Consider the following 57,671-nt stretch of genomic DNA (forward strand, 5'->3'; position numbering starts at 1 on the left):
GGCCCCCGGATACAAGGCGTTGGGCCCGTGGAAAACCGAGACGACAGGCTAATACGGTATATACGCTTCCTCATCACCCACGACTTTCTCGAACCGCCCTGCCCGCCAGTCTTCTCTGGCTGTACCTATACGGGCCTTGCTAGAAGAGACGAAGTTCCACTCGATAAAACGCTTGCCCAGCGGCTCACCGCCAATCACGGCAATCCGGGTATCCTCTGTGGCGGTAATGGCAACACCGGGCTGTCGGGAAAAGATCGTCATGCTGTGGGTAGGCAGCTCAGAGCCATGGGCTCGCAGGGCGCCACTGGCAACGTAGACGGCGCGCTCAGGCGCCTGGGGTAATGCCAGGGTCTGACCGGTTTTAAGGGTGGCTTCAAGGTACAGGGTTTCGCTGAACTTGAGCACCGGCGAAGTGACTCCGTAAGCACTGCCGATCATGACTCGAACCGGCACGCCGTCTATCTCAACCGCGGGGATGTCATCCTCTGGATAGTGGTGAAACGCTGGCGCAGTTTCTTCGTGCTCTTGCGGCAGGGCCAGCCAGAGCTGGAGCCCATGCAAGCGGTGATCCGTTGCGGTGATCTCAGGACGCTCCCGCTCGGAATGGGCGATACCGCTGCCGGCCACCATAAGATTGATATCTCCGGGCCGGATTGGCTGGTAGCTGCCAACGGAATCCCGATGCAGTATCTCGCCCTCAAACAGGTAGGTAACAGTGGCAATACCAATATGGGGATGCGGCAGTACGTTGAGACCCTGGCCAGCCGGAAATTCCGCCGGGCCCATTTCGTCAAAGAATACCGAGGGGCCTACCATTTTCCGCTTCGCGGTTGGCAACTGCCGACGTACGGAGAAGCCGCCCAGATTGGCAACCCGGGGGCTCAAAATGGTTTCGATGGCGCTGCACGGCGCATCGGCCGAATCACAGTTCTGTTCAACAGTATTCATCAGATTGCTCATGCATCGCTCCCGTTTTGCCCCGACTCTGTCACCCGGTTTCCTGAATCTATTATAGAAGCCGGAATCTTTCTCCGGGCACCGATATTCATCCTGGCCATTCCGCAACCGCTATAGTTACCGTAAGCAATTCAAGCAATCGCAACAGTCTGGGGCCTTGAGTGTTTCCATCACTGACTACCGGCATCATAGCTTTTGCCATCGCATCCGTCGTTATTGTGACAGCCGGCAGCCGACTTGCGCGGGTCGCCGATGAACTGGCTGATCGCACAGGTCTGGGCGAGGCGTTGTTCGGCATCTTTCTGCTGGCCGGGGTAACCTCACTGCCCGACTTCGCCGCCACGCTGAGCGCGGCCATGGATTCAAGGCCGGATCTGGCCATGAGCAATGTCATGGGCAGCATGGCTGCGAACCTGGTGTTTCTGGGCATTGCAGACATCATGTACCGGAAGGCCAACCTGGAGCACGCAGCTGCATCTTCCACCAACCTGATGCTGGCCGCGTTGTTGATCGTTCTGCTGGCTTTGCCGCTACTGGCAATTGCGAGTCCACCAGTTTCCCTCTGGGGAATACACCCAATCACACCCGTGATTACCGCAGCGTATTTGTTCGGGCTTCACCTGGTTCGCACAACAGACAGTAAACCCATGTGGTTTCCCCGACTGACCCGCCAGACCGTTCCCGACAAGCCTGGTCATTATCTTCGCGGCGGTCTTGCCCAGGCCTGGGTCACTTTCATTATTCTGGCTGCAATTACAGGCATAGCTGGATGGGTACTGATGGAAGGGGCCAAAGTGATCAGTGACGAAACGGGCCTGTCCGATACCCTGATTGGCGGCCTGTTTACCGCGCTCGCTACCTCCTCACCCGAGCTGGTCACCACCATTGCTGCCATCCGCAGGAACGCGCTGACCCTGGCGGTAAGCAATATATTCGGCACCAACTGTTTTAATATGCTGGTGATCGCTTCAGCCGATGTGGGCTACCCTGGCGGTTCCATCTATCACGACATTACCCCGATACAGATGACCTGGGGGCTTGTCAGCATACTGATGACAGCCACGTTGTTAATGGGAATGGTCCGGCGCCAACGCTATGGAATTGGCAAGATCGGGTTTGAAAGCGCCCTGATGCTCTCGGTCTATGCAGTGGCGCTGATTATCGTGACAATTAGCGGATAATAAGGAGATTACCCATGAAAACGATTGGCCTTCTCGGCGGCATGAGCTGGGAATCCACCCAAACCTACTACCGACTCCTCAACGAGGGGGTCAAAGGCCGACTGGGCGGGCTGCATTCGGCGAAGCTGGTGCTCTTCAGCGTGGATTTCGCCGAGATCGAAGCGCTTCAACACAAAGGTGATTGGCCCGCTACTGCCGACATTCTTTCCGACGCCGCCTTGTCATTGCAGAGGGCCGGCGCGGATTTCCTGGTGATCGGCACCAACACTATGCACAAGGTTGCTCCTGAAATTGAACAGGCGATCGAGATCCCGTTGCTACACATAGCAGATGCCACAGCTCAGGTGCTGAAGAATGATGGAATCAACCGGGTAGGCCTGCTGGGCACGCGATTTACCATGGAACAGGCGTTCTACAGGGACCGACTGGAGGCCGCCGGTATCGACGTTCTCACGCCGGATGAAATCCAGCGGGACGAGGTGCATCGTGTTATCTACGAGGAGCTTTGCCTGGGAGAGATCAAGCCGGACTCGCGCGACATCTACCTCGATATTGTCAGCTCGCTTTCCGAGCGCGGCGCGCAGGCGGTGATCCTGGGCTGCACCGAGATCGGCTTGCTGATCAAGCAGGCGGATACCGGGGTTCCCCTCTACGACACCACGGAGATTCACGCAGCTCAGGCCGTCGAGCTGGCGTTACATCATCCGTAGAAGACCGACCAAGACGAACGCCTGCAAAAACTGGATAATGGCCGCCATTAAAAACCATGGCGCGCCAAATTCTCCGATCCAGGACTCTCTGCAATGGAAATCAACGTCAACTTTCTCGAGAACCTCAGACTTGAAGCCAAGTTTGACGATTTCACGGTCGTAACGGACCAGCCGATTCGCTACAAGGGCGACGGCTCGGCGCCCAGCCCGTTCGATTACTTCCTGGCGTCCTCTGCCCTGTGTGCGGCCTACTTTGTTCGGGTTTACTGTCTCGCGCGGGACATTCCCACCGAGAACATCCGCCTGTCCCAGAACAACGTCGTGGACCCGGAGAATCGCTACAACCAGATCTTCAAGATTTCCGTGGAGCTGCCCGAGGACATTTCGGAGAAAGACCGCCAGGGCATCCTGCGCTCGATCGACCGCTGCACCGTGAAAAAAGTGGTCCAGACCGGCCCGACCTTCGAGATTGAAACCGTCGAGAACCTGGACGCGGACGCCCAGGCACTGCTGATGACCCAGCCGGAAGGCGGCACCCAGACCTTTATCGAAGGCAAGGACCTGCCCCTTGAACAGACCATTGCCAACATGACTGGCATTCTCGAAGAGCTGGGCATGAAGATCGAGATTGCCTCCTGGCGCAACATTGTGCCTCACGTGTGGTCCCTGCACATTCGCGATGCCGCCTCACCCATGTGCTTCACCAATGGCAAGGGTGCCACCAAGGAAAGCGCCCTTTGCTCTGCCCTGGGCGAATTCATCGAGCGGCTCAGCTGCAACTTTTTCTACAACGATCAGTTCTTTGGTGAGGACATCGCCAACAGCGACTTCGTCCACTACCCGAACGAAAAGTGGTTCAAGCCGGGCCCCAACGACGAGCTGCCGGAAGGCATTCTGGATGACCACTGCCTCGCCATCTATAACCCGGACGGCGAGCTTGGCGGCTCCAATCTGATTGATACCAACTCCGGCAGAGCCGACCGGGGCATTGTCTCCCTGCCCTACGTGCGAAAATCGGATGGCGAGGTGGTGTATTTCCCCTCCAACCTGATTGAGAACCTGTTTCTCAGCAACGGCATGAGTGCGGGCAATACCCTGAACGAAGCACAGGTTCAGTGTCTGTCGGAGATTTTCGAACGGGCGGTAAAGAAGCAGATTATCGAAGAGGAGATTGCCCTTCCGGACGTGCCCCGGGAGGTACTGGAAAAATACCCGAACATCCTGGAAGGCATTGAAGCCCTGGAAGCCCAGGGTTTCCCGACTCTGGTAAAGGACGCCTCCCTCGGCGGCCAGTTCCCGGTAATGTGCGTTACCCTGATGAACCCGCGAACGGGCGGCGTGTTCGCCTCTTTCGGCGCTCACCCGAACTTTGAAGTGGCCCTTGAGCGAAGCCTGACGGAACTCCTGCAGGGCCGCAGCTTCGAGGGCCTCAACGATGTGCCGGCGCCCACCTTCAACAGCCTGGCAGTGACCGAGCCAAACAACTTTGTGGAGCACTTTATCGATTCCACAGGCGTGGTGTCCTGGCGGTTTTTCAGCGCCAGGTCCGATTATGATTTCGTTGAATGGGATTTTTCCGGCACCAACGCCGAGGAAGCCGAGTGTCTGTTCGGTATCCTCGAGGAACTGGGCAAGCAAGTGTATGTCGCCGTTTACGAGGAACTGGGCGCGCCGGTCTGCCGAATCCTGGTTCCAGGCTATTCCGAGGTGTATCCGGTGGAAGACCTGATCATGGACAACACCAACATGGCTTTGGACTATCGGGAAGACATCCTCAACCTGCACCGCCTGGACGATGAGCAACTGGCCGATCTGGTGGAACGCCTGGAAGCCAGCCAGCTGGACAACTACATGACGATCATCACCCTGATCGGCGTGGAGTTCGATGAAAACACCATCTGGGGCCAACTCACGATCCTTGAGTTGAAGATCCTGATCTGCCTTGCCCTGCAGTGGCATGAAGAAGCCCTGGAATTCGTCGACATGTTCCTTCAGTTCAACGACAACACCGTTGAGCGCGGTCTGTTCTACCGAGCCATGTATGCGGTTCTCGAAGTCACCCTTGACGACGAAATGGAGCTGGACGACTACATCACCAACTTCACCCGCATGTTCGGCGAGGAAACCATGGAAGCTGTTGTTGGCTCAGTGGATGGCAGCGTTCGTTTCCACGGCCTGGAAGCCACGAACATGCAACTGGATGGGCTGGAGAAGCATCAGCGGTTGATCGAGAGCTACCGGAAGCTGCACGCGGCGCGTGCAGCCAGGGCGGGCCTGCAGCCGTAATCGGACGCCGAGCGAGCCGCGCCGCATTGGCGGCGCGGTCAGTCCTGATCCACACTTGATCATTACAAGTAGCCTATTTGCGTTTAATGCCCGTACACCCTTGTACATTTGTGGCATACGCCAAACAAGGAGCCTTGCAATGAGCAATCCGGTGATCGCTGATAACAAGCCCAAGAAAGTCAGCCTGAAAAAAGGCGAGGAATACGCCTTCTGCGTTTGTGGCCGTTCCAACAACCAGCCGTTCTGCGACGGTTCCCACGGAGATACGGGGTTCAAGCCCAAGGTCTTCAAGGCCGAAAAAGACGAAGAGGCGGTTCTGTGCCAGTGTAAACAGACCGGAAGCGCGCCTTATTGTGACGGCACTCACCAGCAGTTCAGCGATGACCAGGTTGGCAAGGAGGCGCCGGAGTCAGACGATGATGGCGACGAGGAATCCGGTGATGCGCCGAAGGCCAAATCCACCAAAGAAGAACCCACCGTTGAATTTATTCATCAGTTGGCCCGTGAGGGGCTGAGCAGTATGGGCCACCATGGTCCGACAACTGCCATGGGCGTGCCCCGCCACACCCTGCCCCACTGGGACGACCTCCAACTGATGGTGGCGCAGATGGCCAGTAAGCCGCTGGCAGACGACGCCGACGTCTCGACCGAACTGGTAATCGGGCCTGAAGCCCGCAAGCCACTGACACTGAGCATGCCGCTATTCGTTTCCGACATGAGCTTCGGCGCGTTGTCGGAGGAGGCCAAGATTGCCCTCGCTCGTGGCGCCGAGCTAGCCGGCACCGGCATCTGCTCTGGCGAGGGCGGCATGCTGCCCGAGGAGCAACAGGAAAATTCCCGATACTTCTACGAGCTGGCCAGCGCCAAGTTCGGTTACAAGGAAGAATTGCTCAAGAAAGTGCAGGCGTTTCACTTCAAGGGTGGCCAGGGCGCCAAGACCGGCACCGGTGGCCATTTGCCGGGCAACAAGAACACCGGCAAGATCTCAGAGGTGCGCAATATTCCTGAGGGCGAACCGGCCAACTCCCCACCCACTTTCGACGATTTGCGCTCAGTTGAGGATTTCCAGCGCTTCGCCAGCCATGTTCGGGAAGTGACCGGAGGTATTCCCGTCGGCTTCAAGCTGAGCGCCAATCACATCGAGCGGGATGTGCAATTCGCCCTGGATGCCGGCGCCGACTACATCATTCTCGACGGCCGTGGCGGCGGCACCGGCGCTGCACCCGAGATCTTCCGTGATCACATCAGTGTGCCCACCATTCCTGCCCTGGCGCGTGCGCGGCGCTATCTGGATGACCGCGGCGCAAGCGGACGGGTCACATTGATCGTTACCGGTGGCCTGCGGGTCCCTATCGATTTTGTGAAGGCCATGGCGCTGGGCGCTGACGGTATTGCCGTTGCCAACAGTGCCATGCAGTCCATCGGCTGTGTTGCAGCCCGTATCTGTAACACCAACAATTGCCCGGCAGGCATTGCGACCCAGAACAAGGACCTGCGCCAACGGTTGAACGTCGACCAGTCTGCCAAACAGCTGCGGAACTTCCTTGAGGCCTCTGTCTCACTGATGCAGGTGATGGCACGAGCCTGTGGCCACGACAGCCTGAGCAAACTGAACATAGATGACCTGTCCACCTGGCATCGGGAGATGGCCCTGCTCAGCGGCGTTCGCTACGCCGGTGTGCTTGATCCTTCTGCCTGAGGTGCTTCTTCGCTGGCCGCCAGGACTCGAACCCGTTCGAAGTCCTCCTCGGTGAACACACCGTTCACCCCGGAAATGGCGGCCAGCTTCATGCCATGCTTCAGCCCCAGCTTGTAAATCTCCCGCACTTTTTCCCACTCGATATTCCGCCCGAGAGTGAAGTTCTCGAAACGCGCTTCCAGAGCAAGCACGATGGTTTCCGCCAGGCAGGCATAGGCAATGCCTTTCGGAAGCCCGATGTCTTTCATATGCACTTCACCCGGTAGCTGAATCTCGCCAGATTCGATCACCAGCACATCCGGCCGCTTGGCGACATCCTCCGCCGGGATATCCAGTGGGCGGGCGACGTCGGTTATGACGCAGCCCGGCTTCACTTTCATGATATCCAGGATACGTTTGCCGGCCCCGGAGGTGGCGGTCACGATCATGTCCATGTCGGCCAGATCGCGTTCGGCAGAGCCGGCAACATGTACGATGGCACCCGGCGTTTCCTGTTCGATGCTTTCCTTGAGAGCCAGCAGTTTGGCCGGCTCCGGTGCCGCCAGATAAATCTCGTCCACTGCCTTGGCCAGCAATCTGGCGCAGACCGACCCGATAGCACCCGTAGCGCCCACCACCATGGCCTTGCCGGCCGCTTTGCCACTGGGCCCAATACTCACCCGCCCTATTTTCTTCATGGCGTCATGGGCCGCCCACAGGGCACCGGATGCGCTGTAGCTGTTGCCGGTCGTGATCGGCAGCGGCGCCCGCTTGGCCACCGTTATACCGGCATCACCCACGACCTTGGTAAACGCACCCAGGCCCATGATCTGGGCGCCGAGTTTCTTGGCCAGTTTGGCCGCCTGCAGCAACCGGGCGTAGGTAAATTCCGGCCCGTGGGCCATGATCTCCCGAGGGGTGCCACCAACGGTAATGAGCCAGCCCTCCACCTCATCGCCATTGGGTGACCGGATTCCGGATACCTTGGAGTAGATGAACGGTGGCGAATACGCGATGGCCTTTTCCACCAGGTTCATCACCACAGGCGGCGATACGTTGGCAACCCAGTCCAGGGGCGGTGTTTTGGTGAGGTATTGCTGCGACAGGGGATGAATGACAAACGCAAACCGGTTAACCCGGCGATAACCGTTCGGGTAAAGGATTCGCGGCTCAATCTGCAGGCTCTGAATAACATCCAGATAGTCATCGGGGCCCAACTGGTCCGGCGTCCTGGAAAGCGCCGCACTGATCATCGCCTCCATCACATTCACGCCAACGGGGCGGCCCTCCAGCCAGGGACTGTAATCCACTACCATGGCAACCTTGCGCGAACGCATCCAGTCCATGGCCGCGTCCGTTACCCGCGAGGTAATCACGGTTTTTCCATCCAGCTCTTTCGCCGTGAAATTCTCCAGGTCGCCAATCGAGGCCACGATGACATGGGCCTCGGACACCGCGTGATGGAGCGAACCTTTAACCAGGTTCTCACCCAACCGATACAGCGGTGTTCGGAGAATGGTTTCAACCGCTTTCACCGCCGCAGGCCTGAACATGATGGGTGCAGTAAGCGAGGTATAGGTTTCCAGCTGTTTCAGGGAAGTCAGCAGCCTGGGCACTCCGAAATCCGTGTAAGGATCGGCAAAGAAGAGATTCTCGGTATGTTCGGAAAGGGCCCTGGCAATCCGGTAACCGGCCTGCCCATTCAAAAAGAGCACCCGGGCATTGTCGAAGAAATGCCCGAGCTCAGACTGGGTATGACGCACAGCCCATTCCTGCAGGATAGCCCGCAACCCGGCACCGGTGGTTACCGGCTTATCCGGCACACAGGCCTCAAGGCGGGCAGTATCCGGGTGTTCAAGCTGCTCCCGGCCCACCTCGTAATGATCGTGTACCATGCTCAGACCGATGGCATCTGCCTGCGGATGCACGGACTCCAGAACCGCCTCGGCCCGGGAAAGATCGCCGTCTGTACCGATCCGGATAATCCGGAAAGGCTGCCCAAGAAACGACGTCTCGATATCATAATCGTACTCACCAGATCCCTGGCTGACGCTGACAACGGTTTTCATATTCAGGTCTTCCCGTTTTCCTGTTGTTATCATCTACAGCCTAATTCAGGAGATCGGTTTCTGCCTTAGCGCAGATCAAATTCCAGACCGCTATTCAACGTCTACAATAGAGTGGCGGGCCGAACGACCAACAGACTTTCAAGGATCAACCAGGAGCTCACCATGACCATTCAGGAAGAACTCAACTCTACCGTCCGGGAACTGGTTCAGCCCGGCAAGGGAATTCTCGCGGCGGATGAAAGCCACCCGACCATTGCCAAGCGTTTCAAGGCCGTTGGTGTGGAGTCGAGCGAAGATATGCGCCGGGAATACCGAAGCCTTATTTTCTCGGCTTCCGGGCTCGGAGAATTCATCAGCGGGGTCATTCTGTTTGAAGAGACTCTCGGCCAGCAGAGCCTGGATAATGTTCCCATGCCAAAGCTGCTGGCCAGCAAAGGCATTGTGCCGGGCATCAAGGTAGACAAGGGCAAAGGCCCTCTTGTGAATGCCCCGGGTGATGAAATCACCTTTGGCCTGGATGGTCTGGAGGACCGCCTGGAAATCTACAAAAACCAGGGGGCCCGGTTCGCCAAGTGGCGGGATGTGTTCCATATATCGGACACTCTGCCCTCACGGCAGGCGATCGAGGCGAATGCCGAGGTTCTCGCCCGCTATGCGGCGATCTGCCAGTCCCTGGGTATCGTGCCGATCGTTGAGCCGGAAGTACTGATCGATGGCAACCATTCCATCGAGCGCTGCGCGGAAGTCAGCGAGGCGGTGATTCGGGAGGTGTTCCACGCCCTTTACCGACACAAGGTGGCACTGGAATACATGATCCTCAAACCCAGCATGGTGACGCCGGGCAAGGAAAGCCCGAAGGCATCCCCGGAAGCCGTGGCGACAGCGACTCTCGATGTTTTTCGCAGGGCGGTACCGGCTGCGGTACCCGGCATTTTCTTCCTCTCGGGCGGCCAGACACCGGAAGAAGCCACTCTCAATCTGAACGCCATGAACAGCATGGGCGCGCAGCCCTGGGAGTTGAGCTTCTCTTACGGACGGGCTTTGCAGGAACCGGCACAGAAGGCCTGGGCCGGCAATCTGGACAATGGTCCGGAGGCTCAGGCAGCAATGCTGAAGCGGGCCCGCCTGAACGGTGCCGCTCGCGCGGGCCATTACCGACCGGAGATGGAAGACTGACCGGCAACAGCCCTGCGTGCCCGTGTTCCCCTAGTTGCAGCCGGAGACGCAGCTCGCCATGCCATTGAACGCCATGGTGCGGCCACTGAGGGGCACATGAACCGGCACTGTCACTGAATCCCGGAACAGAGCCGTGCGCGTTCCTTCCTGCACCATGCCACCGGAGGTCGCAGGTTCGTTGGCGTGGGAGGCGATAACCGCCTTCGGTTGCACGAGGTCATTGATTACGTAGGCGGCCTGTTTCGGTCCGGTGGTGAACGTATCACCGATGTTCATCACCACAAGTCCCGCACCGTAGTGATCCTTCACGACCAGCTTTTGCTCGGCAGTAATGCCAGTGTCACCGGACAGGTAGACCACCAGGCCGTTGGAGAACCTGAGCACGTAGCCCGTGGGTGGTCCGACACTGGCGCCAACACCCGCGGCAGCCAGATACTCTGCCAGTGGCCCGGTGAGGAACGAGGGCGATACGCCATTGCTGTGCACAGCCGGCACGGTCGTAATTGCCACTCCGCCAACTTCACGCTCGCCACCGAACCGAACCAACAGCGAGTTTGCAGGATCACCGCCGGCATCTTTCAGCTTGGCAGCAAAGAAGGCGGGCATTTCGCTACCCGTAACAATTTTTGAACCGTGTTTTACCGCAATATCAACAGTGTTGGATTGTGGCAATGTTGAAACGCCGGTGTCTGGAGATCCGCACGTGCCCTGATTGGTCTTGCTGATGCGCTGATCACCCACATGGTCCCCATGCATGTGGGAAACCAGAACAACATCAATTTTGCCCAGTCGGGGATCATCCGGACCGGCGACCGTTCTGCCGGCGTCATAGAGAATTCGGGTGCCATTGGGATCTTCAAAGACCAGCGCCCGGTCCCGGCCACAGAACTCACCATCGTGGCTTCCCAGGGGTGTGACTTTCACCACGTGGTCGTCGGCGGCAGCCGGCATAGCGGCGCCCACTAGCATACCGACTGACACTCCGGCAAAGGCCATCGTGTTGCGCAAACCTGCTCTGAACATGTTGTTCGTCCTCCCACTCGTTTTTTATTGGTACCGGTATTGATACGAACGACAATCCCGTTGATACCAGTTTAGGCGGCGGGAAGGTCAACGCGTGGGGATTGAGTGAGTGCGCTTGAATGAGGATCAGGCAGCGCGGGAGTCCGTCAGGATAACCCGCTGTTCCAGGCATGCCATCATGGGCGCCACCTGACGGATTTTCCGGGCCTCGGGCCAGAGCGCCTCTGCCTCGGCGAAACCCTGGCGGAGAAAGTTAAGCCATTGTTTGATACGACCGGTCACATAGCGGTCCTCAAGCCAGCCCTGAAGAACCGTAGCGTACTCACGAACCAGGGCGACAGCTTCCGGCCAGGTCATATCCGGCACCGTTTTGCCCTGCTGGCTGGCCTTGATCTGCCGGGCGAGGTCTGGCCGGGCGATCAGGCCACGGCCAATCATCACGTCATCGCAGCCGGACACCTCACGGCAACGCCAGTAGTCCGCGACACTCCAGATTTCGCCATTGGCAATTATGTGGGTTTTGACAGCTTCCCGGGCCCGGGCGATTTCCTCCCAATAGGCCGGCGGCTTATACCCGTCTACTTTGCTGCGGGCATGAATGACAATCTCTGCCGCGCCTGCCGCTTCCAATGCCTGGGCACAAGCCACACCCATGGATCGGTCGTCATACCCCAGCCGCATTTTGGCTGTGACCGGCACATGCGCTGGCACAGCCTGACGCACAGCAGCCACGATCTCATGCATAAGCTCCGGCTCGCGCATCAACACACAGCCACCCTTGTGCTTGTTGACCGTTTTGGCCGGGCAACCAAAGTTGATATCCACCTGGGTGGCGCCGAGTTCAGCCGCACGCACGCCGTGGCGCGCCATCTGGTGAGGGTCTGAACCCAGCAGCTGAACGGCAACGGGGGTGCCCACTTGAGTGAGCGACCGGTTGTACAATTCGGGGGCGTATTTGTAGAACACTCTCGGTGGCAGCATGCCATGGGTGACACGAACGAATTCCGTTACGCAACGGTCGATGCCGCCTACCCCGGTAAGGGTTTCACGGATGGGTGCGTCAACCAGCCCTTCCATTGGGGCGAGAATGATGCGCATGAGTGCTCCAGCAATTACAGGGTCTGTTCGGGGTGAGACTGATCAAAAATCACACGGAGCGGATTGTAAGGAATTTGGCGGGAAGTTGATAGACGGACACCCCGAAACCGGGGTGTCCAATCGCTTGCTTACAGGTCTTATTCGACGTCGAACCGGTCGGCGTTCATGACCTTGCTCCAGGCTGCAACGAAGTCTTTCACGAACTTCTCTTCGTTGTCGTCCTGGGCATACACTTCTGCGTAGGCACGCAGGATCGAGTTGGAACCGAACACGAGATCAACACGGGTCGCAGTGAACTTGGTATTGCCACTGTTGCGATCCACGATGTTGTACGAGTTCTTGCCAGTCGGCTCCCAACGATTCGACATATCAGTCAGATTGACGAAGAAATCATTGGTCAACTGGCCAACGCGATCGGTGAATACGCCGTGCTTGGTGCCGCCGTAGTTGGTACCGAGCACCCGCATGCCACCCAGCAGGACGGTCATTTCAGGCGCTGTCAGTCCCATCAGTTGGGCACGATCCAGAAGCATTTCTTCCGGCTTGACCACGTAGTCCTTCTTCTGCCAGTTGCGGAAGCCATCCGCCAGCGGCTCCATCGGATCGAAGGATTCGGCATCCGTCATCTCGTCGGTAGCGTCACCACGTCCCTTCAAGAAGGGTACGTGAACCTCGTGGCCGGCTGCTTTGGCTGCCATCTCGATGCCAAGGTTACCGCCAAGCACGATAACGTCAGCAACGCTGGCGCCAGTGTCAGCCGAAATCTGCTCGTAAACCTTCAGCACCTTATCCAGACGATCGGGCTCGTTACCCTCCCAGTCCTTCTGGGGCGCCAGGCGAATCCGCGCACCGTTTGCACCACCACGCATGTCTGAGCCGCGGAAAGTACGGGCACTGTCCCACGCGGTGCAGATCAGCTCGTTAAGGCTCAATCCGGCCCCGGCAATCTTCTGCTTGACCACTTCCTCAATGTAATTGGTCTCGCCCTGGGGAACAGGATCCTGCCAGATCAGATCTTCATCAGGCACACCCGGTCCGATATAGCGGGACTTGGGCCCCATGTCGCGGTGGGTCAGCTTGAACCAGGCACGGGCGAAGCAGTCTTTGAAGTACTCGGGATCTGCCATGAACTTCTCGCAGATTGCGCGGTACTTCGGATCGACTTTCATTGCCATGTCGGCATCGGTCATCATCGGCTTGCGACGGACGGACGGATCAGTCGGATCAACCGGCATGTGCTCTTCTTTGATGTCGATCGGCTCCCACTGGTTTGCACCAGCCGGGCTCTTGGTCAGCTGCCACTCGTAGCCAAACAGCAGATCAAAGTAGCCCATGTCGAACTTGGTCGGATTCGAGGTCCAGGCACCTTCGATGCCAGAGGTAACCGCGTTGGTCGCCTTGCCGTCGAGGTTCGGGTTCATCCAGCCAAAGCCCTGGGTTTCAACGTCAGCCCCTTCCGGCTCCGGGCCGAGGGCATCGGCGTCGCCATTACCGTGAGCCTTGCCCACCGTATGGCCGCCAGCGGTCAGCGCTGCGGTTTCTTCATCGTTCATCGCCATGCGGGCAAAGGTCGTTCTCACCTGCTCCGCGGTCTTCTGCGGATCCGGCACACCGTTCACGCCCTCAGGATTCACATAAATCAGGCCCATTTGCACTGCAGCGAGCGGGTTCTCCATGGTGTCGGGCTTGTCGACGTCTTCATAACGGCTGTCAGACGGCGCCAGCCACTCTTTTTCCGCGCCCCAGTAGATGTCTTTTTCCGGATGCCAGATGTCCTCGCGGCCATAAGAGAAACCGAAGGTCTTCAGGCCAAACGACTCATAGGCAACATTACCGGCCAGGATAAACAGGTCGGCCCAGCTCACCTTGTTGCCGTATTTTTTCTTAAGCGGCCACAGAAGGCGGCGTGCCTTGTCGAGGTTGCCGTTGTCGGGCCAGGAGTTCAGCGGAGCGAACCGCTGGTTACCGGTGCCGGCACCACCACGACCGTCGGCCAGGCGATAGGTTCCAGCGGCGTGCCACGCCAGTCGAATCATCAGGCCGCCGTAATGCCCCCAATCGGCAGGCCACCATTCCTGACTGTTGGTCATCAGCTCGTGCATGTCTTTTTCGAGGGCTTCGTGATCAAGCTTTTTCACTTCTTCCCGGTAGTCGAAGTCTTCACCGAGAGGATTGGTTTTGCGGTCGTGCTGATGAAGGATGTCGAGATTGAGGTTCTCAGGCCACCAGCCAGCTACGTCGGCTTTTTCCTGAGTGTTTGAACCGTGCATTACGGGACACTTTCCGCCCGCACTGTTGTTGTCTGTCATTTTTCTCTCCTCATTGGGGTTGGCAAAACGACACTGCTTTGATTCAGGCACTTCTAACTATAGGACACACCCAATAATCTGCTCTGAGTATTTCTTATGTCCCGGATAGCGTGCGCCTATAGGATTTCCCGCAATATTTGCGGGTTCTCTGCCTTACTGGGCACAAGCGTAATCACTTGAATATCTCGCCAGAATGTCTAAAAAGTCCGGCCATGCGATTGAACGACTGAGTGACATTACATTGGACATGGATCTGCTCCTGCCTAACGAGAACAACTCCACCGTAGCGCGGGACCGATGGCGCAATACAATTAATTAAAAATAAATTTGTGAGAGTTTTTATTTATGAATGGAGCTCTGATGTCAGAGCCGTTCAATGGATGAAAACTTGCCGGCGTCGTCAAAGACGATGCGGAAACTGCCGCGAATGCCATCGCGAAGATAAAAACGGGAGAGGATACGGGCCGGGAATCGGACAGAGCGTCCGTCCCGGGCCGTGGTGTGAACATCCGTGGCAACGCCCTGATAGAGCTTGATCCACTCATCAGGGCTGATGCTGATATCCACAATAATCTGCTGCATCGGCGATCAGTTCGCCAGTTCAAGCAGCAGGCGGTTCAGACGGGTGACATAGGCACCGGGGTCCGGGAGTTGCTCTCCGCTGGCCAGGGTGGCCTGGTCCAGGATAACCGCTGAGAGCTCATTGAACCGCTCTTCGCCCTTCTCGCTTTCGAGTCGCTGGACCAGCGGATGATCAACATTGATCTCGAAGATCGGTTTGCTGTCCGGTACTTTCTGGCCGGCAGCTTCCATGATCTTCTTCATCTGGGCGCCCATATCGAAATCGCCCACCACCAGACAGGCCGGTGAATCGGTCAGGCGGTTGGTTACACGCACCTCCTGCACCCGGTCGCTCAGGGCATTCTTGATGCGCTCCAGCAGGTCCTTGTGCTCTTCAGCCGCCTCTTCCTTGTGTTTCTTGTCTTCCTCGGTCTCGACCTCGCCCAGGTCCAGGTCGCCACGGGCAACATCCTGCAACTGCTTGCCGTCGTATTCGCTGAGGTAACCCATCATCCACTCGTCGATGCGATCTGTAAGGATCAGCACCTCAATGCCCTTTTTGCGGAAGACTTCCAGATGCGGGCTGCTCTTGGCCGCAGTGAAGTTGTCGGCAGTGATGTAATAAAGCTTCTTCTGCCCTTCCTTCATCCGGCTGATGTAGTCATCCAGCGACACGTTCTGTGTGCTTTCACCGGTGTGGGTAGAGGCGAAGCGCAGCAGGCCGGCAATTTTCTCGCGGTTGCTGAAATCTTCCGCCGGGCCTTCTTTCAATACCGTGCCAAACTCGCCCCAGAACTTCTGATACTGCTCGGGATCCTTCTTGGCCAGCTTGGACAGCATATCCAGGACCCGCTTGGTGAGCGCGGTGCGGATGCTTTCCACGGTGCTGTCGTTCTGCAGGATCTCACGTGACACATTGAGGGACAGATCGTTGGAATCAATCACACCCTTGGCAAAACGCAGGTACAGCGGCAGGAACTGTTCGGCGTCGTCCATGATGAACACGCGCTGCACGTAAAGTTTCAGGCCACGGGGCGCTTCACGGTTGTACAGATCAAACGGTGCACGGGCCGGGATATACAGCAGGCTGGTGTAATCCAGCTTGCCTTCCACCTTGTTGTGGGACCAGGTGAGCGGGTCTTCAAAATCGTGGGCGATGTGCTTGTAGAACTCCTTGTACTCCTCGTCCTTGATCTCGGTACGGGGGAGTGTCCATAGCGCTGTCGCATCGTTAACGGTTTCGTACTCGTCCTTCTTCTCACCTTCGTCGGATTCAGCCTTCATGACAACCGGGAAGGAAATATGATCCGAGTACTTCTTCACCAGACTGCGCAGCTTCCAGCCGTTGGCGAATTCCTTGGCGTCTGGCTTCAGATGCAGGACGATCTGGGTGCCGCGGTTATCCAGATTGACCTGCTCGATGGAAAACTCACCGTCGCCCTTGGATTCCCAATGCACACCCTCTTCTGCAGGCGCACCCGCACGACGAGTGAATACATCCACCTTGTCGGCCACAATAAACGCCGAATAGAACCCAACACCGAACTGACCGATCAGCTTGCTGTCCTTCTTCTCATCGCCGGACAACTGCTGGAGGAATTCAGCCGTACCGGAACGGGCAATGGTGCCAAGATTCTGGATAACATCGTCACGGGTCATACCGATACCGTTGTCGGTGAGCGTGACGGTATTCGCCTCTTCGTCAAAATCCAGGCGAATCTTCAGCTCAGGATCGCTTTCATACAGGCTGTCGTCCTTCAGCGCTGCGAAACGCAGTTTGTCTTCGGCATCTGAAGCGTTGGAAATCAGCTCACGAAGGAAGATTTCCTTGTTGGAATACAACGAGTGAATCATCAGGTGAAGCAGTTGCTTCACTTCGGTCTGGAATCCAAGCGTCTCTTTATTGGCTTCAACCGTCATGGCGTTTATGTCTCCTGATACAAATAAACGGGCGAATAGGGGCGCCCGAGTTACCTCATAATTCGTGGAGCGGCACGGGCAGGAAAGGCTTTCCAAAACACGCTGTGAATACATCCATGTACGCTCGGCTCCGCCATCCATGGCTCCGCACGGTTTTGGAAAGCCTTTCCTACCCGCGCCACCAGGCTATTGAGCTCTCGCTGTCCAAAAAAATGGGGGCACACCGGGGCATTTCAAGCCCCGGAGTATAGGCAAGATCAGTCTTCGAGGAGGAAGTGCGCCCTGGCAGTCGCAATGGGTTGCGAGCGGGATTTCTGCCAGGCGCTGACCATCACGTTGGCAACGCGGTTGCCCTGGCGGGTCAGACGGCATTCGGCGTAGGTTTCCCGGTTGAGGCCGGCGCGGAGATAATCCAGGGAAAAATCGACGATACGGGGCATGCGCAGACTTTCCTGGGACATGATCAGGTAGATGTTGGCGGACATCTCCATGAAGCCACCGATCACGCCCCCGTGGATGGCCGGCAGGATGGGATTACCCAGGTTGGAGTCTTTGCAGGGCAGACGGAAAATCAGGTCGTCTCCAAACTGCTCACACTGAAGACCAATCCAGGTGGCATAGGGAATGCTGCTGAGCATGCGGCTGAAGTCACCGGTCTCCTGGGTGTAACGCAGGATTTCAGGATCGGTCATTCTTCACCCCCGGTAATCAGGTCCCGGTAATGTTTCGGGCTGGCATCCTTCCCGATACGCATGAAGGTGGCCACGCAGTTGGCGATGGTTTCACCGCCTTCCTGGAACGCCTCACAGCGGGTAAAAATAATGTTCCGGGTTACCCGGTAGGTTTCAGCCCGGGCATAAACCGGCTTGCGGGGCTGGGCCGGGCGCATGTAGTCCACGCGCAGGTCCAGCGTCGGGCAGAGTTCAAAATCTTCCAGGGCACAAAGGATCACGCACCCTGACGTGGTATCCATCAGGGTGGTGATGGCCCCACCGTGAATCACTCCGGTGTCCGGGTTACCGATAATGCGATCACTGTAAGGCAGGCACAGTGTCAGGCTGCCTTTTGTGGCCTCGGTAACCGACAGACCAAGCTCGTTGGCCTGGTTGAGGGTGGCTATAAAACGGCTAACCCGTTTCCGTCGGATATCATCGTTCATTCAGATTCAACCTGTGGATCAGCTTTTAGGTTTTGGGCTGTTTTCCGCCTTGCCGGGCAGCGGCTCCTCGAAGACCTTCCCTGCCCTCAATGCTTCCAGTGCCGTCGAACAGAACTCGCGTCGATAGAGAACGACAACAACCAGCGTGGACGCCGCCATGAAGACAATCGGGTGAATAAACCAGCCTACCACGGCAAGTGCGTAATAGTAGGACCGCAGCCCAAGGTTAAAGGCATCGCCGGCAAGATTGCAGATGTTGCCGGCACTTCGTGCAAACGCCTCCCTGCCAGCGGGGCTGGTTTTGGTGTCGTCTGGCGGAGGGGCACTGCCCACCATCACCGACACAAAGTTGTACATCCGCATGGACCAGGTGAATTTGAAAAAGGCGTAGATAAAGACCACCAACAGCACCACCATGCGAAGTTCCCAGATTTCCCGGGTCGGCAATGTGCCGAAGGGCATGGTACTGAATACTTCCATGACTTCCTGGGTGTAGCCGAGGGCGGTGATAATACCCGCGAGAATCAGCAGGCAGCTGGAGGCGAAAAACGCACCGTTGCGCTCCAGGTTTCCGACCACAGACGCATCGGCAATCCGGTTTTCCCGCCGCAACATGACGCGCATCCAGTCCTCCCGGTAAAGGTCGAGGGTGTTGGACAGGCAGGGACGGTCCGCGGCACGGCGTTTCGAGTATTCGGTATAACCCAGCCAGCAGACGAGGAACCAGAGCAAAGCGATCAGTTCGAGTAAATTACTCATGGGTTGCCTTGGGTGCGAAGTTGGTGAAACAGAGCGGGAACAGAGGCTTATGATACGCCAAGGGCCTGCTCGTCACCACCGCCGGGCAGGTTGCGGTAATCCACTGATGGCCGATCATGTGCTATAAACTGCCCATTCAGGAAGCGGGCAACTGTTTTGAACGAACCCGACATCGCATCATCCAAAAGGGAGCTTACTGTGAACCTGTCTGCCATCAAAAACAGCCTGGTAGCCATTGCGCTGGCACTGACACTCAGCGGCTGCTCGGTCAATCCGGTTACCGGGGAAAATCAGCTTTCGCTGATCGGTGAAAGCCAGGAGCTCGCCATGGGCGCCGAGCAGTACGTGCCCACCCAGCAAACCCAGGGCGGTCGGTTTTATGTGGACCCGGAGCTGACGCTCTATGTGAGCGAGGTTGGCCAGAAAATGGCCAGGGTCAGTGACAGACCGGACCTGCCCTACGAATTCGTGGTTCTGAACAGCAGTGTGCCCAATGCCTGGGCCCTTCCCGGAGGCAAGATCGCCATTAACCGTGGCCTGCTGACAGAGCTTGACGACGAGGCTCAACTTGCCTCGGTTCTGGGGCACGAGATTGTTCATGCGGCAGCCCGGCACAGTGTTCAGCGCATGCAGCAGGGAATGTTGATCAGCGCCGGCGTTGCCGGACTTGGTTTTGCCCTGTCGGACAACGAATGGGCCGGTCTGATCATGGGTGGTGCTGCCCTTGGGGCGCAACTTGCGCTGGCGCAATACAGCCAGGGCGATGAACTCGAATCCGACCACTACGGGATTCTCTACATGAAAGAAGCCGGCTATGACCCACAGGCGGCGGTGGAGCTCCAGGAGCTGTTCCTGAAACTATCCGAAGGGCGTCAGTCCAGTTTCATTGATGGCCTGTTCGCGACCCATCCTCCCTCAGCGAAACGCGTGCAGGAGAACCGCGAACTGGTGCAGAAGGTTGGCGCGGGCGGCTACCGCGGTGAGGACGTCTATGAACGCAAGATGGCCAAACTCCGCTCGCTGCAACCGGCTTACGATGCCCATGACAAAGCCATGGAGCTGGCCTCCAAAGGCGAGATGAAGCCTGCGCTGGACAAGATCAACGAAGCCATCCGTCTGCTGCCACGGGAAGCCATGTTCTATGCCCTTCGCGGCCGCATTTATCAGGACCAGAAGGAAACAGAGAAGGCTGCGGCCGACTTTGAAAAGGCGGTGGAGCTCTACCCCGAGATGTTCAAGTATCGCCTTTACAATGGCCTGAATGCTCTGAGGCTCAACAATCTGGACAAGGCCAGGGAGAATCTGACCAAAGCCAATGAAACCGTCCCCACTTCCATTGCCTTCCTGCGACTGGGCGATGTTGCGGTAAAACAGAATAACCGGAATGAAGCCATTGCCTATTACAGCAAGGCCGCCGAAGCCGGTGGGGACGTAGCTGAAGAGGCCAAACGTAAACTGGCGGCACTCACGCAATAATTGCCGCCGGAATCGTTGACTTTAGAAGGCCGGTGTCCCGAGGGATTCCGGCCTTTTTATTGCCCGGGATCAAGATTGCCGGTCTGACGCACATCTTCTGTCATCGCCTCCATTGACTTTTAGAGCAATAACTCTAAAAATCAGATGACATCAACAACGATTGGATGACGGACATGCTAGCGAAACGTATCCAGCCCATGGTCTTCCAGGCGCGCCGACTGTACGTGGAACTGATGTTCCAGGTGATGGGGCGAGCCCTGCAGGCTGTGAGCGAGGTGGACGAGAAGGTTCAGAACGAAGCCCGGGCACTACCTGACGGTTTCCTGTTCGAGATGATGGTGATGCCGGATGGCTCAAAGCTGATCGTCGAGCATACCGGCCAGGGGCGTTTCCGTTACCACGGTGACAAGGCCCCACGGCCGATCGACCTGTCGATTCAGTTCAAGCACATCGCCCACGCTTTCCTGGTGCTGTCTTTCCAGGAAAAAACATCAGTGGCTTTCGCCAATGACCGCATGCTGGTGGATGGCGACATCAGCTATGCCGTGCGGATGACGCGGGTACTGAACCGGCTTGAGTCCTTCATCCTGCCGAAAATGGTCGCCGAGCGCGCCGTGAAGGAATACCCGGCCGACCTCCACCTGCCGGAAAAGCTGATCAGCGCCGCGCGCATTTACCTGAAAGTTGCCACCAATTTCGTTGAGACAGTGAGAGCGTGATGACCAATAAATACTATGAGTTCTTCTGCCCGGTAAAAGTCATTGCCGGCAAGGCCGCCCTTGAACACATCCCTTACGAGCTGACCGGAATGGCTGCCAAACGGCCAATGATCGTAACCGACAAGGGCGTGCGGGCTGCGGGCCTCCTGGAACCCGTGATCGCAGCTTGCGAGGAAAGCGGGCTGGAAATAACCACCATCTATGATGACGTTCCGCCTGACTCCTCGACCACGGTGGTACGCGATATCGCCGGCATCTATCGTCAGGAAAAGTGCGACTCCATCATCGCCGTGGGCGGCGGTTCGGCGATCGATACCGGCAAGGCCGTCAACATCCTGGTTTCCGAGGGTGGTGACGATATCGCCAAGTACAGCGGTGCCGGTGTGCTCAAGCACCCCCTGAAACCGTTTTTCGTTGTGCCGACAACGGCCGGCACCGGCTCCGAAGTCACCTCTGTTGCCGTGATTACCGATGAGGCCAAGGGCGTCAAGCTCCCCTTCACGTCATCGTTCCTGCTTCCGAACGCAGCCATCATTGATCCGCGCATGACGCTCACTCTGCCGCCCCACATCACTGCGGCAACGGCGATGGATGCCATGACCCATGCAACGGAAGCCTTCACCTGTATGGCCAAGAACCCGCTGAGCGATGCCTACGCCACTGCGGCGATCAAGAAGATCAGCCACTCCCTGCTTAACGTGATGGACAACCCGAAAGACAGTGACGGCCGTTTGGAACTTGCCCAGGCCTCGACCATGGCTGGCATTGCCTTCTCAAATTCCATGGTAGGTCTGGTGCACGCGCTCGGGCACGCCACCGGTGCTATCTGTCATCTGCCTCATGGTCTGTGCATGAGCCTGTACCTGCCCTATGCACTGGAGTACAACCTGGAAACCATCCGGGAGCCTCTGGGCGAGCTGCTGCTTTACCTGGAAGGCCCGGAAGTGTTTGCAGCTACGCCGGCAAGCCGCCGGGCAGAGGCCAGTATTTCCGCCATTCGCAAGCTGCGTGACGCCCTGTACAAGCGCTGCCAATTGCCACGCACGCTGAAGGAAACCGGCAAGGTAACCGAAGATCAGCTGGACCACATCGCCGAGATGGCGTTGGATGATGGCTCCATCATGTTCAATCCGAAGGAAGTGACACTGGAAGATGCCCGCGCCGTTCTGCGACGCGCCTGGGCCTGATCTGGCATGCAGGGCCCCCGCTTGGGGGCCCTCCGTTCGGATTGTCTGAAGATAGAATTCAAATCATTGAAAATAATCGGGGAAGAGAGGACAATTAGTTACTTCTGGCAGGGAAGATAGCCGGGTTCGTTTTCCACCTACAGTACTGTTTCGTAGAGAGCCCCCTCCTCATGAAAAACCGACTTTCCTGCCGCTTCTCTCCCATTCTGGCCGCCCTCCTGTTTGCTCTGGCGACACTTTCGCCTTCTGTATTTGCCTCTAAGGAAAAACAGGTTTTCCGTTTCAATGTTTCTCCAAACGGTTACCCACCCTACCTTATCGTGCATCAGAACCAACCCTCAGGAATCATGTGGGATGTGGTGTCCGTGGTTGCCCGCCGCCTTGGCTACACGGTAATCGCGGAGCAGATACCACGAAAACGGGTTGATCAGATGCTGCTTGAGGGTTACATCGACGGAACGCCGAGGGCCCGGGAGTGGGCCGATGATCCGGAGCAATTCCTGTTTACCGACCCGGTGGTGGACATCGAAGAGGTGTTTTTCGTTCCAGCGGAATCGGGGTTCTCCTACCAGAGCCCCGACGACCTGATTTCAAAAACCATCGTCACCCATCTTGGCTACCGCTATCCATTGCTCGAGCCCTACTTCGAAGAAGGTCGGATACGCCGCTTTGATGTTTCCCGGGACAAGGACATGTTTACCTTCGTGCTGCACGGCGACCGTTTTGATGCCGCCATCGCTGACCGGCTCGTGGGCAAGTGGATCCTGCGGAATGAGGGGCTGCGGCAGCACTTCGATATTACCCGCGAGAGCATCAGCAATTATGGCTTCAGGCTGATGTTGCGTAAGGACTGGCACTCCTTTGCCAATCGATTTAATGAAGAGTTGGCCAAGATGAAGAAGAATGGCGAACTCGACGCCATTCTTGCCAATTACCGTTAGTCGCCGCCTCTACTCCAGACGCCTGAGCAACAGCATTGGCGAGACGCTCAGAACCGGACGAAGCTGCCAGCGGCCAAACAGGGCCAGAACGACAGCACTCACCAGCGGGATGGGCAGTACCACGTGCCAGTGCCATTGGAATGCACCCTCGAACATCCTGAATTGAAGCGCCCAGACTGCCGCTTCGGCGGCAACCACTCCAAGCACACCCGCAAAACCACCCAGCAACGCAAATTCGAGCATGGTGCTGCGAACCAGCAACCTCTGGCGCCCGCCAAGTGTTCGCAGCAGCGCGCCTTCCCGCTGTCGATCCTGAAGCGTCGCACTGACGACTGCAGCCATCACCACCAGCGCGGCGGCAAGGATCAACGCCAGAATGGCTTCAATCGCCTGGGTTACCTGACGGACGATCTCCTGGATCCGCTCGATCACATGATCAATTTCCAGAACGGAAACCGTCGGGAACTGCCGGGAAAATTCGTTCAGGGCATCTTTCTTGTCCTTGGGCAGGTAAAAACTGGTAATCCAGGTCGCGGGCATCTCGGTGAGCCCGCCCTCCGGCGGGAACGCCATGTAGAAATTGGGCTTCATGCTGTCCCACTGGACCGTCCGAATACTGGTGACGGCTTCTGTCACCTTTTCCGAGCCAATGGTGAACGTCAGTTCGTCGCCCAGTGACAGTCCCAGCTTTCCGGCCAGCTCCGCTTCCACCGAGACACCTTCCTTCTGGTTTTCACCAAACCAGGCGCCCTCGACTATCTCGTTGTCGTCCGGCAAGGCCGACATCCAGGTCAGGTTCAGTTCACGGTTGAGAGCATTAACATTCTCATCCTTGCTGACCGTTTCCTTGACTGGCTGACCATTGAGTTCGGTCAAGCGTCCTCGAACCATCGGGTAAAGTTTGTCCAGTGGCTGGCCACGCTCCTGCCAGAACGAATCGACGTCCTCGACCGCTTCCGGTGCAATATTGATCAGGAAATGATTGGGCGCGTCATCCGGCAACTGGGCCTGCCAGTCTGTCAACAAAGAGGTACGCACCAATATCAGCGTGGCCGCCAGCATCAACGTCATCGCAAATACGGCAATCTGGGAAAGACTGGCCCGGCGATGCCGGTACAGCCCCACCAGGGCCAAACGCCAGGCGTTACCACCGCCGCGAACCTTGCGCAGTGTTGCAACCAACAGCCAACCCACCAGGCCAAGTGCCCCGAGCAGCAACGCAAGCCCCCCCAGAAGGGAAACCACCAGGGCAAGTTCGCCCGCATACATCCACACAAGCCCGAAAACCGCCACAATGGCAATTATCATATCCGGCAGGGCCTCGCGCCCGGTTTCACCGGGCTGGCTGCGCAGTACACGCATCGCCGGAACATTGCGAAGCCTGCGAACGGGAGGATAGGCAAACGCAAACAGAGAGACCAGTGCCGTCAGCAAGGCGGGCACCAATGCAGACGGATCGAGCTGAAATTCCACCGGGCGCTCAAGCACCTGGCTCAGCATGTGAATCAGCAACCAGTACAGCGGCATCGCGACCAGCAGTCCGCCCACGATCCCGGTGACACCCCAGAGCGCGAGGCGCTTGAGGTACAGACCGCCAATACCCGCACCGCTGAGCCCCAGCGTTTTCAGAAGTGCCACGGTATCGCGCTGGGAAAGGGCATACTGACGACTCGCCACAGCCACGGCCACGGCGGCAAGCAGGACTGCAAGACTGCCACCCAACAGCAGGAATCGCTCGGCTCGCTCGAGTGAGCGCGAGAAGGTCTCGCCATCCCGGACACCCGCCCATTCATGACTGGGTTCGAGTCTGGGTTCCAACCATTGGTAGTACGATTCCAGCGCAGCTTCATCACCGGCAAACAGGTAGACGTATTCAACCCGGCTGCCCTCCTGGATGACCCCGGTGGCGGCCACATCATCCACATGCATCATCACGCGGGGGGCCAGTGCCGACAGCCGGAAACCGCCGTCCGGCTCCCGGATGAGCAGGCCGGACACGGTAAGATTCAGATTACCAACTTCAAGCGACTCGCCGACTTCGAGATCCAGCAGCCTGAGCAAGCGCGGGTTGATCCAGACCTCTCCTGGCCCGGGCCCCTGATTTACCAGCTCCCGGGTACCTGTCGGGTTCCGCTGGATTTCGATATCGCCACGAAGCGGATATTCATTGCTCACGGCCTTGACTGACACCAGCTGGAAATTCTCGTCACCGAACACCATGGTGGAGAATTCCACCATTCGACCGGTTTTCAGGCCCTGATCGGCGGCTTCCTGAAGCCAGGCGTCCGGAATCGGTCGGCCATTCTCTGCCTCAAGCTGGCGATCCGCTGCCAGGAACGAGCTGGCTGAAGAAACCAGGGTGCGTTGAAGCTGACTGGCAAACAGGGCAATGGTGGCGACAGTGGCAACGGCGATGATGAGAGCGGCCAGAACGACGCGAACATCCCGTTCCCGCCAGTCCCGGCGAACCGACATGAGTTTTTTTGCAGCAGCCATCAGTGCGCCATCTCCTGGGCTGCTTCCGGTTCGCTCAGAACGCCGGCTTCAATATGGAACTGCCGATTGCAGCGAGCCGCCAGGTGTTCATCGTGGGTTACCATCACCAGCGTTGTGCCCTGCTCCCGGTTCAACGCCATCAAGAGATCAGACACTGCCTGACCGGTGCGGTTATCCAGGTTGCCCGTCGGCTCGTCAGCGAACAGGATCAGCGGCTCAGACGCAAATGCCCGCGCGATGGCAACCCGCTGCTGCTCACCACCGGAGAGCTGTCTGGGTGTGTGGGTCAGCCGTTCGCCAAGCCCAACCCGTTCCAGTAGCTCACGGGCCCTCTTCTCCGGCGACGCCATGCCGGCAAGTTCCAGCGGCAACATAACGTTCTCGAGCGCGGTTAGCGCCGGCAAAAGCTGGAAAGACTGGAATACAAAACCAACCCGGTGTGCGCGGAGTTTTGCCCGCTCATCCTCGCTGAGCTTGCTGATCACCGAGCCGTCCAGCTCCACCGTCCCCTCGCTGGGCGTATCAAGACCCGCCAGCAAACCCAACAGGGTGGTTTTACCAGAACCGGAGCGCCCGACAATGGCTACGGATTCTCCCCGATTGATTTCGAGAGTGACCCCTTGCAAGATCGTGAGCGTATCGGTTTCAACACTGACGCGGTGGGTCAGGTTATCTACCCGTAACATTGGGCTCTGGCTATCCGGGTTAACATTGGTCATCTGATTCACGGAATCTCCCGATCCTGGGTCTCGAAAACGGCTTAAAGGTGTATTGGTTGTCTATGCATACGGCATTGGTGTACGTCAGATCAATTCTTTTTCTCGTGTTTGCCGTGCTGGCGCTGCCGGCAGTGGCCAGTCAAAACACGCTGCTCATCGTAGGTGACAGCCTCAGTGCGGCCTATGGAGTGCCCTCCGAAACTGCCTGGGTGCAGTTGCTGAGAAACCGGCTCGAGAGCAAAGGGTTGAGCGACTGGGAAGTGGTCAATGCCAGCATCAGCGGAGAAACCACGGATGGCGGTGCCCGCCGGCTGCCTGATCTCCTTGAGGAGAACGAGCCCGACGTCGTGGTCATTGAATTGGGTGGCAATGATGGCCTTCGCGGCTTCCCCCCCAACGTAATCGAATCCAATCTCGCCTCCATGATCGAAAAGGTGCAGACCTCGGGTGCTCGCGCCGTACTGGTGGGCATGCAGATACCGCCCAACTACGGACAGCGCTACACAGAGATGTTTGCCGAAATCTATCCGAAGCTGTCTGACCGATACGACACCGCGTTGGTTCCCTTTTTCCTCGACGGCATCTACAACCAGGCCGGGTTGATGCAGGACGACGGGATTCACCCGACCGAGGAAGCCCAGGGCAAACTGCTGGAGAATGTCTGGCCGGTGCTCAAACCGATCCTGCAATAAAGATGGTTCAGGTCAATCCCTGGAGGAATGCCAGCGCACGGCGCTCTGACCAATAAAAGCCATCTTTCGAATGCTCGACAAACCCGACGTGGCCGCCCCAACGAGGAGCTTCGAGGCGCACATGAGCGCCCAGCTCCCGCCGGGATTCCGGAAAACAGCGCGCCGACAGAAATGGGTCGTCAGCGGCATTCACCATCAGCGCCGGCACGCGGATATCTCGCATTCGCCCCAATGCTGAACACTGGGCCCAGTAATCCCGGGCATTGCGGAAACCGTGCAGAGGCGCGGTGTAGCGGTCATCAAACTCATGAAAGCTGCGAATGGCATCAAACCCCGAAATATCAATCAGGTCCGGAAACCTCTCCGCCTTTTCCTCCATTTTTACCTTCAGATCCCGGAGAAAGCGCTGCATGTAGATCTTCCTGCTGGGCAACGCCAGCATATCTGCGCTGCCGGCCAGGTCGCAGGGAACCGAATAGGCAACGGCTCCGCAGATCCGGCTATCAACACGCTCGCCCTGTTCGCCCAGATAAAGCAGCGTCAAATTGCCCCCCATGCTGAACCCGGAAAGAAACAGGGTGTCGTAAGCACCTGACAACCCGTGGTTGACCACCAGGCCGAGATCCTCGGTGGCGCCGCTGTGATAGAACCTCGGTTGCCGATTCATAACCCCGCCGCAAGAGCGGAAGTTCCAGGCAAGAACATCCCAGCCTTCCCGAAGCAGGGCGCGAGTTAAACCGAGCACGTAGGGCCGCCTGCTGTGACCTTCCAGACCGTGAGACAGGATGGCCAGGCGATCGCTACCCTGCCGGTACCAGTCCAGGTGCAGTTCGTCGTCATCCGGTGTAGCGATCACTTCCGGCTCCGGTTCCACCATCGGGACTTTGCGAAACAGTGTGGGCCAGACAGACTGAACGTGGCCATTGCGCAACCACGGCGGGGGCCGGTAGTGAAGAGTCCTGCTTTCGTACAATTTTTAGCCTTTCATATCAGGGGGTTGACCCCGTAAACCAAAGCGCTTAATATGCGCGCCACTTGATGCTGTTCCCCGATAGCTCAGTTGGTAGAGCAACGGACTGTTAATCCGTTTGTCGCTGGTTCGAGCCCAGCTCGGGGAGCCACTTATTCCGAAATGCCGCTGATTCTTCTGAACCAGCGGCATTTTTCGTTTACGGCCTCAGAAAATCTGCTCGCGCTGCATGAATTCGGTCAGCACGCGGAACAACGTGAACCCATCCTCGGTGCCAATCAGCTCCCGAATGGAATGCATACCGAACTGGGGCACGCCAATATCCAGCGTGGTTACACCCAGGTTCCCCGCCGTCAGGGGCCCAATGGTGCTGCCACAGCCCATATCGCTCCGAACCACAAAGGTCTGGTGAGGCAACCCCAGCTCGTCACTGATGTGCCGGTAAACTGCTGCCGATCGACTGTTGGTGGCGTACCGCTGGTTATGGTTGACCTTGATCACCGGCCCCTGATTGAGAATCGGGCCATGATTCTCATCATGTTTATCCATGTAATTCGGATGAATGCCATGGGCATTGTCCGCCGACACCATCATTGAGTTGGCAATAGCACGAGCCTTGCCAGCGCCGACCCAGCGGTCCAGAACCGCTGTCAGGAACGGCCCTTGTGCACCTTCGGCAGACATACTGCCAACTTCCTCGTGATCGTTGCAGACCAGCAACGCGGCTTCGTCCCCGGAGGTTTTCAGCAGCGACTGGAGGCCAATATAACAACTCAGAAGGTTGTCCAGGCGAGCCGAGGCGATGAAATCATCACGCAATCCGACAAACGAGGCTTCACGGGCATCGTAGAAACTGAGCTCGTACCCCAGGACCTTGCGGACAGTGAGCCCGGTCTCCGACTTGACCTGCTGGGACAGCAGATCCACGAAGCTGGTGGTATCGCTCTCAGGAACCTGCATCAGAACCGGTGGCAGATCGGTCTGTGGGTTAACCGTGCGATTGCTGTTGGCTTCTCTATCAAGATGGATTGCCAGGCTCGGAATGAATGCCACAGGCTTACGGAAATCCACCAGGGTGTCCCGTACCTTGCCGTCTTCATCCAGCACCGTCACCCGACCGGCCAGGGAAAGATCCCGGTCAAACCAGGGATTCAGCAGCACACCACCGTACACTTCGACACCCAACTGGAAGAAGCCCTTGCGGCGGAGCTCAGGGTTCGGCTTGACCTTCAGGCAGGGGCTGTCGGTATGAGCACCCACCATGCGGATTCCCGAGGTGGTGACATCTTTGTTGCCAGCTCGGAAGGCGACAATTGAGGAGCCGTTACGGACAACGTAATAGCCCTGGTTGCTCACCAGCGACCAGTCTTCCCGCTCATCCAGCTCCTGAAACCCGGCCGCACTCAGCCGTTGTTTCATGGTGTCGACCGCATGCCAGGGTGTGGGGGAAGTGTTCAGAAACTTCAATAAATCTTTGTTAAATTCAGCGTGTTCCATGATGTCCCTGATTAAAAGATAATTGCGCCAACAGTATGGCATGAAGCCGTAAAGCCTCATACTGCGTCAACGGACATTCCCTATAACCGGGTCACAAATCAACCATCACCGGGAGCCCAACGTGCCAGCACCGAGATTTCTCGACATTGAATACTGCCAGACCGACGATGCGCTGTTTCCCACCGCCATGGCCTGGTCGCTGGAAGACGGCCGAATGAAAACCGTGGTTATCGCCCCTTCCGACGACTGGCTCCCGGAAGATGGTGACCTGGGTGATGTCGACCTTCTCTACCTTGAAGAACAGGGCGTGCCCCTGATCGAGCTGGTCCGGGAACTGCACCAGGATCTGCCCGACCAGACCGTCTTCGTGGACGGCCTCGATCCGGACGAGATTCTGGTAGACCTCATTTTCACGGCCGTGGCACAGGAGGCCCCGTTCGAAATCGCACCCATCAGTGAGCTGATCACAGGCCTGGACAGCGAAACCCTGGAAGACCGCCGCCGCCAGCTCCTGTTCGAGGAAAGCCTGGAACCCCAGTTGCCTGAAAATGGCGTCTACGCACTGCTGCTGATGGCGCGGGAAGAGGGCCTGTTCGACGAGGATTGAGAAACAGCAGGAATTGACAGGGGGAAGTGTGACACGGGTCGACGTAACAAACGGTTACACGAGGCAGAATCAGCCCGTATTCGCCCATGTCAGGAAGCCCGATAACAATGAACAAGGTTGTGCGAACGCCCCTCGTCTGTCCGCTTGTCCCTGCCCTGCTCCTCGCATCCCAGGCCGCCCTGGCCCAGGAAACGCCAAGGGCCGACAAACACTACATCGGGCTGCTGGCAACCACCTACAACCACCGCACCATCGGTGAAAACACCAAGGAAACCGCCTGGGGCACTGGCGGAACCCTGGTGTTGGGTGGCCATATCACCGATCTGTTCCACGCCGAGCTGCGAGCCGGCGGCGGTTTCAAAGACGCCAAGGTCCCGAACAGCGACCTCACGCTGAGCGTTGACTATTACGCCAGCTGGTACATGGGCCTGCACTACCCGATCACCGACTACGCCAACGTTTACGGCCAGTTCGGTTTTTCCTATATCCACGGTGAGGGCGAGATCAGCGATCCCGCAAATGACCGCAACAACGCCTACCTTGATCTCGACGGCGAATTTCCGGACAGCGGTTTCAGCGTCAGCTGGATCGCCGGTCTCGACTTTGAAGTGATGGACGATACCTTCCTGGTTTTTGAAGGCGGGAAGTTGTTCGAAGACACCGCAACGGATGTGAATACCTTCCAGTTCTCCGGCGGCGTGCGCTACGAGTTCTAAAGTGTCGGTCGGATTACGCTTCGCGAATCCGACCTGCTATTCGATAGCGGTTACGCCTTGTGGCGAATGTGCCAGCACCTGTGGATCCGGGCGTTGCGCTGAAAATCCTTGTCCAGGGTATCCCGAGTAACTTCGGCAATCTCAAACTCGCTTTCCAGTACCTCGTCCAGCTTGAACCGCCGGAAGTTGTTGGAAAAGATCAGCAACCCGTCGGAACTCAACCGCGCCATGGCCTGCCGGACCAGTTTCGGATGATCCTTCTGGATATCCAGAACGCCCGCCATCCGAGCGGAATTGGAGAAGGTAGGCGGGTCCATGAAAATAAGATCGAACCGCTGGTCTACTGTGTTGCGGTCCGCCAGCCAGGCCAGGCAATCCGCCTGCTCTACCCGGTGCTTCTTCGGGTCGGCGCCGTTCAGGGCCAGGTTTTCCTCGGCCCAGCCGACATAGGTCTTTGACATATCCAGGCTCAGAGACCGGCTGGCGCCTCCAACCACGGCATGCACAGTAGCCGCGCCGGTATAGCAGAACAGGTTCAGAAACCGCTGGTTTGCCGAGTGTTGCTGAATCCAGTGCCGCACCGGCCGATGATCGAGGAACAGTCCGGTGTCCAGGTAATCCTTCAGGTTCACCTTCAGCACGCAGCCATGCTCGTGAACCTTGAAGAACTCGCCACTGGCCGCCTGCTTTTCGTACTGGCTGGTGCCCGTCTGGCGCTGACGCTGCTTGCACACCATCTCTTCCCGCTCCACGCCCAGCGCTTCGGGAATAACCGCAAGGGCTTCGGCCAGGCGTTCACGGGCGGAGCGCTCGTCCACCGATTTCGGCGCGGCATACTCCTGCACGTGAACCCTGCCCTCATAGATATCGATTGCCAGGGCAAACTCCGGCATGTCGGCATCGTAAAGACGGTAGCAACCAATGCCCTGCTTTCTTGCCCACTGGCCAATGGTTTTCATGTTTTTCCTGAGGCGGTTGCGGAGCATGGCCGCACGTTCCTCGCTGGCAATACGAGGGGTAACCTCACCGGGAATATCGGGCGCCCGAGGTGTCATGGCGCTGACGTCATTGATCTCAAACAGCAGCAACTGAGCGGGCAGCTTGCCGTTGAAAAGTCGATACTGCTTGTAGCTCCGCAAACCGATGGATTTACCGAATTCCGGGGCGCCGGTAAATACGCCGAGGCGCCAACCCGGAACCGTGCGTTTCACTGCATCACCCAGGGCCTGGTACAGGGCGCCCAGCTCCCTGCGCTCACTCAACCGCTCGCCGTAGGGAGGATTGGTCAGCACCAGCCCCTGATCGGACCAGTCACCCTCCAGATCCAAAGCGTCGACCGCCCGCGCTTCAACGTGGACAATACTCTCCAGCCCCGCTCTCTGAATGTTTTTCCAGGCCGTCGCGATGACCCGGCTATCCTGATCAAAGCCAGCCAGTCTCGGGACGCGCCCCTGTTTGCCTTCATGGGCGCGGCGCTCCGCTTCCTGGCGCAGGGACAACCAGAGTTCCGGCTGATGGCCAGGCCATTTCTCGAAGCCGAACCGTTCCTGCTTGCGGCCGGGCGCCATGTCCAGCGCCATCATGGCGGCTTCAATAACAAGAGTGCCGGACCCACACATCGGGTCCACGAAATCGCCACCGGCCGCGGCAATCTCGGGCCAGCCCGCGCGCATCAGCAATGCTGCCGCCAGGTTTTCTTTCAGGGGGGCTATCCCTTTATCCGTACGGTAGCCGCGCATGTGCAGGCTGTGACCACTAAGGGCGATGCCCAGTGACAGTCTTCCCCGATTGAGACGGGCGGAGACAATCACATCGGGATTCTTGGCATCTACTGAAGGACGAGGGCCGCCGTTGGCCTGGAACCGATCCACAATGCCGTCCTTTACCCGTTGCGCACCGTACTGGGTATTCCGGATGGCCTCGTTCTGGCCGAGGAAAGTCACCCGGAAGCTGCCATGCACCGGAATATGCTGCTGCCAGTCCATGTGCACAACGCCGTCATAGAGTTGATCGCCGCTGTTGGCATCCACTTCATCAATATGAAGGATCAAGCGGTTGGCCAGGCGTGACCACAGGCAAGCGCGGTAGCCAGCCTCCAGAGAACCTTCCACCCAGACTCCGGCTGGCGCATTGCGCACGGTGTCCAGGCCAAAGGTGCTGAGCTCGTCCGCCAGAAGGTATTCAACTCCCTTCGGGCAGGTTACGAAAAATACAGATTTGGACAAGTTCAACTCCTGGTTCATCGACGGCTTGAGGTAAGTTTCCGGAATAACGGCTGTTCCGGAAATTGCAGCAATTCGTTAGTTCACATAACTATAAAAAAAGCGTCACATAGATGAAATAATTAGTGTACATCCGCGCAAGGTTCGACTTACCTTGTAATTGACGCGTCGTTCCGGAGGGCACTAAACCCTCCGTTAACAGGATCCTGACTGCTCTGGCTTGAGCTGACAATAGTGGGTTATCCCGGAGGGGTAACACTTGTCGAAGCCACTGCAGATGTGTACACGCTTGTTCTGTTAATCCATTAGTGAGGAACGGCATGAAAAGACAGAAAAGAGACATGTACGCTCGTGCATTCAAGCGGGGTTATCTCGCTGGCGTGTCCGGTAAATCAAAAGACAGCTGCCCAATTGAACAGGCCGAAGTTCGCCAGGAATGGCTAAACGGGTGGCGAGAAGGCCGCACAGATCAATGGGAGGGCATGACCGGCGTATCCGGCATCCATAAACTGGCTAACGTTACGACAGCGTGACGCCTCAACTAACCCCGATTCTTAATCTGATCTTTTTACACACAATTTGACGCAGTACTCAGAGCAACCCAAACGGGGCCTCCCGCCCCGTACCATGCGATGAAGCGCCACGGGGTTCATTCCCCGCTCGGGCCCGCTAAGCGGGCCCACCTTCGTTATGGGGCGCGGTAAATCACTTGACCTGCCGGATAGCCTCAACAGCCTCTTTAATAAGTTCAGGCCCCCGGTAAATAAAACCGGTGTAGATCTGGACCAGCTTGGCACCGGCCCGGACTTTCTCGGCTGCACTTTCACCGTCCATAATGCCGCCGACACCAATAATCGGTAGTGATTCCCCCAGTTCCGCGTAAAGCCCCCGGATAACCCTGAGAGAAGGCTCCCGCACCGGTGCACCGCTGAGGCCACCAGCCTCATCGGCATGGGTATGACCTGCCACGGCATCCCGACCGATCGTTGTATTGGTGGCAATCACGCCATCAAGGCCCGTCTCACGCAGGGCGGATGCCACGAAGCGGATACCGTCATCGTCCATGTCCGGGGCGATCTTCACAGCCACAGGCACATACCGGCCATGCTCCTTCTCACACTGGAACTGTTCGTCCTTGATGGCCTCCAGCAGGCCCTTCAGAGAGTCTCCAAACTGCAAATCCCGAAGGCCGGGCGTGTTGGGCGAGGACACATTCACCGTTATGTAATCGGCCCGACTGTAAACTGCCGAAATTCCCTTCCGGTAATCGGACTCGGACTGGTCGTTGGGCGTGTCCTTGTTCTTGCCAACATTGATTCCAAGCACGCCCTTGTAGCGGCGCTGATCCACACGGGCCAGCAAGTGGTCCAGTCCCTCGTTATTGAAACCCATCCGGTTAATGATGGCCTGATGCTCCAGCAGCCGAAACATCCGTGGTTTGGGGTTGCCGGGCTGCGCCAGAGGCGTCACGGTACCGACTTCAATAAAACCGAAGCCCAGGGCGCCAAGCGCATCGAGGTGATCGGCGTTCTTATCCAGACCTGCGGCAAGCCCGACGGGGTTCGGAAAATCCAGCCCCATAACATTCACTGGCAATGAATCTATCTTTGGTGAAAAAGCGCTCAAAACGCCTAATCGGTGCGCAAGATCGAGACCATTCAATGCAACATTGTGAGCTTGCTCCGCTGGAAGGCGGAAAAGCAGATTGCGGATAACGCCGTACATCTGAAAAAACTCCCCTGATCCAAGTGGGCGGAGTATACCGGAAGTTTTCCACAGCATCCCGGGATAGAACCAAATCAGCTGTAAATGACTGTATCATGGCACTCTCATGACCTTTTCCACGGAATCTGTGGATAAACCTGTTGAAAATCGCGGGGCAACGGTTGCCATCCCTTGATAACTGCGCCAATCTACAAATTGATCATTTTTTGACCAGTTATTTTTATGTTTATTTTCAATCGTTTATATATTTTTCTCATGGCTGTCGACAAATACTAAACAAAATGTTACCCAGTCATCGTTCTGCAATGATGTGCATAAATCACTTGAAATCCCCTCTTTTAGCCACCCCTGCCAAAGCCCTTGAGAATAACGTTATACTGGCACCTGTCTTCTGATCTGGAGTGCATCAATGCAAGAGCCGATTTCCCCCGCCCAACAGCACCGGGAAAACCTCGCGGGCGAAATGAAGGCGGCCTCGCGCGTGACCATTATCGGAATGATTCTCGATGCCGTACTCGGGGTCATAAAAGTCATTGGTGGTGCTCTTTTTAACTCCCAGGCCCTGCTGGTGGATGGCATTCACTCCTTTACGGATGTTGCCTCTGATCTGGTTGTTCTTGGCGTCATGAAGGTATCCCGCCAGGAGCCGGATGACGACCATCCTTATGGCCATCAGCGAATCGAAACCTTCGGCACTCTGGTTCTGGGCAGCATCCTGATTGCCGTTGGCGCCGCCCTGGCCTGGGAAAATACCCTACGCCTGATAGAGGGTGGCGTGGATACTGTGCCTGGCTGGCCGGTTCTGGTGGCAGCTGCAGCGTCTGTTGCGGGCAAGGAATGGATTTTCCGATACACACGCCACGTCGGCCTGAAGATCCGCTCGGATCTGATTATCGCCAATGCCTGGCACAGCCGAACCGATGCGTTCTCCTCAGTCGTGGTTCTGGTGTCCACGGCCGGCGCCATGCTCGGCATGGTCTGGCTTGATGTGTTCGCGGCGGTGGTGATCGCAGGCATCATTATCCACATTGGCTGGAAGTTTACCTGGGACAGCGTCAAGGAACTCGTGGATACCGGCCTCTCCCAGGAGGACACGGAGATGCTCAAGAGTATCGCCCGGGACACAGACGGAGTGCGCAACGTGCATGAACTTCGCAGCCGTCGTATGGGGCACGACATTCTGCTGGATATTCACCTGGTGGTTCGTCCGGAAATCAGCGTATCGGAAGGGCATCAGATCGGCATGCAGGTTGTCTCGGGAATGCGGGATGCCCTGGACAACATCCGGGACATCAACTTCCACATCGACGCCGAAAACGACGAAGATCAGCCGCTGACCTCCGAGCGCCTGCCCTCCCGTGAAGACATCCGGGCCATCCTGGCCCGACACCTGGGAGAGTTGCCGCAACACAGCCGGCTCCGGCTGCACTATCTGAAAAACAAGGTGCATCTGGAGCTGTTCCTGGACAGCCCCGAGGGTGAAACCGTCTTCTCATCCTCAAACATCAGGGAAGAGCTCGGTGATTACCCCTGGTTTGGGAGTGTCCGGGTCTGGGTGGCCGGCCCCTGAAAGCCGCCGGCCATAGAACCTAGCGACGCCTGTTCTCTTCCATCCTTGAAAGAAACTCCTGCATGATCAGAGTGTAGAGCTCGCCCCCCAGGAAGCGGTCTTCCACGCCCGCATCAATGCTCGGGTTGTCGTTGACTTCGATGACGGCAACCCGGTTGCCTGACTGTTTGATATCCACACCGTACAGCCCGTTGCCGATCAGTCTGGTGGCATTCAGGGCCGCCTGAATGACATTCCTTGGCACCTCATACGTGGGCATGGTCTCAAAGCCACCGCTCTCACTCTCGGATTCGCTGTGCTGATAGATCTGCCAGTGGCCTTTCACCATCATGTACTTGCAGGCGTAGATGGCCCGCCCACCGAGCACACCAATACGCCAGTCGTAATCGGTGTAAAGGTATTCCTGAGCCAGCACCAGGGCGGACTGCTTGAACAGGTCTCTCAGCCCGGCACGGAGGGTCTTCTCGTCTTCGGCCTTGGTTACGCCGCGGGAAAACGCACCATCCGGGATCTTGATAACTACCGGAAAACCCAGCTCACTGATGACCTGCTCGACAGCGTTTTTCTGATCTTTCGACAGGATGAGTGTCTTGGGTGTGGGAACCTTGTTGTTCTTCAGGAGATCTGCAAGGAACACCTTGTTGGTGCACTTGAGGATCGACACCGGGTCATCAATGACCACCATGCCCTCAGCGGCCGCCTTGCGGGCAAACCGGTAGGTATGATGATCAATGGCAGTGGTCTCCCGGATGAACAACCCATCGTATTCCGGCAGGCGCATATAATCCCGCCGGGTAATCTGCTCAACGTTGATACCCAGCTTGCGACCGGCTTTCTCGAAACGCTTCAGGGCAACCTTGTCACTCGGCGGCATCTCCTCATCGGGATTGACCAGCACCGCCAGATCATAGCGGTAACGGCGTCGGGTCCGTGGCTTACGCCAGACCATGCTGCTGAAACGATCCAGGGCCGCCGCGAACACGTCCTGCTCCTGCTCACCCAGATCCGCCGGAGCCGCCGGCTTCATGGACTCGATTTGCCACTGCTTGCGGCGCTTGAAAACAATTTCAAGAATCGGACAAGGGAACCGCTCGAACAGCGCCCGGGCGACCGGCTTCAGATCCGGGTGCTCGGCCTGGCCAAAGTAGGTCCGGACCCGCACTTCGTGGGTGGCCGCGCGCTCATCGCTGGCAGGGTCAATTGCCGAACCCGCTGCTTCCAGCCAGTTAATGACGCTTTCATCAAGCTCTTCCAGCTCAAGTGAAAACAGTCCTTTGCGGCCGAGATCATTGAGCGTCATCACCGAGGGTACGACATGGTGACCACGGGCTTCCGCCAGGAGTGAACAATAATACCCCTTGCTCAGGTAACGGGCGCTCTGACACAGGTTGATGACCCTCACCCGACTGGCGGGCGGAGCTGAGAACTGGAGGTACTGGTCAAACGTCAGCACGTCCTCACTGGGGTAATAAGGCGCCCAGTCTTTGGAGCGGTCCACTACGATAAGCAATCGGGACATTGAAGGCATTCCTCCCTGAAAGGTCTTGCCTGTGGTAATTGAGGCCACAATACGCCGGTCACAATCGCTGCACAATCGGCGCATAATGCGTGCTTTTACGCATCCTTGTGGTCTTTGCGTTACCCTGACTCTCACACATAATAGCGGAGTACGGGAAGCCCACCAGCATGCCCTCCTCGCGTTTTTCAAGGCCGTCTCTCAATGCCTGATTTCCAGCTCCGACAAGCCTCCAGCAAGGACCTCGACGCCCTGGTCTTGCTCGAAAACCGGTGCTTCACCGAAGACCGCCTCTCTCGGCGGAGTTTTCGTCGCTTTCTGGAAATGCCCAGAGACCGCTTGATTGTGGCCGAGGCCGATGGCGAGCTGGTGGGCTACTGCCTGGTTCTGATGAGCGCTGCCACCCGGCTCGCCCGGATCTACTCCATTGCGGTGTCGCCAGCTGTGCGTGGCCAGGGCGTGGGCGAGAAACTGGTACGGGAAGCAGAATCGGAGGCGGTGGAGGCTGGCCGTATCATCATGCGCCTGGAAGTCCGCGAGGATAACAGAGGCGCCATCAACCTCTACAAGCGCCTGGGCTATCGCCAGTTCGGCACCTACCGGGACTATTACGAAGACCACGGAGACGCCCTTCGCTTCGAGCGAAGGATTCTGTTCTACGAGCCTTCAAGAGAATTTCCGGCCGTTCCCTACTATCCGCAGACCACGGATTTCTCCTGCGGGCCGGCGGCGCTAATCATGGCGATGGCAGCTCTGGATGAACAGCAACCACTCACAACCCTGGAAGAACTCAGGCTTTGGCGAGAAGCGACCACCATATTTATGCTCGCCGGCCACGGCGGCTGCGGCCCTCATGGACTGGCGCTCGCAGCGTGGAATCGGGGTTTTGAAGCCAGCGCCTGGATCAGCATGGAAGGAGCCCTTTTCAAGGACACCGTCAGAAGCGAGGACAAGAAGCGGGTACTGGAGCTGGTACACGAGGGCTTTTTACACGACATCGGCAAGACAGGCATTCAGCTACACCATGACCCGCTGACCCTCGAAGCGATGGAAGAAGCCCTTCACGAAGGCAGAATTCCGGTCATCCTGATCAGCACCTGGCAACTGAATCGCAGCCGCGTGCCCCATTGGGTCACCGTCTGCGCGATTGACGACCAGTTCGTGTACCTGCACGACCCGGAAATCGATGCTGAACTCGGCGAAACCGTGGCCGACAAGCAGTACCTGCCGGTCGACCGCCGGGTGTTCAGCCAGATTTCACGGTACGGCAGGAACCAGCCATTGCAGGCTGCGATCATCGTAGGGCCCAAGCGACCGGCCTGATCAGCCGGTCCGCAGTGCCGCCTCTTTCAGCTCGGCGATATCATCACGCAGGCGCGCAGCCGTCTCGAAATCCAGTTCGGAAGCGGCCTTGTACATTTCATCCTCAAGCCGGGACACCTCCTTGAGGACCTCCTCCGGCGATCGATTGCCAGCCTTGGCCCGATACTGTTCCGCCTCTTCGGCTGCTTTCTGCCCCGGGCGCTCGGCCTTGCGACGGCCACGGCCGCCGCCTCCGGCACCTTCCATGATGTCGGCAATCTTCTTGTTCAGGCCCTGCGGGGTAATGCCCTGTTCCAGGTTGTGAGCTTCCTGCTTGGCCCGGCGACGCCCTGTCTCATCAATAGCCCGCTGCATGGAGCCTGTAATCCGGTCACCGTAGAGAATGGCCTTGCCGTGGACATTCCGCGCCGCACGACCCATGGTCTGGATCAGTGAGCGCTCGGAGCGCAGGAAACCTTCCTTGTCAGCATCCAAGATGGCCACCAGCGAAACCTCGGGCATGTCCAGACCTTCCCGCAGCAGGTTGATGCCCACCAGCACATCGAATTCCCCCCGCCGGAGGTCCCGGATGATCTCCACGCGCTCGACGGTGTCGATGTCCGAGTGCAGATAGCGAACCTTGATGTCGTGTTCCATCAGGAAGTCGGTGAGATCCTCGGCCATACGCTTGGTCAGCGTGGTCACCAGAACCCGTTCCTTCACCTTCACCCGCGTATGGATCTCCGAAAGCAGATCGTCCACCTGGGTAGACGCGGGACGCACCTCGATTTCCGGGTCCAGCAGGCCGGTGGGGCGCACCACCTGTTCCACCACCTGACCCGCATGCTCGGCCTCGTAAGTGGACGGGGTTGCGGATACGAAGATCATCTGGGGCGCAATTCGCTCCCACTCTTCAAACTTCATGGGTCGGTTATCCAGCGCCGACGGGAGGCGGAAACCGTACTCAACAAGGGTTTCCTTCCGAGACCGGTCGCCCTTGTACATGGCGCCGATCTGGGGAATGGTCACGTGAGATTCATCCACCACCAGCAAGGCATTGGGCGGCAGGTAATCAAACAGTGTCGGCGGTGCCTCACCTGGGCGGCGACCCGAGAGGTAGCGCGAGTAGTTCTCGATGCCGTTGCAATAGCCCAGTTCCAGCATCATTTCGATGTCGTACCGGGTTCGCTCTTCCAGGCGTTGCGCTTCCACCAGGCGGTTGTTGTCCCGCAGCTGCTGCAGCCGCCCATCCAGTTCAACCTTGATATGCTCGACCGCATCCAGCACCGTCTGCCGGGGCGTCACATAATGCGATTTCGGGTAGATGGTGACCCGTGGCACTCGGCGCAGGACCTCACCGGTCAACGGGTCGAAATAGCTGAGATTCTCAACCTCGTCATCGAAGAGCTCGATGCGGATAGCTTCCTTCTCGGATTCCGCCGGGAATACATCGATCACATCGCCGCGTACCCGGTAATTGGCCCGGTGGAACTCGATATCGTTCCGGGTGTACTGAAGTTCGGCCAGGCGTCGGAGGATGTATCGCTGATCGATCTGATCGCCCCGGTCCAGATGCAGCATCATCTTCAGGTAGGACTGGGGGTCACCGAGGCCATAGATAGACGACACCGTCGCCACAATGATGGCATCCGGTCTTTCCAGCAATGCCTTGGTGGCAGACAGACGCATCTGCTCGATGTGCTCGTTAATGGAGGCGTCTTTCTCGATAAACGTGTCCGACGAGGGCACGTAGGCTTCTGGCTGGTAGTAGTCGTAGTAGGAAACGAAATACTCCACCGCATTGTCGGGAAAGAACTCCTTGAACTCACCATAGAGCTGGGCGGCCAGCGTCTTGTTATGGGCCATGATGATGGTAGGCCGCTGGACCTGCTGGATGACATTAGCGATGGTGAAGGTTTTACCGGAGCCGGTTACCCCCAGCAACGTCTGGTGTGCCAGGCCAGAGTGGATACCATCCACCAGCCCCTCGATTGCCTTGGGCTGATCTCCCGCTGGCTGGAACGGTGAATCAACCTGGAACACACCCTCTCTGGCGGAAACGTTTGCCTGATTACTGGCCATAACTGGCGGAAACCTCCGGTAAAACCGACGCACGGGCGAAACAGCCCCTGCCATTCGAGAAATTTAGCGATACACTGGCTTCATGATACCATCAGTGCGATCGACGGCTGGGCGTAAATCAGCCAGCAGCTCTGGCACCCGGCGGTCGCAGCCCTATCAGACGCAGCTTTAAGGAGCGCAAGTTTGGACCTTCAACTTTCCAGCCGAGTACAGGCTATCAAGCCCTCTCCCACCCTCGCAGTCACCAACAAGGCCGCGGAACTCCGCGCAGCAGGCCAGGACATTATCGGCCTGGGTGCCGGCGAGCCGGACTTCGACACACCTGATCACATCAAACAGGCAGCCATTGAAGCCATCAATAACGGCCAGACAAAATACACTGCCGTGGATGGTACGCCAGCCCTGAAAAAAGCGATTATTGCGAAGTTCAAACGGGACAACGGCCTGGATTACGAAGCCAACCAGATACTGGTAAGCAGTGGTGGCAAACAGAGCTTTTTCAACCTCGCACTTGCCACACTGAACCCGGGTGACGAAGCCATCATCCCTGCCCCGTACTGGGTTTCCTACCCGGATATGGTGCTGGTGGCTGAAGGCAAACCCGTGATTATCGAAACCGGTGCTGAAACCCGCTTCAAGATCACTCCGGAGCAGCTGGAAAACGCGATTACCGAGCGTACCCGCCTGTTCGTGATCAATAGCCCCTCGAACCCGAGCGGCATGGCCTACACCCTCGAAGAGCTGCAGGCCATCGGCGAGGTGCTGAAGAAGCACCCGAACATCATGATCGCCACCGACGATATGTATGAGCCGATCCTCTGGACCGGCAAAGCGTTCTGCAACATCCTGAACGCCACGCCTGAGTTGTATGACCGCACCTTCGTCCTGAATGGCGTATCCAAGGCCTACTCCATGACTGGCTGGCGTATCGGCTACGCCGCGGGCCCGGCGAAAATCATCGGTGCAATGAAGAAGATCCAGTCCCAGAGCACCTCCAACCCGGCCTCCATCTCCCAGGCAGCGGCACAGGCTGCGCTGGATGGCGATCAGGGCTGCGTGGGCGAGATGGTCAAGGCCTTCAAGGAACGCCACGACTGGCTGGTAGAAGCACTGAACAAGCTGCCAGGCGTTGAATGCCTGAACGGCGACGGTACCTTCTATGTGTTCCCCAGCTTCCAGGGCGCCATCGATGCGGATTCCAGCGTCAGCACCGACGTTGAATTCGCCGAGAAACTGCTGACCGACGCCGGCGTGGCACTGGTCCCGGGTTCCGCCTTCGGTTGCCCTGGCCACATGCGCCTGAGCTTTGCGACCAGCATGGAAAACCTGGAAAAGGCTGTCGAACGCCTTCAGAAAGCGCTTGGCTAAAAAGTTCTGGCCAGGGGTTGACGGGGCGGTATTGCCAACTTAATATACGCGCCTCGTCACACGACGACGTTCCCCGATAGCTCAGTTGGTAGAGCAACGGACTGTTAATCCGTTTGTCGCTGGTTCGAGCCCAGCTCGGGGAGCCACTATTCTGAAAGCCCGCTAATTCTCTGAGTTAGCGGGTTTTTTATTGCCTTCTCTTTTGCATTACGTTTTTTGACCACATCTTGAGTGGTGGTGCGTGCTCCTGCCCTAGCCTGCTGCATTCGGGGCTGGCGGTGTGGGGTCGCCCTCCCAAAAAACGCTACGAGCACGTCCATGTGCGCTTGACTGTGGCCATCCATGGCCACAGACATTTTTGGGAGGGCAACCCCACACCACCGATCCAGACCCAACGATATACTCCCGACTTATTCGCTGAGTTTCCGAAAGGCACCTAAGGATATGCGGCTAGAATTTGCACCTAAATGTAGGTCGGATTGGCACAGCATAATCCGTATATGGTCTCCTCCCCGTTTGCAAGGTCTCAGCACTCAATGTCAGGGACAGGTTTGCGCCCGTATATCCGGCCTGTTTGATGAGGCGGCTTTGTCGCCTCTGGCCTTGATGGAAGATCCGCGCCTGCCGTCCTTATCGACCTAACGGCCTCTGGGGCCCTTGGATTAGTCAGGTTTTCGGCAGGCCGGTCTGACCTGTTATGCCATCGATTGCTGTGACCCTCGCAACCTGCGGGAAGGGTAACCGCTTTACTTTCCGACGTCGCGTCGGTGATTTAGCTCAGTCAATCCCTGACTTATTCATACCGCCAGCCGTTGCTCCGATGGCTGGTAGTGCTCGCCTCGGGCGATAATCACCCAGGCAATGCGAACCAACTTGTTGGCCAATGCGACGGTTGCCTTGTTGAACCCTCGCTCTGCCTTGAGTCGCTGGATCCATCGGCTGAGGCGGTCCATTTTCCCGTCCGCACGGGCAACCACCGCTCTCGCCCCGTGAACCAGTTGGGCGCGTACGTACGGGTCGCCTCGCTTGCTGATTCCCAGTAAGACGTCTTTGCCCCCGGTGCTGTTCTGACGGGGGATCAGGCCCAGCGCTGCGCCAGCGTCTCGGCCTCGCCGGAATTGGCGGCCATCACCCATCCAGCCCTTCAGCAGACTGGCGACGACTTCACCAACGCCCGGTATCGCTTGCAGGCGCCGACAGGTCTCATCCTGTCTCGATCTCTGCTTTACTTGTTGGTCGTACCAGGCCAGTTCCTGCTCTACTTCCAGAAAACGCTGATACTGGCGGTGCAACAACTGCCGGGCCCGCTCGCTCAACCCGTTGTCAGCGTCTTCCAGTGCCAGTGGCAGCTCCCGGCGCAGCGCCGCTATTCCCTGGGGCATGATCACACCGTACTCGGCCAGCAATCCTCGAAGCTGATTGCTGATTCGTACCCGATCCTTGCTCACGCCCTGGCGCAGCTTGTGCAGCATCTGATCATCCTGCTGCTCGACCTCTTTGATCGGCACCGGGCGAATTCGCCCATGTTCACTGGCCTCCGCAATGGCCTGAGCATCGTTGTAATCGTTTTTCTGACCTCGAAGATAGCCCTTCACATGTTGAGGCGGTAACAACTCAACCTGATGCCCTAACGCTCGTATCTGGCGAGCCCAATAGTGCGAGCTCCCACACGCCTCAAGAGCGACTGTGCAAGGCTCCAAACGCACCAGCTGCTCCAGCAACTGCTTGCGGCGCACTTTGCGCTTCCACCCGCTGTGACCTTTAGGGCCCAGCCCAAAAAGGACAAACGTGTTCTTTGCGAGATCAATGCCAACCGTTGTAACCTTACTCATGGTCTCCTCCCACTCGTTTCTGATAGGAAAATTCTCCTTCCCTATCCTGGCGCATTGCGACGCCGATTAGGAGGGGAGGAGACCATCTCATCGACCTAAGCCTGCATCTGTCTTTCGGGAAAATGCGGTCAACTGGAAGGTCTAAACGGGACAGCTGGCAGGGCATTCCAAAACTGTAGAGGGCCATGGACGGCCCGAAACAAGCGCACACGGACGTGCTTGTAGCGTGTTTTGGAAAGCCCTGCCAGCTGTCCCTGCCACCATTACTCAAAGGCTAGGTCAGGATTCGAGGGCCGGATAGGGCTAGAGTCCAATCACTTCGGAGTGAATAGCCTCCAAGGAAGCCAGCGGGTCAGACGCCTGAGTAATCGGACGGCCGATCACGAGGTAATCGGAACCGGCTTTGAGGGCATCTGTGGGCGTCATGATGCGCTGCTGGTCGCCTTTATCGGCCGTCAGGGGGCGGATACCCGGTGTGATCAGTTTGAAGTCGGCGCCCTGCTCGACTTTAAGCTTCGGTGCCTCCTGGGCGGAGCAGACGACGCCGTCGAGGCCGCAATTTTTGGTGAGGGTTGCCAGTCGGGACACCTGTGCTTCCGGGGAATCGGTGATGCCGATGCCGACGAGGTCGTCGGCGTTCATACTGGTGAGGACCGTGACGGCGATCAACAGCGGGCGATCCGCGCCAAAGCTTTCCAGACGTTCCCGACAGGCGGTCATCATTTTCTCGCCACCAGAGGCATGCACATTGACCATCCATACACCGAGATCGGCGGCAGCTGCAACGGCAGCTGAGGTGGTGTTCGGGATGTCATGGAATTTCAGATCCAGGAATACGTCGAATCCACGCTTCTGAAGCCCTTCAACCAATTGCGGGCCGGAACGGGTGAACAGTTCCTTACCCACTTTCAGGCGGCATTTGCTCGGGTCCAGTTTGTCGACCAGCTCAAGGGCAGGATTCTGGGAGGGAAAATCGAGGGCGACGATGATCTTGGGATCGTTAGCGGTTTGCACGTTCACTTGTCCTGCGGAAATTCGGTAAAGGTTTATTCGGCTTCAACACCCTGGATCGGGCGCACGGTTTCCCATTGCTTGCAGCTTGGGCAAAGCCAGTGCAGCTGACGGCCAGAGAAACCACAGCTGACACAACGGTAGACGGGACGATTGGCGAGAATCAGGTGGCCAATACGGCTCACCAGCCTGCCCTCATCAGTGGTCATGCCCTTCTCATAGCCGGCCATTTCCACCAGCCTGAGCAAGCCACGGACACTCGGGCGGGTTTCCAGTTCCTGCCTGAGCAAGTCGATGGCAGCCGGTCGCCCCGAGGCACGCTCGACGGACTCCACCAGAGCCAGCAACAAACTGGTGCTCGGGTAGTTTTCGTAAAGCTTGCGCAGTTTTTTCGCCAACCGGCCAATGTCGCCGTGCTCATGCTCAAGTTTCATGAGCCGGTCGATGGCTTCCGGCCCAAACTCCGGGTTCTGTTCGAATACTTTCAGGCACTGGCTGCCTGCCTCGCGATAGCTGCCCTGCCGAACCAGCAGCTTCATCATAATAAGATTGGCCCGCACGCAAGAGCGATCGTACTCAAGCGCCTCCTTAGCCAGTTTCTGGGCAGCCCAGCGGTCGTCCTGTTTCAGGGACTCTTCCGACAGCTCGCATGTCAGGTAGGCCAGCACTTTGAACATTGCCGGGTCGGCGTCTCCACGTGTCAGCGTCCGGGCAACTTCGGCAGCCTTCGCCCATTCCTTTTCCTGTTGGTAGAGGTCGATGAGCTGCTGGGAGGAGTGCCGACCATAATCCTTGTCGCCCATCAATTGGTGCAACAATGCCTCGGCGCGGTCAAGCAGCCCCGCGTTCAGGTAATCGCGGGCAAGCTCGAGAGTCACCTGCGGGGAGAATCTCGGGGGTAATTCGGGCCTGGCCAGAAGGTTCTGGTGGATCAGTATGGCGCGATCGGTTTCGCCCTTGTTACGGAAATGGCTGCCAATGGAGAGGTGGAGACTGACAGTATCCTTGTTGACCGCAAGGGACTGGACGAAATTCTCAACCGCCTGGTCGGAGTAGTTCGTGAACAGGAACTGGAGACGGTCCTTCACCGATTCCTCATCGGAAATCGTTTTGCCGGATCGCCTGTCACCGCTTCCCAGCCGGCCCACAAGCCAGCCAACGGCGACTGCAACTGTTAGCAGCAGCCACTGTAATACGATATCCATTAAAGAGTCCGGTCGTTCTGGGCCCTGGATTTCTCCAATGCCTGCTCGGCGCGATCAAGTCGTTTCTGAAGGGTTCGCCGGGACACCGAGTTGCGAACGGTGGCCAGCATGGTCATCAGCACGCCAACAAGGGCACCGACAACAAATGCCATGATAATCCAGACGGCAACACCATGGGGCTGGGTTTCAAACAACAGAAAGTTGAGGGAGACTGCCATTTGATTGTTGAGCGAGAATACCAGTGCCAGCAGAACCAGGACCAAAACCAACAGAATAATGAGGATCTTCTGCAATCCTGCCATAGCGATAGCACTCCCAAAGGGCATTGATGCCCGAATTATACGCGTTCCCTGAGCAGCTGTTAAAAGCCTTTCTTCAAGCTGTCGTTGACCTGCTCTCTCAATTCCTTGCCGGGTTTGAAGTGCGGCACATATTTGGCTGGCAACTGAACAGCCTCACCGGTTTTCGGATTGCGCCCGGTACGCGCGGCCCGGTGATGAAGGGAAAAACTGCCAAATCCCCGGATTTCTATTCTCTGACCATCGGCAAGCGACTGGGACATGTGCTCGATGATGGTTTTTACAGCCAGTTCGACATCTTTAACGGAGAGCTGAGTTTGCTTGGAAGCAATCAGCTCGACCAGTTCGGACTTCGTCATGAGGCGTTTCCCTCTTTCATTTTTATTTGGCCGTCGGTTACCGGATTCCCATGACTACCTAGTTTAGCCAAACCAGAAAAAAACACAAAAAAAACGGGCTCTTAGAGCCCGTTTTTTTCGTACCAACCGGAAGATTAGTCCTTGTTGGCGTTTTGCTGCTGCATCTGCTCCTTGATGAGATCACCGATGGTGGTCGCACCAGAGGAAGTTTCCGCAGTTTTGGTCCGCACGTTTTCCAGTGCCTGCTTGTCGTCCTCAACATCTTTGGACTTCACAGACAGGTTGATGATGCGGTTCTTGCGATCGATGCTGATGATCTTCGCTTCAACTTCTTCGCCTTCTTTCAGCGCGTTGCGTGCGTCTTCAACACGGTCACGGCTGATTTCAGAGGCTTTCAGTACCGCTTCAACTTCGTCGTTCAGGGCAATGGTAGCTGCCTTGGCATCAACTGCAGACACGGTTCCCTTAACAATAGAGCCCTTGTCGTTCAGCTGCACAAACTCGGCGAACGGATCGCTTTCGAGCTGCTTGATACCCAGGGAGATACGCTCACGCTCCGGATCAACAGACAGGATAACGGTTTCAACTTCGTCACCCTTCTTGTATTCACGAACCGCTTCTTCGCCAGTCTCGTTCCAGCTGATGTCAGACAGGTGAACCAGACCGTCGATGCCGCCATCCAGACCGATGAAGATACCGAAGTCAGTGATTGACTTGATCTTACCGGAGATGCGGTCGCCCTTGTTGAAGTTGCTGGAGAAGTCTTCCCACGGGTTGGATACACACTGCTTGATACCCAGGGAGATACGACGACGCTCTTCGTCGATATCCAGAATCATCACGCCCACTTCGTCGCCAACCTGGACAACCTTGGACGGATGGATGTTCTTGTTGGTCCAATCCATTTCAGATACGTGAACCAGACCTTCAACACCCTCTTCCAACTCAGCAAAGCAACCGTAGTCAGTCAGGTTGGTAACGCGTGCTGTAACCTTGCTGCCTTCCGGATAACGACCCTTGATATCAACCCAGGGATCTTCGCCCAGCTGCTTCAGGCCGAGAGAAACACGGTTGCGCTCACGATCGAACTTCAGAACCTTGACGCTGATTTCGTCGCCAACATTAACGATTTCGCTCGGATGCTTGATGCGCTTCCAGGCCATATCGGTAATGTGCAGCAGGCCGTCAACACCACCCAGATCCACGAACGCGCCGTAGTCGGTCAGGTTCTTGACGATACCCTTGATTTCCATACCCTCGGTCAGGGTTTCCAGCAGAGCTTCACGCTCGGCACTGTTCTCAGCTTCCAGAACGGCGCGGCGGGAAACAACCACGTTGTTACGCTTCTGGTCGAGCTTGATAACCTTGAATTCGAGTTCTTTGTTCTCCAAGTGCGCGGTGTCGCGAACCGGACGAACATCTACCAGCGAGCCAGGCAGGAAGGCACGGATGCCGGCCAGATCGACGGTGAAGCCACCCTTGACCTTACCGTTGATGATACCTTTAACCACTTCCTCAGCTTCGAAGGACTTCTCGAGTACCTTCCAGGCTTCTGCACGCTTGGCCTTTTCACGGGACAGACGGGTCTCACCGAAGCCGTCTTCAACAGCGTCGAGAGCTACATCGACAACGTCGCCGATAGCAATTTCCAACTCGCCTTTTTCGTTAAGGAACTGGGAGGCGGGGATAACGCCTTCGGACTTCAGTCCGGCGTTAACGGTGACCCAGTCGTTATCGACGTCTACAACGGTTCCCTGGACGATGGAACCCGGTTGCATGTCAATTTCTTTTAGGCTTTCTTCAAAAAGATCCGCAAAGCTCTCGCTCATTATGAGTCCTATATGATCAACGCAAGTGTACTCCGTGCCACCAGCAACACGGTCTGTTAACAAGTTCCGGATTAAGCCTGTGGCTGGCAGATAACGCTACATCCGGCATTTCAACGACAAAAAGGTGTAGTCAGGCCTGACCTGCTGCGGCCATACACCTGTCTAACACCTCTTCTATACTCAATCCCGTAGAATCAATGACTTGCGCATCATCTGCGGGCTTGAGAGGGGCTGCGGAACGGTTCATATCCCGTTCATCACGAACCCGTATCTCCTCTAAAAGGGCGTCAATATTAACATCGACACCCGCGTCCTTCAACTGGCTATAGCGCCGTTGAGCCCTCTCCTCGGCGCTTGCCGTCAGGAAGATTTTTACCGGCGCGTCCGGAAACACCACGGTCCCCATATCACGGCCATCGGCCACAAGGCCCGGCGCCTGCCGGAAGTCCCGCTGGCGCTGCAAAAGGGCGTCACGGACCGACTGGATCACAGCCACCTTTGAAGCATTGTCGCCCGCCGATTCTGTACGTATATCTGCGGTCACGTCCTGCCCTGCCAGAACGACTTTTACCGGCTCACCTGCCGGCGTGGGCTCAAACGCCACATCCAGTCCGGCGGCGACTTTTACCAGCCCGCTCTCATCATCCATGGACACGCCCTGGCGAGCCGCGGCCAGCGCCGTCAGCCGATAAAGAGCACCACTGTCCAGAAGATGCCAGCCCAGCTTTCGGGCCAGCATCTGGGTAATCGTGCCTTTGCCGGAACCCCCGGGACCATCCACGGTGATCACCGGCGCACTGCTATCAACCATTATTCAGCCCCCTCGGCCGAGATATTGATTCCCGTTCCTTGCGCAAGTTCCACAAAACCGGGGAAAGACGTAGCCACATTGGCACAGTCGTTCACTGTAATGTCACCCGCAGCGCGCAGGGAAGCGACCGCAAAGGACATTGCGATGCGGTGGTCGCCGTGACTGTTCACGGTACCGCCACCGATGGTCTGACCACCATCGATAATAATGCCGTCCGGGGTTACGGTAGTGTCCACGCCCAATGCAGCAAGGCCATCTGCCATCACCTGGATCCGATCGCTTTCCTTGACCCGGAGTTCCTCAGCGCCACGCAAAACCGTGCGACCATTGGCGCAGGCCGCGGCGATGAATAGCACCGGAAATTCATCGATGGCCAGGGGCACCTGATCCTCAGGGATGTCGATACCCTGCAGCTCCGCCGAGCGGACCCGAAGGTCAGCAACCGGCTCACCACCGATTTCGCGCTCGTCCAGAATCTCGATATTGGCGCCCATCTGATTCAGGATGTTGATCACACCAACCCTGGTCGGGTTCATTCCAACGTGGCGAAGGATCAGATCGGAGCCCGGGGCGATACTGGCCGCGACCAGGAAAAATGCAGACGAAGAAATATCGGCAGGGACGTCAATATTGGTCGCCGTCAATTTGCCGCCGCCACTAACACTGGCGGTCGCGCCGTCCCGGTGGACGTGGTAGCCAAAGCCCGCCAGCATGCGCTCGGTATGATCGCGAGTAGGCGCCGGCTCGGTCACCGATGTACTGCCCTCGGCATAAAGCCCGGCCAGCAGAAGACACGATTTGACCTGGGCACTGGCCACCGGCATTTCATAGTGAATACCGGACAGCTTCTGGCCACCACGGATTTTCAGTGGCGGGCGCCCCCCTTCTGCGGTATCGATAACGGCGCCCATCGCCCTGAGAGGATCGGCAACCCGCCCCATCGGGCGACCGGAGAGACTCGCATCGCCGGTCAGCTCGGAATCAAAGGGCTGGGCCGCCAGCAAACCGGCGAACAGCCGCATGGCGGTTCCCGAGTTACCCAGATACAGAGGCCCGCGGGGGGCCTGAAGCCCGTGCATGCCAACACCATGGATGCGAACAAAGCCGTCGTCCGGGCCTTCAATGGTAACGCCCATATCCCGGAATGCCTGGAGCGTCGCCAGGCTGTCTTCACCCTCCAGAAACCCTTTCACTTCGGTTACGCCATCTGCCAGAGCACCCAGCATGATGGACCGGTGCGACATTGACTTGTCGCCGGGCACCCGGATATCACCGGTGATCGCGCCACCGGACTGAAGACGGAACGTTACCTGCTTTTCACTGTTGTTTGTCACGTAAGCCTGTCCTGAGAGCATCTTCGAAAAATGTTCACGCGCCGCCTTGGCGCGACTGAAAACCCGCAACAACGTGGCACTGTCCTGATTGGCAATGGCAGTGCGCAGTTGTTCGAGGTCGTGGGTAAAGTGGTCAATGACACGAAGAACCGCATCACGGTTCGACAGAAAAATATCGTGCCACATCACCGGATCGCTGGCCGCAATCCGGGTGAAATCCCTGAAGCCACCGGCGGCGTACCGGAAGATGTCCATGTTCTCATCTTCACCCGCCAGGGTATCTACCAGGGAGAACGCGATCAGGTGAGGCAAGTGGCTGGTGGCTGCCAGCACCTCATCGTGATACGCCACCGACATGGTCAGCACCGTGGCACCGCAGCCCTCCCAGAGCCCTTGCAGGCGAGCCAGGTGGGGCTGGCTGACATTGTCCGGCGGCGTAAGGATGACCTTGTGGTTGGCGAAAAGCTCGGGATTTGCCGCCCGGATGCCACTCTTCTCGGAACCGGCAATGGGATGACCGGGAATAACCAGAGGCGACAAGCCGCCGAACACGGCCTCAACATCGGCTACGAAGCTGGATTTGGTACTACCGACATCGGTGAGTATCGCGTCCGGCTCCAGAGACGGGCGAATCTGCTCAAGAACCGCGCGTGTTGCTCGTACCGGAACGGCAAGCACAACCAGGTCCGCGCCACGAACTGCATCAGACACCGTTGACGCCGCCTGATCGATCACACCCAACTCTTTACCGAGCTGCAGTTCCTCAGTGCGATGATCCGCACCAACAACCGTACCCGCAAGCCCATTGCGACGGATCGCGCAGGCCAGGGAGCCGCCAATCAGCCCCAGGCCAATCACCGCTACCCGTTTAAACAGAGGCTCGGACGGCGCCATATCAGTCGCTCAACCCCGAGGCCGCCAGGGCCTGCGCCAGTGCATCAATAAAGCGCTCGTTTTCTTCCTGAAGCCCGACAGAAACCCGAAGATGCCGGGGCATACCATAACCGCCGATGGGCCGAACAATCACGCCGTGGGCCAGCAGGGACTGGTACACGCCCATGGCCTGCTCCCCCACTTCCACGGCAACAAAGTTCCCGGCTGACGGGATGTAACTGAGCCCCATCCGGTCGAATGCCTCCTGCAACTGACGCAGACCGGCTGTGTTCACATCCCGGGAACGCTGGAGATAGTCTTCATCCTCAAGCACAGCCGTGGCCGCAGACAGGGCAACCGTATCCACGTTGAATGGCTGACGCACCCGGTTAAGAATGTCTGCGATGGCCGGCGAGGAGATACTGTAACCTACCCGCAGAGCCGCCAGCCCCCAGGCTTTGGAGAACGTGCGGCAAACGATGAGATTCGGGAAACGGGCCAACAGCTCGACACCGTCCGGGTATTGATCACCGGTCAGGTATTCACAGTAGGCCTCATCCAGAACCACAAGCACGTTCTCGGGGATTTTCTTCAGGAACGCCTCGATGGCGTCCGCCGTGTGAACGGTACCCGTCGGGTTGTTCGGGTTGGCGACAAACACGAGGCGAGTGCGATCAGTAACCGCTACGGCCATGGCGTCCAGATCGTGCCCCCATTCCCGGGCAGGCACAGACACACCCCTGGCACCGATGGCCTGTGTCACCAGGGGGTAGACAGCGAACGCGTACTGGGAGAAAACCACTTCGGAATCTGCATCGGCGAAACAACGGGTAATGACTTCCAGTACATCGTTGGAGCCGTTACCAAGGGTAATCTGATCCATCCCGACGTTCAGACGCTTCGAAAGCGCCTGCTTCAGGTTGAATCCGTTGCCATCGGGATACAGACAAAGCTCGGAGAGGGCCTGCCGCGCGGCCGACAGCGCTTTTTCGCTCGGCCCCAGCGGGTTTTCGTTGCTCGCCAGCTTGATGATCTCTGCCGGATTGAGGCCAAGCTCACGGGCCAGCTCTTCAATCGGCTTGCCCGGCTGATACGGTGAGAGGGCCTGTACGCCGCGAACCGCCAGGCTCTGGTAATCAATGGCCATAAATCGTCCTCGACACTCTTTGCTCAGAAACGCAGGTGCAGATACTTACAGAACGCCAATCGGGTAGGAACCCAGGCGTTTGAGCTCAACGGCCTCTTCATCCACTTCTGCCAGAACCTTCCGGACCTGTTCGTCTTCCATATGTCCCTCAAAATCGATGTAGAACACATAGGCCCAGGTGCCACTTGGCGAGGGCCGCGTTTCGATTCTGGTCAGGCTGAGCCCGTGACGATGGAACGGCTCGAGGAGCTGATACAGGGCCCCCGGTTTGTTGCGCATGGACACCAGGATAGACGACTTGTCGTGGCCACTGGCAGGCACTTCCTCCCGGCCAATGATCAGGAAGCGTGTGGTATTGTCCGGGCGATCCTCAATACTGTTCGCCAGCTTCTGCAGGCCATAGAGCTCGGCCGCCATATCACCGGCAATAGCCGCCGTGCCGGGCTCCTCGGCTGCGCGCCGGGCCGCTTCCGCATTGCTGGAGACGGTAACCCGCTCGATGCCGTAGCGGTGGGTGTCCAGCCATTGCCGGCATTGGGCAAACGATTGCTGATGGGAATAAATCCGTGTGATTTCCTGGTCGCCATGCTTCGGAGACACAAGCAGGTGATGGTGAATCCGCAGCTGAACCTCGCCGCAGATCTTCAGCGGCGAGGACATGAACATATCCAGGGTGTGGTTGATCATACCCTCGGTCGAGTTTTCGACCGGCACCACGCCGTAATGAGCAGCGCCGGATTCGACCTCCCGGAATACCGCATCAATGGCCGGCAAAGGCACGCTGACCACCGAGTGACCAAAATGCTTGAGCGCTGCCGCCTGTGTGAAGGTGCCAATCGGACCCAGGAAGGCAATGTGCATGGGCTTTTCCAGCGCCAGGCAGGCCGACATGATTTCCCGGAACAGACGGGCCATTTCCTCACCCGACAGCGGCCCCGGATTCTGTTCCTTGATGCGGCGAAGCACCTGGGCCTCCCGCTCGGGGCGATAGAAAAAGACGTCCTGCCCCGGATTGGCGGTCATTTTAACGTGCGCCACTTCCTGGGCACAGGCGGCCCTGGCACTGATCAGCTCCATGATCTTCTGATCAAGTTGATCGATCTCGTCCCGCAGCTCTCCGAGCCGAACCTGCTCATCACTCATGATCAGCCACGCTCCTTCGCAAATTCGGTCATGTAGTCGATCAGTGCATCGACACCGGCTTCTGGCATCGCGTTGTAGATGCTCGCACGCATTCCGCCAACCGACCGGTGGCCGGCCAGGTTCAGCAGGCCACGGGCATTGGCACCCTTCAGGAATTCACCGTTCAGGGCATCATCCGCCAGCGTGAATGGTACGTTCATCCAGGAGCGGAAGCGCGGATCAATCGGGTTGGCGTAAAACTCGTTGGTATCGATGAAATCGTAGAGCTTGCGGGCCTTGCGCAGGTTGATTTCACCCATGGCCTTCACACCGCCCTGCTCTTTCAGCCACTTGAACACCAGACCGGCCAGATACCAGGAATAGGTCGCCGGCGTGTTGTACATGGAGCCGTTATCTGCGATCACCTGATAATTCATCATGGTCGGGGTCTCCTGGCGGGCCTTACCCAGGAGATCCTTGCGGATAATGACCACTACCAATCCCGAGGGACCGATGTTCTTCTGGGCACCGGCATAGATCACACCGAACCTGGAGACGTCCACCGGCCTCGACAGCATTGATGAGGACATGTCGGCAACCAGCGGCGCGCCCGGGCTATCCGGAATAAAACCGAATTCCAGGCCACCGATGGTCTCGTTGGGCGTGTAGTGCAGATAAGCCGCGTCGGCACTGGTCTGCCACGAGGATTGATCCGGAATCGTGGTAAAGCCACTGTCTTCCGAACTCGCCACCACGTTCACCTTGCCATAGCGACTGGCCTCGGCAATGGCCTTCTTGGACCAGATGCCAGTGTTCACGTAGTCCGCAGAGCCTTTTTCGCCCAGCAGATTCAGAGGAATGGTGGAAAACTGGCTGGACGCCCCACCCTGCATGAAAAGAACCGCGTAGTCGTCCGACACGCCGGCCAGTTCACGCAGATCTTTTTCTGCAGTTTCGGCAATCTGGACAAACTCGTCGCTGCGATGGCTCATTTCCATCACCGACATGCCGGTACCGCGCCAGTCGAGCATTTCATCCCGCGCCTGACGAAGCACGCTCTCCGGCAAGGTGGCCGGACCTGCACAAAAGTTATACGCCCTGCTCATGTTGCTGCTTTCTCTCAAGTCTTGCTGAATCTGTCCGTGGCAAGTGCCGGCTTATTCGTCGCCGGCACTCTCGCCTTCTTGGCCTTGCTGGCCTTCTTCCGGGCTCTCGTCGGCAACAATCGGATTGCCTTCACTGTCGAGCTCTTCGTCGTCGGTTTCCGCAATCCGCTCAACGCCAACCAGCCGCTCGTCTTCCTGGCTCAGCTTGATCAGGCGCACGCCCTGGGTATTCCGGCTAAGAACCGACACTTCGTCTGTCCGGGTACGCACGAGCGTGCCCTTGTCAGAGATCAGCATCATTTCGTCACCGTCGAACAGCTGCAGGGCTGTCACCAGGTTACCGTTACGCTCGGAGCACTGCATGGCGATAACGCCCTGGCTGCCACGGCTGTAGGTCGGGAACTCGTCAATGGCGGTACGCTTGCCGTAGCCGTTTTCGGAGGCAGTCAGGATAACCCCACCGTCCTGCGGGATGATCAGCGACACCACATGGTGACCCTGCGGCATCTTGATACCGCGAACACCACGGGCTGTCCGGCTCATGGGACGAACGGCTTCTTCGTTGAAGCGCACCGCCTTGCCAGCGGTCGAGAACAGCATGACCTCGGCATCGCCTTTGGTAATGGCTGCACCGATCAGGGTATCGCCCTCATCCAGTGACAGGGCAATCAGGCCGCTGCTGCGCGGACGCGAGAAGTTCGGCAACGGCGTTTTCTTGACCACACCGGCAGAGGTGGCCATCAGCACGAACTGGTCTTCCGGATAATCCCGAACCGGCAGGAACGTGGTAATACGCTCGCCTTCGTCCAGCGGCAGGATATTCACCATGGGCCGACCGCGGGAGGCACGGCTGGCGCGTGGAATCTCGAACACCCGCAGCCAGTACACCTTGCCACGGTTGGAGAAACACAGAATCGTATCGTGGGAGTTGGCCACCAGCAGCTTCTCAACGAAGTCTTCGTCCTTCATAGAGGTTGCTGCCTTGCCCCGACCACCACGACGCTGGGCCTGGTAGTCTTCCACTGCCTGGGTCTTGGCGTAACCACTGTGGGAAATGGTCACCACCAGGTCTTCTTCATCAATCAGGTCGGCGATGGTCAGGTCGCGACGGGAGCTGGTGATTTCGGTACGACGCTCGTCACCAAACTCGGTAACGATCGCTTCCAGCTCTTCCCGGATCACCTGGAGCAGCCGCTCGGGGTCGCCCAGGATGTCCAGCAGATCGGCAATCTTGTCGAGAATTTCCTTGTATTCGTTCTGGAGCTTCTCGGTTTCCAGACCGGTCAGGCGGTGCAGACGCAAGTCCAGAATGGCCTGGGCCTGTTCCGGTGAAAGATGATACAGACCTTCACGCAGCCCATAGATCTCTGGCAGGTCGTCCGGACGGCAGGCGTCCTGACCGGCACGTTCCAGCATGGCCATGACATCGCCCGGTGACCAGCCCTTGGCAATCAGCTTTTCCTTCGCTTCGGCGGCGGACGGCGAGGCCTTGATCAGCTCGATAATCTCGTCGATGTTGGCCAGGGCAACCGTCAAACCTTCCAGAATATGGCCACGTTCACGGGCTTTACGCAGTTCGTAGATGGTCCGGCGGGTCACTACTTCACGGCGGTGACGAACGAACGCATCCAGCAGCTGCTTCAGATTCAGGGTTTTCGGCTCACCGTTGATCAGGCCAACCATGTTGATGCCGAATACAGTTTCCAGCTGGGTCTGGGCAAACAGGTTGTTGACCACAACGTCCGGGTTCTCACCCCGACGCAGTTCGATCACCACCCGGATACCTTCCTTGTTGGATTCGTCCCGCAGCTCGGAGATACCTTCAAGACGCTTTTCTTTTACCAGCTCCGCGATCTTCTCGATCAGGCGGGCCTTGTTCAGCTGATACGGCAGCTCGGTGATGATGATGGCATCGCGATTGGTCTTGTTGTCGTGCTCGATCTCGTGGCGGGCACGAATATAGATACGACCACGGCCGGTACGGTAGGCCTCAACGATGCCGGCACGGCCGTTGATGATGCCCTCGGTCGGGAAATCCGGGCCCGGAATGAA

Annotated in this window: 46 protein-coding genes and 2 tRNA genes (1 of these 48 running past the window's edge); 18 read left to right on the top strand and 30 right to left on the bottom strand. The window is 57.7% G+C overall.

What is annotated here, in order from left to right:
- Window positions 1-48 precede the first annotated feature (48 nt).
- Complete coding sequence (locus tag KYE_RS07465; protein ID WP_008171984.1) at window positions 49-960, bottom strand: pirin family protein; 912 nt, start codon at window positions 958-960, stop codon at window positions 49-51.
- A gap of 158 nt (window positions 961-1,118) precedes the next feature.
- Here KYE_RS07465 and KYE_RS07470 point away from each other — a divergent pair, with 158 nt between their 5' ends.
- From KYE_RS07470 to KYE_RS07485, 4 genes are all read left to right on the top strand, one after another.
- A complete protein-coding gene (locus tag KYE_RS07470; protein ID WP_008171986.1) occupies window positions 1,119-2,138 on the top strand; it encodes a sodium:calcium antiporter in 1,020 nt (339 codons plus the stop codon).
- A gap of 14 nt (window positions 2,139-2,152) precedes the next feature.
- Complete coding sequence (locus tag KYE_RS07475) at window positions 2,153-2,848, top strand: aspartate/glutamate racemase family protein (protein ID WP_008171988.1); 696 nt, start codon at window positions 2,153-2,155, stop codon at window positions 2,846-2,848.
- A gap of 93 nt (window positions 2,849-2,941) precedes the next feature.
- Window positions 2,942-5,134 carry an OsmC domain/YcaO domain-containing protein gene (locus KYE_RS07480; protein ID WP_008171990.1) on the top strand — a complete coding sequence of 731 codons (2,193 nt, stop codon included), beginning with the start codon at window positions 2,942-2,944 and terminating at the stop codon, window positions 5,132-5,134.
- 139 nt (window positions 5,135-5,273) lie between these two features.
- Window positions 5,274-6,833, top strand: coding sequence for a glutamate synthase-related protein (locus KYE_RS07485; RefSeq protein WP_008171991.1), 1,560 nt, complete (start codon window positions 5,274-5,276; stop codon window positions 6,831-6,833).
- Here KYE_RS07485 and KYE_RS07490 read toward each other — a convergent pair.
- The gene (locus KYE_RS07490; RefSeq protein WP_008171993.1) at window positions 6,803-8,881 is read right to left on the bottom strand and encodes a hypothetical protein; all 2,079 of its coding nucleotides are present in this window, start codon (window positions 8,879-8,881) and stop codon (window positions 6,803-6,805) included. The two genes, KYE_RS07485 and KYE_RS07490, sit on opposite strands and share 31 nt — an antisense overlap.
- Window positions 8,882-9,043: 162 nt before the next feature.
- Here KYE_RS07490 and KYE_RS07495 point away from each other — a divergent pair, with 162 nt between their 5' ends.
- Entirely contained in the window at window positions 9,044-10,057 is a 1,014-nt protein-coding gene (locus KYE_RS07495; protein WP_008171996.1) for a class I fructose-bisphosphate aldolase, read from the top strand.
- A 30-nt stretch (window positions 10,058-10,087) separates the two neighbouring features.
- On the opposite strand, the gene KYE_RS07500 is transcribed toward KYE_RS07495, so the two are convergent.
- The 8 genes from KYE_RS07500 to KYE_RS07535 form a co-directional block, all read right to left on the bottom strand.
- The gene (locus KYE_RS07500) at window positions 10,088-11,080 is read right to left on the bottom strand and encodes an MBL fold metallo-hydrolase (RefSeq protein WP_008171998.1); all 993 of its coding nucleotides are present in this window, start codon (window positions 11,078-11,080) and stop codon (window positions 10,088-10,090) included.
- Between the two features lie 126 nt (window positions 11,081-11,206).
- A complete protein-coding gene (locus KYE_RS07505) occupies window positions 11,207-12,178 on the bottom strand; it encodes a tRNA dihydrouridine synthase (protein WP_008171999.1) in 972 nt (323 codons plus the stop codon).
- A gap of 137 nt (window positions 12,179-12,315) precedes the next feature.
- Complete coding sequence (gene katG, locus KYE_RS07510; protein WP_008172001.1) at window positions 12,316-14,487, bottom strand: catalase/peroxidase HPI; 2,172 nt, start codon at window positions 14,485-14,487, stop codon at window positions 12,316-12,318.
- 363 nt (window positions 14,488-14,850) lie between these two features.
- Window positions 14,851-15,069 (bottom strand): DUF2835 domain-containing protein, encoded by a 219-nt coding sequence (locus KYE_RS07515; protein ID WP_008172004.1) that lies wholly within the window; start codon window positions 15,067-15,069, stop codon window positions 14,851-14,853.
- A 6-nt stretch (window positions 15,070-15,075) separates the two neighbouring features.
- Window positions 15,076-16,968, bottom strand: coding sequence for a molecular chaperone HtpG (gene htpG, locus KYE_RS07520; RefSeq protein WP_008172006.1), 1,893 nt, complete (start codon window positions 16,966-16,968; stop codon window positions 15,076-15,078).
- A 257-nt stretch (window positions 16,969-17,225) separates the two neighbouring features.
- A complete protein-coding gene (locus tag KYE_RS07525) occupies window positions 17,226-17,660 on the bottom strand; it encodes a PaaI family thioesterase (RefSeq protein WP_008172009.1) in 435 nt (144 codons plus the stop codon).
- Entirely contained in the window at window positions 17,657-18,127 is a 471-nt protein-coding gene (locus KYE_RS07530) for a PaaI family thioesterase (RefSeq protein ID WP_008172010.1), read from the bottom strand. Before KYE_RS07530 ends, KYE_RS07525 begins: the two co-directional genes overlap by 4 nt.
- Window positions 18,128-18,145: 18 nt before the next feature.
- The gene (locus KYE_RS07535) at window positions 18,146-18,886 is read right to left on the bottom strand and encodes a DUF599 domain-containing protein (RefSeq protein ID WP_008172012.1); all 741 of its coding nucleotides are present in this window, start codon (window positions 18,884-18,886) and stop codon (window positions 18,146-18,148) included.
- A gap of 198 nt (window positions 18,887-19,084) precedes the next feature.
- Between KYE_RS07535 and KYE_RS07540 the strand changes: the two genes are divergently transcribed.
- The 4 genes from KYE_RS07540 (at window position 19,085) to KYE_RS07555 (ending at window position 23,209) form a co-directional block, all read left to right on the top strand.
- On the top strand, window positions 19,085-20,362 hold the full coding sequence (locus KYE_RS07540) for a M48 family metalloprotease (protein ID WP_008172015.1): 1,278 nt from the start codon (window positions 19,085-19,087) through the stop codon (window positions 20,360-20,362).
- Window positions 20,363-20,535: 173 nt separating this feature from the next.
- Window positions 20,536-21,081 (top strand): hypothetical protein, encoded by a 546-nt coding sequence (locus KYE_RS07545; protein ID WP_008172020.1) that lies wholly within the window; start codon window positions 20,536-20,538, stop codon window positions 21,079-21,081.
- The gene (locus KYE_RS07550) at window positions 21,081-22,268 is read left to right on the top strand and encodes an iron-containing alcohol dehydrogenase (RefSeq protein WP_008172021.1); all 1,188 of its coding nucleotides are present in this window, start codon (window positions 21,081-21,083) and stop codon (window positions 22,266-22,268) included. Before KYE_RS07545 ends, KYE_RS07550 begins: the two co-directional genes overlap by 1 nt.
- A 170-nt stretch (window positions 22,269-22,438) precedes the next feature.
- Window positions 22,439-23,209 (top strand): substrate-binding periplasmic protein, encoded by a 771-nt coding sequence (locus KYE_RS07555; protein ID WP_008172023.1) that lies wholly within the window; start codon window positions 22,439-22,441, stop codon window positions 23,207-23,209.
- Between the two features lie 9 nt (window positions 23,210-23,218).
- Here the strand turns inward: KYE_RS07555 and KYE_RS07560 are convergent, their stop codons facing one another.
- Window positions 23,219-25,705 carry an ABC transporter permease gene (locus KYE_RS07560; protein ID WP_008172025.1) on the bottom strand — a complete coding sequence of 829 codons (2,487 nt, stop codon included), beginning with the start codon at window positions 25,703-25,705 and terminating at the stop codon, window positions 23,219-23,221.
- Complete coding sequence (locus tag KYE_RS07565; RefSeq protein WP_008172027.1) at window positions 25,705-26,424, bottom strand: ABC transporter ATP-binding protein; 720 nt, start codon at window positions 26,422-26,424, stop codon at window positions 25,705-25,707. The genes KYE_RS07560 and KYE_RS07565 overlap by 1 nt, the downstream gene beginning before the upstream one ends.
- Before the next feature lie 62 nt (window positions 26,425-26,486).
- On the opposite strand from KYE_RS07565, the gene KYE_RS07570 reads away from it, so the two are divergent.
- The gene (locus KYE_RS07570; RefSeq protein WP_008172029.1) at window positions 26,487-27,116 is read left to right on the top strand and encodes an arylesterase; all 630 of its coding nucleotides are present in this window, start codon (window positions 26,487-26,489) and stop codon (window positions 27,114-27,116) included.
- A gap of 7 nt (window positions 27,117-27,123) precedes the next feature.
- Here the strand turns inward: KYE_RS07570 and KYE_RS07575 are convergent, their stop codons facing one another.
- Window positions 27,124-27,972, bottom strand: a complete 849-nt coding sequence (locus KYE_RS07575; protein ID WP_227497786.1) for a YheT family hydrolase — start codon at window positions 27,970-27,972, stop codon at window positions 27,124-27,126.
- 189 nt (window positions 27,973-28,161) lie between these two features.
- Between KYE_RS07575 and KYE_RS07580 the strand changes: the two genes are divergently transcribed.
- Window positions 28,162-28,237, top strand: a tRNA-Asn gene (locus KYE_RS07580).
- A gap of 56 nt (window positions 28,238-28,293) precedes the next feature.
- Here the strand turns inward: KYE_RS07580 and KYE_RS07585 are convergent.
- Entirely contained in the window at window positions 28,294-29,583 is a 1,290-nt protein-coding gene (locus tag KYE_RS07585; RefSeq protein ID WP_008172033.1) for a M18 family aminopeptidase, read from the bottom strand.
- 121 nt (window positions 29,584-29,704) lie between these two features.
- Here KYE_RS07585 and KYE_RS07590 point away from each other — a divergent pair, with 121 nt between their 5' ends.
- Both KYE_RS07590 and KYE_RS07595 read left to right on the top strand, forming a co-directional pair.
- Complete coding sequence (locus tag KYE_RS07590) at window positions 29,705-30,190, top strand: hypothetical protein (protein ID WP_008172035.1); 486 nt, start codon at window positions 29,705-29,707, stop codon at window positions 30,188-30,190.
- Window positions 30,191-30,297: 107 nt separating this feature from the next.
- Window positions 30,298-30,906, top strand: a complete 609-nt coding sequence (locus KYE_RS07595; protein ID WP_008172036.1) for an outer membrane beta-barrel protein — start codon at window positions 30,298-30,300, stop codon at window positions 30,904-30,906.
- Between the two features lie 50 nt (window positions 30,907-30,956).
- Here KYE_RS07595 and rlmKL read toward each other — a convergent pair whose 3' ends face one another.
- The gene (rlmKL, locus tag KYE_RS07600) at window positions 30,957-33,149 is read right to left on the bottom strand and encodes a bifunctional 23S rRNA (guanine(2069)-N(7))-methyltransferase RlmK/23S rRNA (guanine(2445)-N(2))-methyltransferase RlmL (RefSeq protein WP_008172039.1); all 2,193 of its coding nucleotides are present in this window, start codon (window positions 33,147-33,149) and stop codon (window positions 30,957-30,959) included.
- Window positions 33,150-33,448: 299 nt separating this feature from the next.
- Here rlmKL and rmf point away from each other — a divergent pair, with 299 nt between their 5' ends.
- Window positions 33,449-33,661 carry a ribosome modulation factor gene (gene rmf / locus KYE_RS07605; RefSeq protein ID WP_008172042.1) on the top strand — a complete coding sequence of 71 codons (213 nt, stop codon included), beginning with the start codon at window positions 33,449-33,451 and terminating at the stop codon, window positions 33,659-33,661.
- 172 nt (window positions 33,662-33,833) lie between these two features.
- Here rmf and KYE_RS07610 read toward each other — a convergent pair whose 3' ends face one another.
- Window positions 33,834-34,853 (bottom strand): quinone-dependent dihydroorotate dehydrogenase, encoded by a 1,020-nt coding sequence (locus KYE_RS07610; protein WP_008172044.1) that lies wholly within the window; start codon window positions 34,851-34,853, stop codon window positions 33,834-33,836.
- A 409-nt stretch (window positions 34,854-35,262) separates the two neighbouring features.
- Here KYE_RS07610 and KYE_RS07615 point away from each other — a divergent pair, with 409 nt between their 5' ends.
- A complete protein-coding gene (locus KYE_RS07615; RefSeq protein WP_008172046.1) occupies window positions 35,263-36,423 on the top strand; it encodes a cation diffusion facilitator family transporter in 1,161 nt (386 codons plus the stop codon).
- Between the two features lie 19 nt (window positions 36,424-36,442).
- On the opposite strand, the gene KYE_RS07620 is transcribed toward KYE_RS07615, so the two are convergent.
- Window positions 36,443-37,942, bottom strand: a complete 1,500-nt coding sequence (locus KYE_RS07620; RefSeq protein WP_008172049.1) for a RimK family protein — start codon at window positions 37,940-37,942, stop codon at window positions 36,443-36,445.
- A 201-nt stretch (window positions 37,943-38,143) separates the two neighbouring features.
- On the opposite strand from KYE_RS07620, the gene rimI reads away from it, so the two are divergent.
- Window positions 38,144-39,262, top strand: coding sequence for a ribosomal protein S18-alanine N-acetyltransferase (gene rimI, locus KYE_RS07625; protein WP_008172052.1), 1,119 nt, complete (start codon window positions 38,144-38,146; stop codon window positions 39,260-39,262).
- Here the strand turns inward: rimI and uvrB are convergent, their stop codons facing one another.
- Window positions 39,263-41,323, bottom strand: coding sequence for an excinuclease ABC subunit UvrB (gene uvrB / locus KYE_RS07630; RefSeq protein ID WP_008172053.1), 2,061 nt, complete (start codon window positions 41,321-41,323; stop codon window positions 39,263-39,265). It abuts the gene before it with no gap.
- Between the two features lie 183 nt (window positions 41,324-41,506).
- On the opposite strand from uvrB, the gene KYE_RS07635 reads away from it, so the two are divergent.
- Entirely contained in the window at window positions 41,507-42,691 is a 1,185-nt protein-coding gene (locus tag KYE_RS07635) for a pyridoxal phosphate-dependent aminotransferase (RefSeq protein ID WP_008172055.1), read from the top strand.
- 70 nt (window positions 42,692-42,761) lie between these two features.
- Window positions 42,762-42,837 (top strand) — tRNA-Asn (locus KYE_RS07640).
- Window positions 42,838-43,488: 651 nt separating this feature from the next.
- On the opposite strand, the gene KYE_RS07650 is transcribed toward KYE_RS07640, so the two are convergent.
- The 12 genes from KYE_RS07650 to gyrA all read right to left on the bottom strand — a co-directional run.
- On the bottom strand, window positions 43,489-44,523 hold the full coding sequence (locus KYE_RS07650; RefSeq protein WP_008172057.1) for an IS110 family transposase: 1,035 nt from the start codon (window positions 44,521-44,523) through the stop codon (window positions 43,489-43,491).
- A 303-nt stretch (window positions 44,524-44,826) separates the two neighbouring features.
- Entirely contained in the window at window positions 44,827-45,537 is a 711-nt protein-coding gene (gene pyrF / locus KYE_RS07655) for an orotidine-5'-phosphate decarboxylase (protein ID WP_008172058.1), read from the bottom strand.
- A gap of 32 nt (window positions 45,538-45,569) precedes the next feature.
- Window positions 45,570-46,739, bottom strand: coding sequence for a lipopolysaccharide assembly protein LapB (lapB, locus tag KYE_RS07660; protein ID WP_008172059.1), 1,170 nt, complete (start codon window positions 46,737-46,739; stop codon window positions 45,570-45,572).
- A complete protein-coding gene (locus KYE_RS07665) occupies window positions 46,739-47,041 on the bottom strand; it encodes a LapA family protein (RefSeq protein ID WP_008172060.1) in 303 nt (100 codons plus the stop codon). Before KYE_RS07665 ends, lapB begins: the two co-directional genes overlap by 1 nt.
- A 59-nt stretch (window positions 47,042-47,100) precedes the next feature.
- On the bottom strand, window positions 47,101-47,397 hold the full coding sequence (locus KYE_RS07670; RefSeq protein WP_008172061.1) for an integration host factor subunit beta: 297 nt from the start codon (window positions 47,395-47,397) through the stop codon (window positions 47,101-47,103).
- A gap of 134 nt (window positions 47,398-47,531) precedes the next feature.
- On the bottom strand, window positions 47,532-49,226 hold the full coding sequence (rpsA, locus tag KYE_RS07675) for a 30S ribosomal protein S1 (protein ID WP_008172063.1): 1,695 nt from the start codon (window positions 49,224-49,226) through the stop codon (window positions 47,532-47,534).
- Window positions 49,227-49,356: 130 nt separating this feature from the next.
- Window positions 49,357-50,037, bottom strand: coding sequence for a (d)CMP kinase (gene cmk / locus KYE_RS07680; protein ID WP_008172064.1), 681 nt, complete (start codon window positions 50,035-50,037; stop codon window positions 49,357-49,359).
- Complete coding sequence (locus KYE_RS07685) at window positions 50,037-52,265, bottom strand: bifunctional prephenate dehydrogenase/3-phosphoshikimate 1-carboxyvinyltransferase (RefSeq protein ID WP_008172065.1); 2,229 nt, start codon at window positions 52,263-52,265, stop codon at window positions 50,037-50,039. The genes cmk and KYE_RS07685 overlap by 1 nt, the downstream gene beginning before the upstream one ends.
- Window position 52,266: 1 nt before the next feature.
- The gene (hisC, locus tag KYE_RS07690; RefSeq protein WP_008172066.1) at window positions 52,267-53,391 is read right to left on the bottom strand and encodes a histidinol-phosphate transaminase; all 1,125 of its coding nucleotides are present in this window, start codon (window positions 53,389-53,391) and stop codon (window positions 52,267-52,269) included.
- 45 nt (window positions 53,392-53,436) lie between these two features.
- The gene (pheA, locus tag KYE_RS07695; protein WP_008172067.1) at window positions 53,437-54,534 is read right to left on the bottom strand and encodes a prephenate dehydratase; all 1,098 of its coding nucleotides are present in this window, start codon (window positions 54,532-54,534) and stop codon (window positions 53,437-53,439) included.
- Between the two features lie 2 nt (window positions 54,535-54,536).
- Window positions 54,537-55,619 carry a 3-phosphoserine/phosphohydroxythreonine transaminase gene (gene serC / locus KYE_RS07700; protein ID WP_008172068.1) on the bottom strand — a complete coding sequence of 361 codons (1,083 nt, stop codon included), beginning with the start codon at window positions 55,617-55,619 and terminating at the stop codon, window positions 54,537-54,539.
- Window positions 55,620-55,670: 51 nt separating this feature from the next.
- Window positions 55,671-57,671, bottom strand: partial view of a DNA gyrase subunit A gene (gene gyrA / locus KYE_RS07705; RefSeq protein WP_008172069.1) — the 3' portion only. 630 nt of this gene lie beyond the right edge of the window; 2,001 of the gene's 2,631 nt are visible here — the last part of the coding sequence; its start codon lies off the right edge, out of view — the gene reads right to left on this strand; its stop codon occupies window positions 55,671-55,673.

This window comes from Marinobacter manganoxydans MnI7-9, from assembly GCF_000235625.1.
GTDB lineage: Bacteria > Pseudomonadota > Gammaproteobacteria > Pseudomonadales > Oleiphilaceae > Marinobacter > Marinobacter manganoxydans.

Excerpts from the sequence above, each read along its gene's own strand:
- KYE_RS07560 (WP_008172025.1), bottom strand. The coding sequence starts at position 25,705 with ATGGCTGCTGCAAAAAAACTCATGTCGGTTCGCCGGGACTGGCGGGAA.
- KYE_RS07465 (WP_008171984.1), bottom strand. The coding sequence starts at position 960 with ATGAGCAATCTGATGAATACTGTTGAACAGAACTGTGATTCGGCCGAT.
- lapB (WP_008172059.1), bottom strand. The coding sequence starts at position 46,739 with ATGGATATCGTATTACAGTGGCTGCTGCTAACAGTTGCAGTCGCCGTT.
- KYE_RS07670 (WP_008172061.1), bottom strand. The coding sequence starts at position 47,397 with ATGACGAAGTCCGAACTGGTCGAGCTGATTGCTTCCAAGCAAACTCAG.
- KYE_RS07490 (WP_008171993.1), bottom strand. The coding sequence starts at position 8,881 with ATGAAAACCGTTGTCAGCGTCAGCCAGGGATCTGGTGAGTACGATTAT.
- KYE_RS07475 (WP_008171988.1), top strand. The coding sequence starts at position 2,153 with ATGAAAACGATTGGCCTTCTCGGCGGCATGAGCTGGGAATCCACCCAA.
- KYE_RS07565 (WP_008172027.1), bottom strand. The coding sequence starts at position 26,424 with ATGACCAATGTTAACCCGGATAGCCAGAGCCCAATGTTACGGGTAGAT.
- katG (WP_008172001.1), bottom strand. The coding sequence starts at position 14,487 with ATGACAGACAACAACAGTGCGGGCGGAAAGTGTCCCGTAATGCACGGT.
- KYE_RS07525 (WP_008172009.1), bottom strand. The coding sequence starts at position 17,660 with ATGACCGATCCTGAAATCCTGCGTTACACCCAGGAGACCGGTGACTTC.
- KYE_RS07535 (WP_008172012.1), bottom strand. The coding sequence starts at position 18,886 with ATGAGTAATTTACTCGAACTGATCGCTTTGCTCTGGTTCCTCGTCTGC.
- KYE_RS07595 (WP_008172036.1), top strand. The coding sequence starts at position 30,298 with ATGAACAAGGTTGTGCGAACGCCCCTCGTCTGTCCGCTTGTCCCTGCC.
- hisC (WP_008172066.1), bottom strand. The coding sequence starts at position 53,391 with ATGGCCATTGATTACCAGAGCCTGGCGGTTCGCGGCGTACAGGCCCTC.
- KYE_RS07545 (WP_008172020.1), top strand. The coding sequence starts at position 20,536 with ATGCTAGCGAAACGTATCCAGCCCATGGTCTTCCAGGCGCGCCGACTG.
- rpsA (WP_008172063.1), bottom strand. The coding sequence starts at position 49,226 with ATGAGCGAGAGCTTTGCGGATCTTTTTGAAGAAAGCCTAAAAGAAATT.
- KYE_RS07485 (WP_008171991.1), top strand. The coding sequence starts at position 5,274 with ATGAGCAATCCGGTGATCGCTGATAACAAGCCCAAGAAAGTCAGCCTG.
- KYE_RS07610 (WP_008172044.1), bottom strand. The coding sequence starts at position 34,853 with ATGTACGGCGTTATCCGCAATCTGCTTTTCCGCCTTCCAGCGGAGCAA.
- cmk (WP_008172064.1), bottom strand. The coding sequence starts at position 50,037 with ATGGTTGATAGCAGTGCGCCGGTGATCACCGTGGATGGTCCCGGGGGT.
- rimI (WP_008172052.1), top strand. The coding sequence starts at position 38,144 with ATGCCTGATTTCCAGCTCCGACAAGCCTCCAGCAAGGACCTCGACGCC.
- uvrB (WP_008172053.1), bottom strand. The coding sequence starts at position 41,323 with ATGGCCAGTAATCAGGCAAACGTTTCCGCCAGAGAGGGTGTGTTCCAG.
- KYE_RS07515 (WP_008172004.1), bottom strand. The coding sequence starts at position 15,069 with ATGCAGCAGATTATTGTGGATATCAGCATCAGCCCTGATGAGTGGATC.
- pheA (WP_008172067.1), bottom strand. The coding sequence starts at position 54,534 with ATGAGTGATGAGCAGGTTCGGCTCGGAGAGCTGCGGGACGAGATCGAT.
- KYE_RS07650 (WP_008172057.1), bottom strand. The coding sequence starts at position 44,523 with ATGAGTAAGGTTACAACGGTTGGCATTGATCTCGCAAAGAACACGTTT.
- KYE_RS07685 (WP_008172065.1), bottom strand. The coding sequence starts at position 52,265 with ATGGCGCCGTCCGAGCCTCTGTTTAAACGGGTAGCGGTGATTGGCCTG.
- KYE_RS07505 (WP_008171999.1), bottom strand. The coding sequence starts at position 12,178 with ATGCGCATCATTCTCGCCCCAATGGAAGGGCTGGTTGACGCACCCATC.
- serC (WP_008172068.1), bottom strand. The coding sequence starts at position 55,619 with ATGAGCAGGGCGTATAACTTTTGTGCAGGTCCGGCCACCTTGCCGGAG.
- KYE_RS07585 (WP_008172033.1), bottom strand. The coding sequence starts at position 29,583 with ATGGAACACGCTGAATTTAACAAAGATTTATTGAAGTTTCTGAACACT.
- KYE_RS07570 (WP_008172029.1), top strand. The coding sequence starts at position 26,487 with ATGCATACGGCATTGGTGTACGTCAGATCAATTCTTTTTCTCGTGTTT.
- rmf (WP_008172042.1), top strand. The coding sequence starts at position 33,449 with ATGAAAAGACAGAAAAGAGACATGTACGCTCGTGCATTCAAGCGGGGT.
- KYE_RS07500 (WP_008171998.1), bottom strand. The coding sequence starts at position 11,080 with ATGTTCAGAGCAGGTTTGCGCAACACGATGGCCTTTGCCGGAGTGTCA.
- htpG (WP_008172006.1), bottom strand. The coding sequence starts at position 16,968 with ATGACGGTTGAAGCCAATAAAGAGACGCTTGGATTCCAGACCGAAGTG.
- KYE_RS07530 (WP_008172010.1), bottom strand. The coding sequence starts at position 18,127 with ATGAACGATGATATCCGACGGAAACGGGTTAGCCGTTTTATAGCCACC.
- KYE_RS07620 (WP_008172049.1), bottom strand. The coding sequence starts at position 37,942 with ATGTCCCGATTGCTTATCGTAGTGGACCGCTCCAAAGACTGGGCGCCT.
- KYE_RS07495 (WP_008171996.1), top strand. The coding sequence starts at position 9,044 with ATGACCATTCAGGAAGAACTCAACTCTACCGTCCGGGAACTGGTTCAG.
- KYE_RS07550 (WP_008172021.1), top strand. The coding sequence starts at position 21,081 with ATGACCAATAAATACTATGAGTTCTTCTGCCCGGTAAAAGTCATTGCC.
- KYE_RS07555 (WP_008172023.1), top strand. The coding sequence starts at position 22,439 with ATGAAAAACCGACTTTCCTGCCGCTTCTCTCCCATTCTGGCCGCCCTC.
- KYE_RS07480 (WP_008171990.1), top strand. The coding sequence starts at position 2,942 with ATGGAAATCAACGTCAACTTTCTCGAGAACCTCAGACTTGAAGCCAAG.
- KYE_RS07665 (WP_008172060.1), bottom strand. The coding sequence starts at position 47,041 with ATGGCAGGATTGCAGAAGATCCTCATTATTCTGTTGGTTTTGGTCCTG.
- rlmKL (WP_008172039.1), bottom strand. The coding sequence starts at position 33,149 with ATGAACCAGGAGTTGAACTTGTCCAAATCTGTATTTTTCGTAACCTGC.
- KYE_RS07615 (WP_008172046.1), top strand. The coding sequence starts at position 35,263 with ATGCAAGAGCCGATTTCCCCCGCCCAACAGCACCGGGAAAACCTCGCG.